This is a genomic window from Streptomyces sp. NPDC111507, from assembly GCF_055638955.1.
Genome location: NZ_JBVKBU010000006.1, coordinates 396,370 through 451,966, shown reverse-complemented (window position 1 = coordinate 451,966; position 55,597 = coordinate 396,370). Strand labels below are relative to the sequence as shown.

Below are 55,597 nucleotides of genomic sequence, written 5' to 3'. Positions count from 1 at the left end.
GGAAGTCTGGGCGGGGCTGGAGAACTACAAGGACGCCCTCTCCGACTCCGAGCTGCTGAGCGGCGCGGTGCGCGTGGTGGGCTACGGCGCCATCGTGATCCCGGTGATGCTGGGCCTCGCGCTGCTGTTCGCGCTGATGCTCGACACGGACAAGGTGCGCCTGGCCCCCTTCACCCGGCTCGCGATCTTCCTGCCGTACGCCATTCCCGGCGTCGTCGCCGCGCTGCTGTGGGGCTTCCTGTACCTCCCCGACGTCAGCCCCTTCTACTTCGTCCTCGACAAGCTGGGGATGCCGCAGCCGAACCTGCTGGACGGCGGCCCGCTGTATCTCGCGCTGTCCAACATCGCGGTGTGGGGCGGCACCGGATTCAACATGATCGTCATCTACACCTCGCTGCAGGCCATCCCGGCCGAGGTGTACGAGGCGGCGAAGCTGGACGGCGCCACGCCCCTGCAGATCGCGCTGAAGATCAAGATCCCGATGGTGGCGCCCTCGCTGGTGCTCACCTTCTTCTTCTCGATCATCGCGACGCTCCAGGTGTTCAGCGAGCCGACCACCCTCAAACCCCTCACCAACTCCGTCTCCACGACCTGGAGTCCGCTGATGAAGGTGTACCAGGACGCCTTCGGCAAGGGCGACATCTACTCGGCCGCCGCGGAGGCGGCGATCATCGCCGTCGTCACCCTCGTCCTGTCCTTCGGCTTCCTGCGTGCCGCGAACTCCCGTAACAAGCAGGAGGAAGCACGATGAGTTCTCTTGCCGTACGCAAGGCCGCGCCGGCCGCGGGTACCACCCCCGGCACCGCCCAGGGCCCGCCCCTGCGCCGCCGTATCGCCCTCGTGCCCACCCTGACGCTGCTGCTCGGCGCGCTCTACTGCCTGCTGCCCGTCGCGTGGGTGCTGATCGCGGCCACCAAGTCGGGCCGTGAGCTGTTCTCGACCTTCACGTTCCTGCCGGGCTCCGGATTCACGCAGAACGTCAAGGACCTCAACGCCTACCGCGACGGGATCTACTGGAAGTGGATGGGCAACTCCGCCCTCTACGCGGGCCTCGGCGCCCTCCTGTCGACGGCCGTCTCGGCGCTCAGCGGCTACACCCTCGCGATCTACCGCTTCCGGGGCCGCGAAACCGTCTTCAGCGTCCTGATGGCGGGCGTGCTCATGCCGCCGGTGATCCTGGCGATCCCGCAGTACCTGCTGCTGGCGAAGGCGGACCTCACGGACTCCTACGCGTCCGTGCTGCTCCCCCTCATCCTCTCCCCGTACGGCGTCTACCTCGCCCGGATCTACTCCTCCGCGGCCGTGCCCGGTGACGTGGTCGAGGCCGGGCGGATGGACGGGGCGAGCGAGTGGCGGATCTTCACCCGGATCGCGCTGCCGATGATGGTGCCCGGACTGGTGACGGTGTTCCTGTTCCAGTTCGTCGCCGTGTGGAACAACTTCCTGCTGCCGTACATCATGCTCAGCGACGACGAGAAGTTCCCGATCACGCTGGGTCTGTTCACGCTCCTCGAACAGGGCGCCAACACCCCGGCGCTGTACACGCTGGTGATCACCGGCGCGCTGCTCGCGATCGTTCCGCTCATCGCTCTCTTCCTGGTCATCCAGCGATTCTGGAGCCTCGATCTGCTCTCGGGAGCCGTAAAGTCGTGACCATGACCAACGCGGGGGGCAGGCGCAGACCGCCGACGATCCATGACGTCGCGCGCGAGGCCGGCGTGTCCCGGGGCACGGTGTCGCGGGTGCTCAACGGCGGGCACTACGTGAGCCCGGCGGCGCAGGAGGCGGTCAACGCCGCCATCCGCAGAACGGGCTACGTCGTGAACCGGCACGCCCGCTCGCTGATCACCGGCCGCTCCGACTCGATCGGGTTCCTGCTCACCGAACCGCAGGAGAGGTTCTTCGAGGACCCGAACTTCAACGTCCTGCTGCGCGGCTGCACCCAGGCGCTGGCCGCGCACGACATTCCGCTCCTGCTGATGCTCGCGGGCACCGAGGACGAACGGCGGCGCATAACGCGGTACATCACCGCGGGCCACGTCGACGGAGTGCTGCTGGTCTCCAGCCACTCGGGCGACCCGGTCGCCGAGCAGCTGCGTGAGGCGGGCGTGCCGCTGGTCGCCTGCGGCAAGCCCATCGGGCTCGGCTCCAAGGTGAGTTACGTCGCCGCCGACGACCGCGACGGCGCCCGGGACATGGTCAAGCACCTGGTCTCCCTGGGCCGTCGCCGCATCGGCATGGTCACGGGTCCGCTCGACACCCCGGGCGGTGTCGAGCGGCTCGCGGGCTACCGGGAGGTGCTCGCCGAGGCGGGCATCGAGGCCGACGACCGCCTCGTCGCCTCCGGCGACTACAGCCGGGCCAGCGGTGAGGCGGGCGCCGAGCAGCTCCTCGAGCGTGCCCCGGACATGGACGCCGTCTTCGTCGCCTCCGACCTGATGGCACAAGGCGCACTCGCCGCTCTGCACAAGGCGGGCCGCCGGGTCCCTCAGGACGTCGCGGTCGGCGGCTTCGACGACTCCTCCGCCGCGATCTCGGCGACCCCCGCCCTCACCACCATCCGGCAGCCGTACGACCGCATCAGCGCCGAGATGGTCCGCGTCCTGCTCGCGCAGATCGGGGGCGAGGAGCCGGCGGCGGTGATCCTGCCGACGGAACTGGTACGACGCGACTCGACCTGAGCCGCACCCTCCGACGCCGGGGGGGCCGGGACCGGTCAGGATTCGAGAAGCCTCCCGGCCCTCCCCCGCCCTACCGTGAAAGCACCGCAACACACCACGGAGGAGTCACCATGACCGCAGGGCTGAAGACCATCATCTACCCCGTCAAGGACCTCGCACGAGCGAAGGCCCTGTTCGGCGCCTTGCTCGGCACAGAGCCCTACGCGGACACCGCGTACTACGTCGGATTCAAGGACTCCGGGCAGGACGTCGGCCTCGACCCCAACGGTCACGCCAAGGGGATGACCGGACCGGTCCCGTACTGGCACGTCGACGACATCCGGGCGACGCTGGCGGCCCTGCTGGAAGCCGGGGCCGAGACGCTCCAGGACGTCCAGGATGTGGGCGGCGGCAGGCTGATCGCCTCGGTCAAGGACACGGACGGGAACCTCGTGGGGATCCTCCAGGACGGCTCCGGCGCGTAGCCCCGCCGGGTTGTTGCAACCGCACTAGTTGCACACTCAATAAAACCCCGGACCTCTGTTACCGTGCATATATGGCAGTGAACACGGCGAGCGACGTCCGGCTCGAGGACCGGTGGCGGGACATCCTGTCGGTGCACGCGCGCACGATGTGCGAGATCGACCGCGCGCTGCACCCGCACGGTCTCGGCGCCAGCGACTTCGAGGTGCTGGACATCCTGGTCTCGAGCGAACTCGCGCACGAGGGCGAGCACTGCCGGGTGCAGAACATCGCCGACCGTGTCCATCTGAGCCAGAGCGCCCTGTCCCGCCTGATCGGGCGGCTGGAGAAGGACGGCCTGGTGGAACGCACCGTCTGTCTGGAGGACCGGCGCGGGGTGTGGGTCGCGCTCACCCGCAAGGGACGCGACCTGCACACCGAGGTACGCCCCCTGCAACGCGCCGTGCTGGCCCGCATGCTGAACGCCTAGTCTCTACACCACGAACTCCGCCCCGTCCGGCAGCACTTCGACCCCCGCCGCGCTCACCCGCGCACGGGCGTCCGAGTCCGGGTCGAGCAGCGGGTTGGTGTTGTTGAGGTGTGTGTAGATCCGCCGGGGGCCGGAGTGGCGGGTGAGGGCCACGAGGCTGCCGCGTGCGCCCGCCACCGGAAGGTGCCCCATCGCGGCCTGCCGCCCGCCCCGCGAGCGTACGGCCGTGCCCATCTCGTCGGGCGCGTAGAACGTGCCGTCGAGCAGTGCGCAGTCCGCCGAGGCGAGCAGGTCGTCCAGCTCCGGGGTCCAGGCGCCCAGACAGGGCGCGTACAGGAGCACTCCGCCGCCTGCCAGGTCCTCGATCCGGTACGCGGTCACCCAGCGGTCGTCCGGGTCGGGGCCGGCGACGTACTTCGGGGCCTTGGGACCGACAGGGTGCGCGGTGACGACCAGACCGCCGGACAGTACGAACCCGCCCTCGGTCAGGCTGTCCGCCCACTCCCAGGGGGCGTAGCGGTCGAGCAGGTCACGCAGTGGGGCCAGGGTGGCGAGGACGGGCGGCGCGGCGTAGACCTTGAGCCCGGCGCCGCCGCGCAGCACGGTCAGCCCGGCGACGTGGTCCGCCTCCGCGTCGGTCAGGAGCACGCCCCGTACGGGTGTGTCCCGTGGCCCCGGTCCGGGCGCGAGCGCGGGGGTGGTGGTCAGCTGCGTACGGATGTCGGGCGAGGCGTTGAGCAGCCACCAGTCGCGGGAGTTGCCGCTCAGGGCGACGGACTCCTGGGTCCGCGCGGGCAGTTTTCCGTCGCGGGCGGCCGCGCAGAGCGCGCACGCGCAGTTCCACTGTGGGAAGCCGCCACCGGCGGCCGTACCCAGCAGGACGACTTTCAAGGGGACTCCCATCCCTGCGCATCGAACCGTACCCGGGGGATCTTCCCCACTCGGCGGCCAGAACTACGCGGCGGCCGGGGGCAGTTGGGGACGATCTTCGCCGGGGCGCCGGTCCGCGGGGCGCGCGGGCGGGATCGGTGTCGAGGGGAAGTCCCGCGGCCCGGTCCACAGCGCGGGGACCGCGTCGCCACGGCGGCACAACTCGAATGCGATCGTCTCGTAGTTGACCCGCCAGCCGTGGAAGTGCGGCCACGCCTGTTCGGCCGTCCGCTCGGCGGGGAAACCGGCCGCCTCCAGCATCGCGACGGCCGCGTCGAACTCCAGGTAGGTGAGCTGGACCGGGGTATCGGGCGCGGGGTCGGTGTCGTACGGGAAACGCAGGGAGCGGGCGATGTCGCGCAGTGCGGTGAACCCGGCGCGCAGCATCAGGCGGGCCTCCGGTGGGGCGCTGCTCGGGGCGAGGGCGAGCTGCATGGCGGCCGCGTCCATGACGGCGACGAGGGCGACGATCCAGCTGCGGTAGGGCCGCGGTGAGCGGAACGCGAGCAGGACGGGGTACGTGGAGTGGCTCTCGCCGATGTCGGAGGCGAGCCGCTCCCAGGAGCGGTACAGCTCGGGCAGCGCGGTCTCGGTGTCGACCAGCCACTGCCGGGCGAGGATCTCAGGTCCCCAGGCAGGTTCGCCCGCGCGCGACTGGAGCAGGGTCACCTCCAGCTCGCGGCGGTTGTAGGCGGCGTACAGGGTAGGCAGGTAGGCGATCTGGAGGGCGATCACGACCGGTCCGGTGACGGCGGCGATGAAGTCCACCACGGACAGGTGCAGTCGGTCGCCGCTGGCGAAGCCGAGCGTGAACAGGCTGGAGCCCGCCTCCCGGACCGATTGGGTCCAGGTCAGCGAGGAGATGGCGTGCAGCAGCAGTCCGAAGCCGATCAGGGCGCCGCCGAGCCAGCTCACGAGCGTGCCCATCAGCATGAGCGGGGCGAGCCAGGTCTGCGCGCGGTCGATGGCGCGGTAGCTGCCGCCGGGGGCGGCGAGGCGCAGCAGGAAGCGCAGGGAGCGCCACCAGCGGATCACCATCGTGGAGTACAGCCCGCGGGGCACGACGAGGATGCGCAGGATGCTGGCGAACACCAGCAGCAGGAGCAGGCCGCCGGCCACGCCCGAGATCCATTTCATGCGGTCATTCTCACGTCCGACGCGGACGCCTTCAGCACGACGGATCTCGTACGGCGCGAACGGGGCCCGCGGCCCGCACGTCGAACGGTCAGGCCCGCGGCCGGACCAACAGGGTACGAACGCCCTCGGAGGTGAGGGTCAGGCCGTTCGGTGAACTCGGGTCGATGGTGAGCGACAGATCATCGGTCGGCCATTGGGAGGCGAGCGCGCCCAGCGGTACCAGACGGTAGCGGGAGACGAACGGCAGCAGTTCGGCCATCGCCGGCTCCGAGGTGAACACCGGCACCACCTGCTCCCCGCCCGGCTGCTCCAGCACGGGCAGCGCCACGGCGGCGGGGTCGCGCACGTCCTCCTCGCTCGCGTCGTCCGGCACGGGGACCAGCACCTCGCTGCCGGCCAGGGTGTCCAGCGCCAGCGGGTTCTCGGTGTTCTCCGCGAGTGCCTTCAGCGCCTCCTGGGCGGGTGTCGTGGCCGTCGGCAGGTAGTGAGGGTTGTTCAAGGGTGTGTCCATTGGCAGATCCCAGGTAGTGACGGACAGGCCGCCCGGGGCGGGACTCGCCCCGGGCGCGGCTCCTGTCGCGCGTACCCACTCGCGGCCGGGGCATTCCCCGCCCCCGCCCGCCGGTGCTCACGAGATCGAGAGACCAAGGAATCAGGAGATCAGGAGATCAGGAGATCAGGAGATCAGCGGGATGTCGTCCGACGGCAGGCCGAGGCGGTCACGGCCGACACGGCGGGCCAGCGGTTCGGCCATCGTGGGGCCGAGGTGCGACCAGATCGTGGCGGCGTCACGGAAGTAGCGCTGCATCCGTGCGCCGTCGCGGGCGTGCCGGGAGCCCGCCGTGCGGAACAGGATGCCCTGGAGCGCGTCCCAGGCCAGGCGCCCGGCGGTGACGAAGACCAGCGCGAGCCGGTTGTCGACGGCGGTCGTGAAGGGAGCCCGGCCCGACACGTTGTCGCAGCAGGCCTCCATCCAGTCGTCGGCGGTCGCCCGCAGCGCCGCGTCCGCCGTACGGATCGCGGCCAGCGCCTCCCCCAGGTGGCGCTGGTAGTCGTGGAGGTCGGCGCGGGTGCGGCCGGGGTCCATGACGAGCGGGCGTTCGGCGATGATCCGGGCGTACTCGTCGGCGGCCGCGTACGCGGTGCCGATCATGAGCGCGGCCAGCTCGCCGTGGAAGAAGCTCGCCGCGCGCCCCGCGTACATGGGATGGCCGTGCAGCTTCGAGCCGAGGGAGCCGCCCTCGACGGGCAGGTCGAGCAGGCTCGCCTCCCGGGTGAAGTGCTCGGGGATGCGGGCCTCGTCGAAGCGGATGCTGTGGGAACCGCTGCCGCGCAGGCCGAGGACGCCCTGCCAGTCGTCGATCAGGGTCCAGGCGGAGCGCGGCGCCACGAACAGCACGAGCGGCCCCGGCGGGTCCTCCGGCTTCTCGGGGGCGCGCAGGGTCTGACCGACGTAGTGGGTGGAGTACGGGGAGCCGGAGGAATAGGACCAGGTGCCGTCGAGGACCACGTGACCGTAGCCGTCGGGCCGCGCCACACCGACGGGGGTCGCGGTGGAGGCGGCCCGGAAGTCGCCCTCGTCACCGAAGAGTTCGTCCTGTGTCTTCTCCTCGAAGACCGAGGCGACCTGGAGGACGTGGGCGGCGGTGAGGGACAGGGCCCAGCCGGTGGAGGGGCAACCGCGCGCGACCTCGGTCACGACGCGGTAGAAGGTCGGCAGGCCGAAGGCGTAGCCGCCGTACCTGCGCGGCTGCAGCATCCGGTAGAAACCCGCGCGCAGGAACTCCTCGTGGGTGTCCTTGGGGTAGATCGTCAGCCGCTCGGTCTCCGGCTGCCGTTCGAGCAGCGCGGGCCGCATCGCCACGGCCCGCTCGATCACTTCGCGTTCGGTGAGTTCCGGTTCGGGAACGGCGATCACGGGGCCTCCTGACGGGCGGGACTGTCCATACGTGTGGCGCTACCAATGATTGAACACGCAGATCCGCCACGGTGTACCGCCGGATAACGCCAAGTACGAGAATCCGTACGCCGGTTGAAGTGTCGACGCGCCCGCCCTGGGGAGCGACGAGAGCGCCTTTCCCCCCGTCGGCCGAGGCTTCGAGGCGATGGCCATGGTGAAAACGAACCAGTGATGGTGACCGGGGCCCACGCGCCCCGCGGGCCCCGCCGCCTACCGTGGGCGCATGCCGATGCAACCCTGGTTTCCCGACGCCAAGCTGGGCGTCTTCATCCACTACGGTGTCTACGCCGTGGGCGGAGCGGCCGAGTCCTGGTCGTTCTACACGGGCGAGATGACCCACGAGCAGTACATGAAACAGCTCGAAGGCTTCACCGCGTCGAAGTACGATCCGGACGCCTGGGCCGAGCTGTTCGCCCGCATCGGCGCCCGGTACGCGGTCCTCACCACCAAGCACCACGACGGCGTCGCCCTCTGGGACACCGGCCACCGCAATCTCGACGTCGTCCGGGACACCCCGGCCGGCCGGGACCTGGTCACGGGTTTCGTCGACGCGCTGCGCGAGCGGGGGCTGAAGGTCGGGCTCTACTACTCGCACTCCGACTGGAACCACCCCGACTACCCCAGCATCCGGCACGTGAGGCCGGGCGAACCGCCGAGTCCCTACTCGCACGCCGAGCCCGGCAAGGAGGACCCGGCCGCCTGGGAGCGCTACCTCGCCTACCGCGACGGCCAGGTCGGCGAGTTGATGGACCGCTTCCGCCCCGACCTGCTCTGGTTCGATGGCGAGTGGGAGCGCACCGAGGAGCAGTGGCGGATGGACGAACTCGCCGAGCTGATCCTCGCGGGCAACCCCGACGCCGTCCTCAACGCGCGGATGCTCAGCCACGGCGACTACGCCACCCCTGAGCAGGGCACCCCGCTGCAGGCCCCGGAGGGCCCGTGGGAGCTGTGCCTGACGATCAACGACTCGTGGAGCTACCGGCCGCAGGACCGCGACTTCAAGTCGGTGCGCCAGCTGGTGCGCTACTTCACCGAGACGATCGGCATGGGCGGCAACCTGCTGCTCGGCGCCGGGCCCCGCGAGGACGGGACCATCCCCGAGGAGCAGATCGAACGCCTGGAGGGGCTCGGCGCCTGGATCGGACGGCACACCGACGCGGTGTACGGGACGGTCGCCGGGCTGCCCGCCGGGCACCACTACGGTCCCAGCACCCTCTCCGCCGACCGGCGCACGCTGTACCTGGTCTGCTTCGACGCCCCCCGTGACAACGTCTCGCTGCGCGGTCTGCGCAACGAGGTCAAGCGCGTCAGGGTCCTGGGCACCGGCACCGAACTGGGCCACCACGTCACCGGCGGCCTCGACGCCGTCCCCGGTGTGACCTGGATCGACGCGCCCGCCGCGGCCGACCTCGACGAGTACGCCACCGTCCTCGCCGTCGAGCTGGAGGGCGAGCTGGACCTCTACCGGGGCACCGGCCGCGACTGACGGAGGGACCGCGTCAAGGGAGTACGGCGGCAGAACGGGGCGAGCAGCGGTAGAGGCGTGCCATCGGGAGCGGTACGCGTGCGCAATGGGCGCGCACCCACGCGGCGTTGGTCCGGCCCGGGACGGTCACCGCGCCGCCGAGGACGACGTAGCGCAGCCGGCCGGTGGCGACGAGGTGACGGAACTGGGCGCCCGTGGGCGTGGGCGCGGCCCCGGTGAATCCGCCCATGGGAAGCACCTTGGCGCCCGCGTAGAGGATGTACGCGGCGGCGGACCGCCAACTGGTCGTCGCGAAGAGGTAGGTGGCTCCGTCCTGGTGGGCCCGGGTGTAGGCCAGGAGCCGCTGCTGGTCCTCGTCGAGTCCGTCGGTGGACTTGGGGGCCCTGTCGCCCGCGTTCCGGGCGGCGGGCTGTGCGGAGAAGGTCCGTTGTCGCGCGTTGTGGTGGTGCCATGTGGACACCGGCCCGGCGGAGCCCATGCCGGAGTGCCCGTACGCGGGGTCCAGGACCGAGGCGGCCCAGGCCGCGGAGGGCCCCAGCATCGCCGCGACGGCCAGGCCGAGGCCCAGTACCGCGGTGCGCCGTCGCGCCCCTTCGGCACCATCGCTACGGGACAGTGCCAGCAGCGCCAGCGCGCCTGCTCCGAGGATGATCGCGGCCGGGGCCAGCCACGGCAGGAACGTCGGGTACTGCCCCGCGATCACCGCTGACCAGGTCACCGTGGTCACCACCGCGACGGGCAGCGCCCACGTCCGTGCCCCGCTCCCGTTGCGCCAGGCACGCCAGAACTGCACGGTCCCGGCGCCGAAGAGCGCGGCCAGCGGTACGGCCACGACACCCATGTAATACGTGTGGCCGCCGACCGCTCCGGCGCTGAAGACCAGGAAGTACGTGGCCAGCCAGACCCCCCAGAGCAGGAAGCCCGCCCGCAGCGGGTCTGTGCGCGGCCTGCCGCGCAGCCACACCGGGCCGCACACCGCGGCGAGCGCGGCCGCCGGGTACAGCCAGCCGACCTGCGAGGCCAGCGACGGGCCGACCATCTTGGCCCACTGCGTGGCGGCGTGTCCGTGCCCGGGCTCCGTGGGGGCGGTGCCCGCCATGGTCTGTGCCGCCACGCTTCCGGTGTCCTTGGCATCGATGCCGAGGCTGGAGAAACGGGTGAGGAAGTTGTATCCGACGACCTGGCTGACGGCCGAGTTGTCCGTCGTACCGTCCACGTACGGACGGTCCTTGGCCGGGGTCAGCGTCACCAGCAGCACCCACGAGGCCGAGACCACCAGACACACCGCGCCGGCGGCGGCCAGGTGGCCCAGGCGGCGGCGCAGCACCGCCGGCGCCGAGAACACGTACAGCAGGCCGAGCGCCGGGAGTACCGCCCAGGCCTCCAGCATCTTGGCCTGGAAACCGAGGCCGACCCACATCCCCGCCGCGAGCAGCGGGCGCAGCCGGGCCTCGCGGGCCGCGCGCAGCGTGGCGTCGGCGGCCAGCAGGACGAGCAGGGTGAACGCGGGATCCTCGGCCTGTGTGCGGAAGAGCCCCGCGACCGCCGGGGTGAGTGCGAACGCGCCCGCCGCGAGCAGGCCCGCGCTCTCCCCCGCCCAGCGGCGCACGGCGCGGTACAGGACGGCGACGCTGAGCACGCCCTCGATGACCTGGGGCAGGGTGAGCGCCCACGGGTGGAATCCGAAGATCCGCGCGGACAGCGCCTGGGGCCACAGGAAGCCGGGCAGTTTGTCGATCGTGATCGAGTTGCCGGGGTCGAAGGAGCCGAACAGGAAGCCCTGCCAGCTCTCGGACATGCTGCGCGCGGTCTGCGCGTAGAACGCGTGGTAGCCACTGTGCTGGATGTCCCAGGTGAACAGCAGGGCCGCCATCGCGAGGATCGCCGGCAGCGCGGGTCTGGCGTGGGCCGGGCCCCCCACCGGACTGCGGCCGGACGTCCCCGGACGGGCGAGCAGCCGCCCGCCCGTCCGCTGGGCCGACGCGATGATCGCTGCGGTGGTGCTGACCATGGACGTACCTTCCCGGTGTACTCGCCGTTCGCGCAGAGAGAGGGCGGAACGGCCCACCGGGATGCCTGGGGGCGGTGGCTGTTCAGGTGACGTTCAGGTCGGGGGACGGACGCCGCGGCTCACACCGTGGGGCGCGGCCGGTGCGCTGCCGAAGTCAGCTCGTCTCCGCCGCGCGGCAGGATCCGCAGGTGATGTGGCGGGCCGGCTTCTCGTGGATGGCCCGGCCGGTTCCGGTGATGTCCTGGGTCGGCGGGTGGCTTTCGTGCACATGCGTGCGACACAGCGCCGCGCCGCAGCGGATGCATACGGCGACCGCGGGACCGGGAGTGCCGGGGCAGTCGTAACAGTTCATGTCCTCACCTCGTTCTTTGGTGAGGGCCCTGTGGGGGGCTCCGCGATCCATCCTCCATCATCCTTGCGGACATCGCCTGGCCAGAGAACCCGGCCACGAGCCGTCCGGTCCCCGGTGTGCCCGTGCTCAGGTCGTGGGGTCGAACCACGTGGGCGCGTCCGACAGGGCCTGCTTGATCCGGAACATCCCGAACTCGTTCAGCTCGGGCAACGCGTCGACGGCGAACCAGCCGACGTCCAGCGACTCGTCGTCGTTGACCCTCGCCTCGCCGCCGACGGCCCGGCACCGGAACGTGGTGTCCATGTACTGGCAGGTGTCGCCGTTCTCGTAGGTGACCGGCTCCAGGGCCTGGACCAGCACCACGCGCTCGACGACGCAGCGCACGTTGGTCTCCTCGAACACCTCGCGCACGGCGCAGGCCGCGGGCTGCTCGCCCGGGTCCGGAATGCCGCCGATGATCGACCACTTCCGGGTGTCGGTGCGCCGGCCCAGGAGCACTCTGCCCTCGTCGTCGAAGACGATGGCGGTGACTCCGGGGAGCCAGAGCAGCTGGTGGCCGGCCGAGGCCCGGATGGTGCGGATGAAGTCAGGGGTAGCCATGGACCGACCCTAACGGCCGGATTCCGTCATCCGGCCGAGGTCACGCGGGATCGCCCGGAACGGCGCCCTTCCGGCGCCCGCGGACCATCGCCGTACCCGCCCAGCCGAGACCGCCCACCGCGACCGCCACCAGCAGCATCTCCGGCAGGATGCCGAGCCGCGTGGCGGGGGTCTCGGAGGAGCGCAGCGGCACCTTCTGGACCAGCGAGTCCGCCACGAACATCCCGGTCCGCTGGGTGATCCTCCCGTCCGGCATGATCACGGCGCTGACGCCGCTGGTCACCGGCACCGTGACGGTACGGCTGTGCTCGACGGCGCGGACGCGGGACATGGCGAGCTGCTGATAGGTCATCTCGCTGCGGTCGAAGGTCGCGTTGTTGCTCGGCACCGAGATCAGCTGCGCGCCGTCGGTCACGGTGCTGCGCACGGCCCAGTCGAAGGCGGCCTCGTAGCAGGTGACCAGTCCGACTCGGGAGCCGTCCATGGTGAACACGCCCGGCTTGTGGCCCCGGCTGAAGTCCTGGCGGACCATCGAGGTCCAGTTCTTGTTGATCGCGCCGAGCAGTGAACGCAGCGGAAGGTACTCGCCGAAGGGCTGGACCTGTCGCTTGTCGTACGTGTCGAGGGGGCCCTTGACCGGGTCCCACAGGATCTGCTCGTTGTAGAGCTTGCCGTCGCGCTCGACGACGCCACCGACCGAGATGGGCGCGCCGATGGCCTTGGCGGCGTCGTCGATCACGAGGCGGGCGTCGGCGCTGGTGAAGGGGTCGACGTCGGAGGAGTTCTCCGGCCACAGCACGAAGTCGGGCCGGGCGACCTTGCCCGCCTTGACCTCGGCGGCCAGCCGCTCGGTCTCCCGTGCGTGGTAGTCGAGCACAGCGCGCCGCTGGGAGTTGAAGTCGAGCCCCGCGCGCGGCACATTGCCCTGGATGACGGCGACGGTCGCCGTGCCGTTCTCGGCCTTGTCGCTCACCAGCGACCGCGCCGCGAGCGCCCCGACGACGGGGACGGCCACGCTGAGCAGCGCCGCCGCGGCGGCCCCTCGGCGTACGACGCCGGTGCGCCGGCCCTCGACGACCTGACGAACGACCTCGTACAGCCCGAAGCCGCAGAGCACGACCGCGAAACCGAGCACCGGGGTGCCGCCCACCGCGGCCAGCGGGAGGAACATGCCGTCCGCCTGGCCGAAGGCGATCTTGCCCCAGGGGAAGCCGCCGAACGGCGCACGCGCGCGTGCCGCCTCGCCCGCGATCCAGACCGCCGCCGCCCACAGCGGCCATCCGGGCAGCCGGGAGACGAGGGTGATGCCCGCGCCGACGAGCGCCACGTACACCGCTTCCACGGCGACGAGTGCCAGCCACGGGCCGGGGCCGACCTCGACACCGGTCCACACGAGCAGCGGCAGCAGGAAGCCGAGGCCGAACAGATAGCCGAGCCCGAGGCCCGCCTTCCAGGAGCGACCGCGCAGAAGCCAACCGAAGACCGCGAAGGCCGGCAGGGCCAGCCACGAGACGGTGCGCGGCGGGAAACTGACGTAGAGCAGCACTCCGGAGAGCGCCGCGGCGGCAGCCGGAGCGTATCGCCGAGCCAGTCTGGCCCCGCGGGATGCGGGCGCGGCCTGGGGTTCGAGCTGATCCGGCTCGTCTACGGAAGTTGCGGTGGCGGTCACCCGGGGAGTGTACGGCGCGTGACCTGGGCGCCGACAGCACGGTCCGCACCATGAACCTCCCGGCGCCCGGGGGTGGTCCGCACGCTCCGCAGACCGTCGCATGCCCGCCCGATGAACCGTTCCTGCGCAACTCATCCACAAACCGGCGCATCAGCCGTTACGGTGTGCCCAGCCTCTGACGTGCGGCCGGATGCGGCCGTGGCGGTCGGGGCCCGGCACAGGTCGGGGGGCGACGGGGTGGGGTCCACGGGGATGAGGTCCGCGGCCGGTTCGGCGGCCGAAGGCGAGAGACGAAACGTTTCGGACGCCATGGGTGTGATCGTGCTCGGGGCCTGCGCGGCGTGGGCCCTGATCACGGCGACGGCGCACGACGGGCGGCCCGAGGGGGTGCTCCTGGCCGTGCTCGCCGTGGCCGCCGGATACGCCTCGGGCCGGATCCTCGGCGCACTCCTGCCGGTCGCGGCGCCGTGTGCCGGGGCTCTCGCCGGACTGGGCCTCGCGCTCACCGCCGCGCACGCCACCCCGGGCCCGCAGGTCACGACGCCACTCGGGCACGGCGGTGCCACAGCCGCGCTGCTCGCGCTGTCCACCGGTGCGGCGTGCTGTGCGGCCTGGGCGGCCCGCAGGCCGGCGCAGCGGATCGCGCCGAGTCTGCTCGCCGTCGGGATCGTGGTGAGCGCGGCGGTGCTCGGCTCGACCACCGGATGCGCCGCCGGCGCCGGAGTGCTGCTGTGCTCGCTCGCCGCCGACCGCATGCGCCGCCGCGCCCTCGGGCTCGGGGGTCTCGCACTCGCCGCGGCGCTGGTGACGGGCGCCACCTGGGCGGTCGCGGAGAACGTGCTTCCGGACGGTCTGACCGCCGCCCTGGAGGGCCAGCTCACCGAGCACCGGGTCCTGCTCTGGCGCGACGCGCTCCACCTGACCGGACACCATCCCGCCTTCGGCGTGGGGCCCGGGCGGTACGGGGAACTCAGTCCGACGGTCACGCAGTCGCTGCTGCCCGACGGCAAGCCCCACTCGGCACCGTGGCAGCAGGCGGCCGAGCAGGGTCTGGTCGGCGTCGCGCTGCTCGCCGCGGTCTTCTGCTGGGTCCTCTATTCGCTGTGGCGTTCGCCGCGGTCCACGACGATCGCGCTGACGGCGGGCGCGGCCCTCACGGCTCTGGCCGTGATCGCCTCGCTGGGCAACGCGCTGAGCTTCACCACGGTGACGGCGGGTGCGGGGCTGCTCGCGGGGCTCGCGACGGCACGGCCCCTGGCCGACGAGGACCTGGAGAGCGCCCTGGACGCGGGAGACCGAACCCCGAGGAACCTGCTGGAGCCGTGAACTCCGCGACGGTCAGATGACCGCGCCGGGCGTGGCCGGCCGCAGCCGGTCCCGGATGATCCGGACCATCGCCTCCGCGTTGTCCACCGTGATGGTGAACGTGTGTCCGTCACCGAGCTGGAGCACCACACCCTCGCCGCGCCGGACGATGACCGCGGTGCCCTTGTCGGGACGCCAGCGGTAGCCCCAGCCGCCCCACTGCCGCGGGGTGACCCGGGGGGCGAAGTCGGCGCCGACGACGCTCGAGAGCGGAATACGTCGGCGGGGCAGACCGATGTGGCCGCAGCGCACTTCGAGGCAGTCCTTGTCGACCTTCACGGCGACATGCACGAAGGCGAGGGTGCCGAACATGATGAGCAGTCCCGCCGCGATGCACCCGACGACGGACATGGCCAGTGCCGCGACACCCGACGTCCACGTCGAGTCGACGGCCAGTTCGACACCCAGCGCGATGCAGGCGGCCCCGCCTATGGCGGGCAGCCACTGGACGCGATTGGTCGCACTCCCGGTCCAGACATCGGGGTGCGAGAAGTTTTCGCGGTGGAGGTGGTACCTCATGTTTAAGAGACTACTCAGGTTCCGCACCGCGGGCACCGGGTCGCGGAGGGTCACTGCTCCGGGTGGACGCGCAGCGCACGCGGGGCGTTCAGGCGGTGACGGACGGTCGCCTTTCGGAGGCCTCCGCCCGGCGACACGGTCAGCGGGCGGGGCTGACCGCCTGAAGAAGGCGGCCTTCCTCGTACGCCAGCGCGGTCGCCGACAGGCCACCCTCGCTGCCGCTGAGGAGCACGGTGAGGGAGCCCTCGGCGGGGGCCGTCGGGTCCGGGCGCTCGCCGATCCTGCGCAGTGCCTGCGCGGCGACGGCCCCGGCGGAGCCATGCAGCGCGAGCGGCGGGAGGCCGGGCTGCTGCACGGCCGTACGGATGCGTTCGGCGACCAGCTCGTAATGGGTGCAGCCAAGGACCACGGCCCTTACATCGCGGGGCGTGCGCTCGGCCGCCACGGCGATCGCGGCGTCGATGCCCTCCTGGTCACCGTGCTCCACGGCGTCGGCCAGCCCGGGGCAGGCCACTTCGGTCACGGACACTCCCCCGGCGAACTCGCCGATGAGCCCGCGCTGATAGGGGCTGCCGGTGGTGGAGGGCGTGGCCCAGATCGCGACGGGTCCCCCACCGGCCGCGGCCGGCTTGATCGCCGGGACGGTGCCGATGACGGGCACCTCCGGCTCCAGACGGGCGCGCAGCGCCGGAAGGGCGCGTACGGAGGCGGTGTTGCAGGCGACGATCAGGGCCTCGGGACGGTACTGCGCGGCGGCCTCGGCGACGGCGAGCGCGCGGGCGGTCACGTCCTCGGGCGTACGCGGTCCCCAGGGCATGCTGCCGGGGTCCGAGGAGAGCACGATGTCGGCGTCGGGCCGCAGTCGACGTACCACGGCGGCAGCGGCGAGCAGTCCGATTCCGGAGTCCATGAGCGCGATCTTCACCCGGTCACCATAGACGATCCGCCCCGGCGGACCCCCGGGGTGGGGCAGACTGCGACGGGTGAGTGCCGTCGCGTGGACCGCCGTGGGATCACTGGCCGCCTGGCTGTGGCTGCTGCTCGGCCAGGGCTTCTTCTGGCGTACGGATCTGCGGCTGCCGCCGCGTCGGGAACCGGACGACTGGCCGTCCGTCTGCGTCGTGGTACCGGCACGCGACGAGGCCGCCGTACTGCCCGAGAGCCTGCCCTCGCTGCTCGCCCAGGACTATCCGGGGCGCGCCGAGATCTTCCTCGTCGACGACGGTAGCTCGGACGGCACCGGGGAACTGGCCCGTGAGCTCGCCCGCACGCACGGCGGGCTGCCGCTCACCGTCGGCTCGCCCGGGGAGCCGCCCGCGGGCTGGACCGGAAAGCTCTGGGCCGTGCGTCACGGTATCGGCCTGGCACACGCGCGTGGCCCCGCATACCTGCTGCTGACGGACGCGGACATCGCGCACGCGCCGGACAGCCTGCGGACGCTGGTCGCCGCGGCGCGCACCGGCGGCTTCGACCTGGTCTCGCAGATGGCCCGGCTGCGGGTGGAGAGCGTGTGGGAGCGGCTCGTCGTCCCCGCCTTCGTCTACTTCTTCGCACAGCTCTATCCCTTCCGGTGGATCGCGGTGAAGGGCTCACGGACGGCGGCCGCGGCGGGCGGCTGCGTACTGCTGCGCGCCGACGCCGCCGAGCGGGCGCGGATCCCGGACGCCATCCGGCACGCCGTCATCGACGACGTGGCGCTCGCGAGGGCGGTCAAGGGCGACGGAGGTCACATCTGGCTGGGGCTGGCCGAACGGGTCGACAGCGTGCGTCCCTATCCCCGGCTGCACGACCTGTGGCGCATGGTCTCACGCAGCGCGTACGCCCAGCTGCGGCACAATCCGGTGCTGCTCCTCGGTACGGTCCTCGGCCTCGCCGTGGTGTACCTGGTGCCGCCGGCCGCCCTCTTCACGGGTCTCTTCTCCGGGCATTCGGGGATCGCGGCGGCCGGCGGGCTCGCGTGGCTGCTGATGACGGCGACGTATCTGCCGATGCTGCGCTACTACCGGCAGCCCGTGTGGCTCGCCGCGTCACTGCCGGTGACCGCGTTCCTGTACCTCCTCATGACGGTCGATTCCGCGGTGCAGCACTACAGGGGGCGCGGCGCGGCCTGGAAGGGCCGCACCTACGCGCGCCCGGACACCGCGCTCGACGAGCGCTGACCGGTCACTTTCCCGCTCGTTTCCTGCGGGTCACCACCTGTTGGTCACTTCCTGCCGGGGGTCCAGTTCATGCCCCACCCGTAGACGCGGTCCACCGTGCGCTGCGGGCTCACGCCGCGCTCGGGGACGAGGTAGCGGGCTTCACGCTGGACGATCAGGTCGCCGCCGTTGTTGGTGATGAGGGCGAGGGCGCAGACCGTCGAGGGCACGGTGCACTCGTCGAGCGAGAAGTCGACGGGGGCGCCGTTCAGCGGTTGCAGGGTGACCGTGGCATGCAGGTCGGCGAACGAACGTGCCCCTTCGTAGATGGTGACGAAGATGAGGATGCGCCGGAAACTCTGCTTGTGGTCGAGGTTGACGGTGAGGTTCTCGCCGCTCGCCACGGCACCGGTGCGGTCGTCGCCGTCGAGGTGGATGTACGGCGGCTGGTGCAGCGCCCCGAAGGCGTTGCCGAGCGCCTGGACGACTCCCTTGCGGCCGTCGGACAGTTCGTACAGGGCGCAGAGGTCGAGGTCGAGGTCCCTGTGCGCCGCGACGGCCCGGCCCCGCTTGCTGCCCCACCCCGAGAACTGCTTGCGCACCTCCCAGTTGAGGTTCACACGCATGGCGCCGGACGTGCCGCCCTGCTTGGTCAGCGAGACCGAGGGCGCCTCCTTGGTGAGCGTGACCTTGGAGAGGCGGACCGGGGCCCCGCTCCGGGCGGGCGGCGGAGCCATGGCGGGGGGCGAGACGGTGACCGGCGGTGCGGTGACGGGCGGTGCGACGGGCGGGGACATGCTCACCGGCGGCGGACCGGCCACCCGTGTACCGGGCGCGGGCGGCATGGCGGCGGAAGGTGTGGGGCCGGGCGGTGCGGGGGCAGGCGGTAGGGGAGCGATCGGCGCGGCGGCGGTCGGTGCGGGGGGAGGCGGGGTCGGCGGCGCGTGCTGCGGCTCGTCCACCGTGATTCCGTAGTCCTTCGCCAGCCCTTCCAGTCCGCTGCCGTAGCCCTGTCCGACCGCGCGGAACTTCCAGGCACCCTGGCGCCGGTAGAACTCACCGAGCACGAAGGCGGTCTCGACGGTCGCGTCCTTGCTGTCGAAGCGCGCGATCTCCGTGCCCTGCCCCGCGTCGAGCACCCGGATGTACAGACCGGGCACCTGCCCGAAGGTGCCGCCGTCCGCGGAGGCGGCCAGCACCACGGTCTCGATCGCGCCCTCCACGCGCGCGAGGTCGACGAGCAGTGTGTCGGTCACCTGACCGCCGTCGCCCCGCTTGCCCTCGTGCCGCACGGCGCCGGAGGGGTGTGCCGGCTGGTTGTAGAACACGAAGTCGCCGTCGGAGCGGACCTTTCCGGAGACCAGCAGCAGCGCGGAAGCATCCGCGTCGGGAACCCCGGGCCCCGAACGCCACCCCATTTCGACGCGCAACGCACGCGTCGGCACAGGAACATTCGAACCTTTAGGCATTGTCATGTCCGCCCCCATCACGTGTCACCGCGCCAGGCCGCGCCTCGGGCCGTACCCCGGGCCCTTTCCCGACCAACGTATTCCCCCAAGGCGGAGAACTCCCGTGAGGTGCTCCGGAAGATCGCACGAGGTGCCTCGAAGACTGCTGGCCAACCACCGGTAACCCCCTCGGAACTCGGCCTTTACACGATCTGAACCCTGTTTGACGCCCTTTTTTGCCGAGTTCGCTCGCATTGGGGATCCCGCGTCACTGCCGACACGGAAAACAACCCTCTTATCGGTCTCCCCAACCAGCACATCGTGGGCTTAACTTATGTGCCATGACCTCCCCCCGCTCCACCTATGGCGGCGGTTACTACTCCGCGCCGTCCTTCCCGGACACCCCGATCTACGACTCCCTGGTCGCTGAGCGGGGCACTCCCCAGATCGCCCCGATCCGGGTTCCCGCCGCCTACGACACGGGCAGCAGCTACCTTCCCGCACTCCCCTCGGCACTTCCCGCCCTGCCCGCCGGACCTTCGCACCAGGCCCCCATGTACGGCGGCTACCCGCAGGCCCAGCAGCCCGCCCCGCTGCAGCAGGCCCCGGCGCCGTACATCCCGCAGCAGGCCGGCGCCCCGCGTGGCTACCCGGGACCCCAGCAGCAGCCGCAGCGCCCGATGGCGGCCGGCACCGGCTACGAGGCGATGCGCCCCGCGGCTCCCCGCCCCGCCCCGGCTCCGTACCAGGACCCGTACAACAACCAGCAGTACCGCGGGTACTGAGGGGCTGAGGTACGCGGGCACCGCGGCATTCGGACCGGAATGTCGGTGCCCGCTGGCACCATGGAGTCATGGGGAACGCGGAGCTGCACTCGATCCATGTCCATCCGGTCAAGGCCTTCCGGGCTCTCTCGCCCCGGGAGGCCGTCGTGGAGCCCTGGGGGCTGGCCGGAGACCGACGCTGGGTACTGATCGACGACGGGGGAAAGGTCGTCACCCAGCGTCAGCAACCACGGCTGGCACTGGCCGCCGCCGAGCTGCTGCCCGGCGGTGGCATACGCCTGTCCGCGCCCGGCCGTGAGCCGCTGACCGTCCTCGTGCCCCGGCCGGCCGGCACGACGCCGCTGGATCTCTTCGGCGACAAGGTGGAGGCGGTCCTCGCCGACGCGGACGCGCACGCCTGGTGCAGTGACTATCTGGGGACCGAGGTCCGTCTCCTGCACATGGACGACCCCGCCACACGCAGGCCGGTGGACCCGGACTACGCGCGTCCGGGCGAGACCGTCAGCTTCGCCGACGGCTATCCCCTGCTGGTGACCACGCTCGCCTCGCTGGACGCGCTCAACTCCTTGATCGCGCAGGGCGACCGCGCCGACGAGGGCCCCCTCCCGATGAACCGTTTCCGGCCGAACGTGGTGGTGGCGGGCACGACGGCATGGGCCGAGGACGGCTGGCGGCGGATCGCCATCGGCGAGGTCGTCTTCCGGGTGCCCAAGATGTGCGGCCGCTGCGTCGTGACCACCACCGACCAGGACACCGCCCAGCGCGGCAAGGAGCCGCTGCGCACGCTCGGACGTCACCGCCGCTTCGGCTCCCAGCTCGTCTTCGGACAGAACCTGGTGCCGGAGTCCCGCGGCACGGTGCGGATCGGCGATCCGGTCACGGTCCTCGAATGACCCGCCGACGGGAACCCGGGCCCCGGGCACGGTCGTTGAGTGTGTGAGAAGTTCATGGAAGACCCGTGCGAAGGGTGATTTCGCTCTCTCTTTCCCGGGGCTCGCATATGAACGGCTCCGCCGGGGGTTATCACGGAGGCGAAAGGGGGTGCGGGACGGTGCGAGCTATCGGCGGACTCTGGCGTTGGCGGCACAATCCGCTGCGCCGCACGACCGATCTGGTCGAGGCGTGGCTGGCCCTGCTGACCGTCCTGCTGATCCTCACCCTCGCGCCCCTGCTCGGCGCCCTCACCGGATTGACGGCAGAGGACGCCCTCCAACAGGCCGTTCGGGACCAGCACCTGGCCCGCCACGAAGTGACGGCCACCGTGGTCGGCAAGGCGGCCCGGGCTCCGCTGGACCCCGATCCCGAGGCCTCGTCGGCGCAGGATCCGCACAGCCGTGTGCTCGCCGACTGGACCGCTCCGGACGGCACGGCGCATCACGGCAAGGTGATAGCCGCCCTCAAGTCACCCCACAAGGGCGACCACTTCACGCTCTGGACCGACGAGCACGGTGACATGGTCGCCCGCCCGCTGGATTCGGCCACCGCGACGACGCACGCCGTGCTGGCGGGCATCGGCGCGGCCCTGCTCACCGCGGGGCTCCTCGACAGCGGCAGACGTCTGTTCGTGTGGCGCATGGTCCTTCGCCGGTATGCCCGTTGGGATCAGGCCTGGGACAGGGCGGGTCCGGACTGGGGCAGGGCGGGCACCGGCAGCTGACCGCCTTCCGGCTCCGGTCAACCCACCGTGCCCGCGCACGCTACGGTGGACCGACCGAATCGTTCGGCACCGCCGTGAGAAGCTGTCCTTGATCGCGACGGGGTTTCAGCACGGCCTCGCAGGACCCGCGTACGACGAGGTGGGGGCACTACAGCGCCATGGCACAGGGCACGGTCCAGGTGACGCACACCGGCACCTCGCGGTGGCGGCGCCGCACAGGAGAGTACGCATCGCTGGCCGCCGCCCTGGAGGCCGCGGCCGACGGGGACGTACTCACCGTCGCACCCGGCACCTACCGGGAGAATCTCGTGGTCCAGCGCGCGGTGACGCTGCGCGGCCCGGAGGGCTCCCCCGGCTCCGTGCGCATCGCGCCGGTGGACGGCGTGCCGCTGACCGTGCGCGCCTCGGCCGTGGTCCAGGACCTGCATGTGGAGGGCCAGGACTCGGCGGCGCCCGCGCTGCTCGTCGAGGAGGGCACCCCGGAGCTCCTCGATGTGCGGATCGTCACGCGCTCCGCGGCCGGCATCGAGGTGCGCGGCGGCGCCCGTCCGACCGTGCGGCGCTGCACCGTCGACAATCCGGCCGGCGTCGGCATCGCCGTACTCGACGGCGGCGGTGGCGTGTTCGAGGAGTGCGAGGTCGTCGCGGCCGGACAGTCCGGCATCGCGGTCCGCGGCGGCGCGCGTCCCCGTCTGGAGCGCTGCCGGGTGCATCACGCCTCCGGCGCGGGCCTGTCGGTGACCGGCGAGAACTCCTCGCTGGAGGCGGTCGGTTGCGAGGTGTACGAGGTCAAGGGCTCCGGTGTGCAGATCACCGCGCGCGCCGCGGCCCATCTCACCGACTGCGATGTGCACCGCACGATGTCGGACGGCGTCACCCTGGACACGGACGCCGTGCTCACCCTCGCCGACTGCCGCATCCACGACATCCCGGAGAACGCGGTGGACCTGCGTTCCCGCTCCGTCCTCACCCTGACCCGCACCACCGTCCGGCAGTTCGGGCGCAACGGCCTGTCGGTCTGGGACCCGGGCACACGCGTGGACGCCAACCAGTGCGAGATCTTCGACAGCACGGGCGACTACCCCGCGGTGTGGGTCAGCGACGGCGCGACCGCGGTGCTCGAGTCCTGCCGGGTGCACGACGTGCCCGACGCCCTGTTCGTCCTCGACCGCGGTTCACGCGTGGACGTCGTCGACAGCGACCTCTCCCAAGTGCGCAACACCGCCGTCTCGGTGAGCGACGGCGCGACGGCACAGCTCGACGACTGCCGTATCCGCGACGCCGCGACGGGCGCCTGGTTCCGTGACCACGGAAGCGGCGGCACCCTGTCCGGCTGCACCGTGGACGGCACCCAGACCGGCGTGATCGTCACCAAGGGCGCCGACCCCACCTTCGAGCGCTGCACCGTCGACTCCCCCGCGGAGGCCGGTTTCTACGTGTCGGCGGGTGGCCGCGGCAGCTTCCACAACTGCCGGGTGACAGGCAGCGGGGGCTACGGCTTCCATGTCATCGACGGCTGCCGGGCGACACTGAAGAAGTGCCGTACGGAGCGCTGCTCACGCGGGGGCTACGAGTTCGCCGACGGCGGCAACGCACCGGGCGGCGGCCCGGTCGTCGAGGACTGCACGAGCGACGAGAGCGCCGGAGTGCGCCCCCCGGCGCACGAGACGGCCGTACAGACGTCCAACCCGTCCACGAGCCTGCTCGGCGCGATCCCGGGCCAGCGCACCACCGAGCAGGAACCGCTCGTCACCGCCTCGGAGCCCGAGCCCGCGCAGCCGGCCCGTACCTCGAAGGTCGTCCTCGGCGAACTCGACGGGCTGGTGGGCCTGGACAGCGTCAAGCGCGAGGTGCGCGCCCTCACCGACATGATCGAGGTGGGCCGCCGCAGACAGCAGGCGGGCCTCAAGGCCGCCTCCGCCCGCCGCCACCTGGTCTTCACCGGCTCCCCCGGCACCGGCAAGACGACGGTCGCCCGGCTGTACGGCGAGATCCTGGCCTCGCTCGGTGTCCTGGAGAAGGGGCACCTGGTCGAGGTGTCCCGCGTCGACCTGGTGGGCGAGCACATCGGCTCCACGGCGATCCGCACCCAGGAGGCGTTCGACCGGGCGCGCGGCGGTGTCCTGTTCATCGACGAGGCGTACGCGCTGTCGCCGGAGGACTCGGGCCGCGACTTCGGCCGCGAGGCCATCGACACGCTCGTGAAGCTGATGGAGGACCACCGGGACGCGGTCGTCGTGATCGTCGCGGGCTACACGGCCGAGATGGAGCGCTTCCTCACGGTCAACCCCGGTGTGGCGTCCCGCTTCTCACGGACCATCACCTTCAGCGACTACGTTCCCGAGGAGCTGCTGCGGATCGTGGAGCAGCAGGCCGAGGAGCACGAGTACAGCCTGGCGCCCGGCGCGCCCGAGGCGCTGCTGAAGTACTTCACGGCCATCCCCAAGGGCCCGGCGTTCGGCAACGGCCGCACCGCGCGGCAGACCTTCGAGGCGATGGTCGAGCGGCACGCGGGGCGGGTCGCCCAGCTCGACGAGCCGAGCACGGACGACCTCACGCTGCTCTACCCCGAGGACCTGCCGGAGCTGCCCTGAGCCTCGCCCCGTGGACGGGCGGTCGCCCTCAGGTCGTGGCGTCGCCGTCGGGACGGGGGCCCGGTACCGCCTCCGGCCGCAGCCGTGCCAGCAGCCGTTCGCGTTCCTCGGCGAAGGCCGGGTCCGCCTGGTAGTCCCCGTGTCCGAGGATCGGCGCGGGCAGCGGATGCTCCTGGGTGCGTCCGTAGGCGAGCGGGTCCTTCAGGGGCGCGCGGTCGACCTGGGGGCCGCAGTCGCCGGGCAGCCGGACGGGGCCGCCGATGGGGTCGGTGAGGCGGTACAGGTTGCGCCAGCAGTCGACCTCCCGGTGCAGCGAGGTCAGGGCGGCCGGGCCGAAGTGGGCCGGGAACCACCGCCCGTAGAGCCGTTCCAGGGGAGAGCCGTAGGTGAGCAGCGCGACCCGCCTGCGTACCGAGGGCTTCAGCTGCCAGGCCGCGGCGGCGGCCAGCACACTGCCCTGGGAGTGCCCGGAGAGCACCAGGCGCCCGCCGGTGGCCCGGGTCCAGGTGACCATGCGCCACGTCAGGTCGGGCACGGCACGCTCGGCGTAGCAGGGCGGCGCGAAGGGGTGGGCGGCGCGCGGCCAGAAGGTGCCGACGTCCCAGAGGATGCCGATGGTGCGGCGGGCCGCCGGGTCCTTGTAGGCGCGCCGCCCCGAGGTGACGAGAAGGAGGAAGCCGAGGCCGATCAGCCAGGACCCGAGCGCCTGCGCGGTTTCGGCGGCGCCCCGGACGAAGGCGTACGACCCTCGCGCGGCCTGCGCCGGGGCGTCACCGGTGGTCAGGACGCCCACCAGGGCTCCGGCGCCGAGGAGCAGGGTCACGAACGAGATCACGCCGACCATGAGGGGCGCCCGGTCGGTGAGGGCGGCCATCGCGCGGGTGCTCGCGATACGGCCGGTACGAGTGATGTCCTTGGCCTCGCCCGGGTAGTCGAGTTCCACCGCGCGCATCTCGAGGACGCGCAGCCGCCAGGTGCGCAGGGCCAGCCTGCCGCACAGGCCGATGAGCACGAGGAGCGTCGGCGGGATCACGGACGCCTGCCAGGTCAGCAGGACGGGCGGGCCGGGCAGCGAGCCGCGCGTGCCGTCCAGCCAGTCGGCGACGCGCTGCGCGACGCCGCCGGACATCACGCCGCCCAGGGCGCAGGCCAGCATCGCGACGGCGGGTCCGGCCAGACCACGCAGGGCGGTGCGCGGATCGGGCCTGGTGCGGTACAGGACCCGGGCCACCACGCCGAGCGTGATGACGAGCAGCCCCTGGGCGAGAGCGAGACCGCCGAAGGTCGCGTCGCCCGGCAGCCGCCCCGCCGAGTGCCAGCCGGGCCGTGACCATCCGGCGTACAGCAGGGTGAGGGCGAACAGGACGATCGAGCCCAGGGGCAGCCCGCGCACGAGCGTGGCGTCCAGTTCCTGGTCCAGCCGGTGTTCGCTGCGCCCGCGCCGGCAGACCACCCACAGCACCACGACCGCGCCCACGACGATCGATGCGTACAGCAGCAGGCCGAGGATCCCGAGCACGGCGGGTCCCCCGGCCTCCCGGTCGAAGCGGGCCGCGGGGCCGCCGACGGCGGCGGTGACGGTGAGGAGTCCCGCCGCGGTGTGCGCGGCGCGCAGCCGGGCCACCAGACGGCGCCCGTACCAGAAGCCGGGCCTGCCGAGCCCGGTCCGGCCGGTCTCCTCGGCGGGCTCGGGCCTGCGGGACACGGGCTGCTGGGACTCGTACGCGCTCCAGGTGCGGTGCGAGAGGTACCAGAGCAGGCAGGTGAGACCCGCGGGCACCAGGGCGGCCAGGGCGAGGCGGCGGCCAGGCCGGCTCCACCAGCCGTTGTCGGACAGGTCCGGGGAGAGGAAGCCCAGCCACGAGTGCGCCTCGGCGCACGCGCGTGTGCCCGCGCACTGCCAGGCGGTCAGGTCGAGGGCGACCTCGCAGGCCGCGGCGACCAGCAGCACGGTGAGGGTGAGCCCGGCCAGCCGGACGAGCAGGCCGTACAGGCGGACCGTCTGGGTGCAGCCGCGGGTGGCGGGACGCATCCAGTGCGCGAGGTTGACGACCATGAAGGGCAGCAGCAACAGCCACAGGGCCCGGGTGCCGTTGCCGGAGGTGAGGTTGCACCACACATAGGCCTCGGGGACCGGTTTGCCCCGGTAGTCGTCGGGGCGCCGCTCCGCGTCGGCGTCGTCGACGCGCCGGTAGACCGCCGCGGTCTCGTCGCCGCTGACGCGGACCGTCCGCGGATCGTCCAGCATCTCCTCGGGTGTGGTGCCGCCGACTCCGTGGACCAGGAGTTCGAGGGCGGTATCGGCCGTTTCGGGCCGCTGTGCGGGGCCGCTGAGCTCTCCCGCCGAGGCGTGTTCCCGTGCACGTTCCACTTTTCTGCACTTCCCCCGTGCGCGCGTCTGGCATGTGTCATGTGCAGGCACAAGGATCTCCGCTCAGGGGTGCGCGCACACCTGTGGTCACGGAATCTCCCCGATACGTGTGACAGTGACGCAACGGGGAGTGGCGCACGTGTCGGTGGCCCGTGCGAGGATGGGTCGTCCTCCAGGCCTAGGACAAGGAGAATGTCCACGTGGGAGTGGGTTCGGACGGAGTGGCGGGCAGCTTGTGGCGCGAGGATCGGAGCGGACGTGAGTGAGAATCAGAACCTTCTCGCGGAGCAGCGTCGAGCCCTGATTCTCGACGAGGTACGGCGCCGGGGCGGCGTCCGTGTGAACGAGCTGACCCGCAAGCTCGGCGTCTCCGACATGACGGTCCGTCGTGACCTCGACGCGCTCGCCCGCCAGGGCGTGGTGGAGAAGGTGCACGGCGGCGCGGTGCCGCTGGTCGAGGCGAGTACGCACGAGCCGGGTTTCGAGGCCAAGTCGGGCCTGGAGCTGACCGCCAAGGAGGACATCGCGCGGGTCGCCGCCGAGTTGGTCGCGCCGGGCACGGCGATCGCGCTCTCGGGCGGTACGACGACGTACGCGCTGGCGCATCAGCTCCTTGACGTGCCGGACCTGACCGTGGTCACCAACTCGGTGCGGGTCGCCGATGTCTTCCACTCGGCGCAGCGACTCTCCGGCCAGCGGCAGGGCGCGGCCACGGTCGTGCTGACGGGCGGGGTGCGCACCCCGTCCGACTCGCTGGTCGGCCCCGTGGCCGACCAGGCCATCGCGGCGCTCCACTTCGACGTGCTGTTCCTCGGGGTGCACGGGATATCGGTCGAGGCGGGCCTGTCGACGCCGAACCTGGCGGAGGCCGAGACCAACCGGCGGCTGGTGCAGTCCGCGCGGCGGGTCGTCGTGGTCGCCGACCACACCAAGTGGGGCACGGTGGGTCTGAGTTCGTTCGCCGCGCTGGATCAGGTCGACACGCTGGTCACCGACGCCGGGCTGCCGGCCGAGGCGCGGGCGGAGGTCTCCGAACACCTGCGGCGCCTGGTGGTGGCCGGAGAGCCCGAGGACGGTACAGACATCTGACGGTCCGCCAGCTAAGGTGACGCTGCCCGCGGCTCCGTACGCGCGACCGGAGGCTCCGTTCCCAGGTGGGGGTTTCGTCCATGGCACGCCGTCTTCGACCGGTGGGGCTCGACTTCGCCGAGACCGCTCCCCTGCGTCTGGTGTTCGCCCGCGAGGTGGCGGCCCCTCCCGAGGTGGTCTTCCGCGCGCTGGCCGAGGACGTGCCCGGCTGGAGCGAGTGGTTCTCGGCGGTGACACTCGCCCGGCCGACCGCGGACGGCGCCGGGCGGGAGATCCGGCTCCGGGGCGGTACGCGCTTCCAGGAAACGGTCCTCGTGGCCGAGGCCCCCAAGGTGTACGCGTACCGGGTGGACGTCTCGAACGCGCCCGGCCCCCGGGCCCTGGTCGAGGAGTGGCGACTGACTCCGGCCGGGAAGGGCACCCGGGTCCAGTGGACCTTCGCCGCCGACGGCGCGGCCCCATTCAGGCTGGCCCTGAAGCTGGGCCGGGCGGGCCTGGGCCGCGCGTTCCGCCAGGCGGTGACGGCGCTGGACCGACGGCTGGCGTCGACACACGCGTGACGACCAGGGCCTGTCGTGTGGATCAGGTCGTTTCAGACGACGGGTGGATCAGGTCGTTTCAGACGACGGGGCTTGACCAGACCCCCGCGGCCCAGGCCTGATCCGAACGACAGGCCCTGGGTCCGCCCGCGGACGCGCCCCGTGAGCCGCGCCCCGACGGTCAGTCCGGCCAGACGCCCGTCTGGAGCAGGGCCGCGATCGCCGCGGTGTAGGGCGCGATGTCCAGCCCCTGTTCGGCCAGCCACGCGTCCGAGTAGTACTTGTCGAGATAGCGGTCCCCGGGGTCGCAGAGCAGCGTCACCACGCTCCCCTGGCGCCCCTCGGTCACCATCTCGGCGACGATCTTCAGCGCGCTCCACAGCCCGGTGCCGGTCGAGCCGCCCGCCTTACGCCCGATGGCCTGTTCCAGTGCCCTTACGGCCGCCACGCTCGCGGCGTCCGGCACCTTCATCATCCGGTCGATCGCGCCCGGCACGAAACTCGGCTCCATACGGGGCCTGCCGATGCCCTCGATACGCGAGCCGCAGTCGCAGGTGACGTCCGGATCGCCGGTGGTCCAGCCCTCGAAGAAACACGAGTTCTCCGGGTCGGCGACGCAGATGCGGGTGTCGGCCTGCATGTAGTGCACGTAGCGCGCGAGGGTCGCCGAGGTACCGCCGGTGCCGGCTGTGGCGACGATCCACGCGGGCTCCGGGAAACGCTCCAACTCCAGCTGACGGAAAATGGATTCGGCGATGTTGTTGTTGCCGCGCCAGTCCGTGGCCCGTTCCGCGTAGGTGAACTGGTCCATGTAGTGGCCGCCGGTCTCGACCGCGAGGGCGGCGGACTCCTCGTACATCCTGCGGGAGTCGTCCACGAAGTGGCACTGCCCGCCGTGGAACTCGATCAGACGGCACTTCTCGGCGCTCGTGGTGCGCGGCATGACCGCGATGAAGGGCACGCCGATCAGCTTCGCGAAGTACGCCTCGGAGACGGCGGTCGAGCCGCTGGACGCCTCGATCACCGGGCGGCCCGGCCTGATCCAGCCATTGCAGAGCCCGTACAGGAAGAGTGAGCGGGCGAGGCGGTGCTTGAGGCTGCCGGTGGGGTGGGTCGACTCGTCCTTCAGGTAGAGGTCGATACCCCACGCCTCGGGCAGCGGGAAGCGCAGCAGATGGGTGTCCGCCGAGCGGTTCGCGTCGGCCTGGACTTTGCGGACGGCTTCTTTGAGCCAGGTCCGAAACCGCGCGTCGCTGTGGTCGACGTCGAGGGTTTCGCCGGTCCGGATCTGCTGAGGGGTGCTCACGGCGGGGCTCCTTACGCATCGCGCCGACGCCGGTTCAGACGGTCGGACGCCTCGATCATAAACACCTAGCGCACGCTTCTCACCTGCATAAACACACCTTTGAGCACCTCAAAGTCACCCCTGGAGCAGGGGTGTCCGAAGCGACGGGGGCGCACCCGGGCGAGTGCTCCCGTCCCCGGCGTCACCTCGTCATGCGCACTGGTGCTCGCCGCTGCCTGCGGGCAGACTGCACCGCAGGGAACGCGGCCCGTGTCCGACCGCGCCGCGCGGGATGACACTCCCGGAGCGGTCGCGCACACCGGAGCACGACCCGCGCGAAGTCCGGGACCGGGACGCGGACAGAGCGACGCGGGACAGAGCACAGCCGACGCGCACAAGGGGGCGGGGCATCATGGCGGAGCCGGAGTTCACGGCCACGGGCGTGCGGATCGGGAAGAGGCTGCGGTCGCTCACCCGGGCCGGACAGGTCCGGATCAGCGACGGCAGGCTGGAGTTGCTGACGAGTTACGGCAGCGAGATCGACAGTGCGCCGGTGCAGGCGGTGCGGGCGTCGAAGCCGTGGTTCGCGCCCGAGGACCGGGCGTTGGCCGACGTCAACGGCACCCGCTATTCGCTCACGCTCGGCGAGCACGACCCCGCGCCGGGCAAGCCGGGGCCGCCCTCGGCGCGCCGGTTCATAGAGGCGGTTCGCAGGGCGGCGGGGCGCAACGGCTGAGTCGGCCGCGCGGCAACCGACACGGGAGCCTTCGGTTCGCCACCGGCAAGGGCCGACACAGGCACCCACGACTCGCGACCGGCGACGGCCCGCGTGCAGGCCTTCGAGCTCCGGCCGACGGCCGCCCACCGGGCACCCCCGAGCGCGCTACCAGCGACGCTCGCGCCCCGCGGCGGTCGGCACGCGGACCACGGGCGCGCACCCCCCGGGCGCCGACCCGGGCAGCCCCGGCCCGCGACCGGTGACGGCGACCGGGCAAGCCTCGGACGTCCGGCCGTCGACGTCCGCCACGAACGCCCCCACCACAGCCGCCCACAGCGGCCCGGCACGGCACGGGCTCGCGCCCGAGGATCCCCGGACCGGAAGCCAGGCGACCGCCGAGTCCCGGTGTCGGACCCCTTGCCCGACGAGAGCCGAGGGCACACCCCGAACGCACGCCCGGCGAAACCCGACGCGGGACCCGGCACGACAGCCGCCCACGCACAACCGCCAACGGCCCGTGGGAAGGCCGTCGGCCCCCAACCGCCGACGGCCCACAACAAAGCCCTGGGCCCACAGTCGGCGCTTCCCGGCGCGCAAGCCCTGGGCCGACAACCACCCAAGCCCGATCCAGAACCCTCCAGCCCACGCCCGGCGAAACACGATGCGAGAAGCACCCGCACACAACCGGCGACCGCCGACGGGGCAGCCCTGGGCTCGCGGTCGGCGAAGGCCTTCGACGAACCCCTGGACTCACCGCCGGCGAGGCCTGGTTACGGGTCCTCCAGCCCCCGCGGGGCAAGACCCGGGGTGGGAGCCACCCGCCGACGGTCGGCTGCGGCCGGCCGAAAAGCCTCAGGCTCCCAACCGGCCCACCACGGACCACGAGCCTCCGGCCCACGCCCGGCACCACCCGGGGTGGCAGCCTCCCGCCCGCGGGCGGGGGGCTTCGGGGCGCGTGCGGCGCGAGGTGGTGTCCAGGGTCTCGGTCGGCTGTGGCCGAGGGGAACGCGGTCCGGGATCGGTGCCGTCGGCACGGCGGCCCCCTTCCGCGGTGGGTGACGTTCGGTGCGTGAGCGATCCGCCCGCTCCCCGCGGCGGTGAACGATGAACCCCGGCCCGCCGGACGCCGCCGCTCAGGCGAGACCCCCGCCCCGCGACGGCTCGGGCCGGCGCGGACCGCACCGCGAGTTGCAGGACCGCACCCCCTGAGTCACGCTGTTCTCACATCATCACTCTGGGTTCACCGGCGATCACGCTACGAATCAGCCCGCCGGTCACCACAGCAGGCGGCCGTTCCACTCAGCCACTCTGCTGGATCCGATCTCCGTCTTCTTCCGGACCTCAATTCGGGGAGTCGCAGCCGTGATCAGCCAGCCAAGCAGGCATTGCACGGTGGAGCTCCAAGCCCTGCCGTCGCGGATCGGCCAGGTCCGCAGAATCCTTTCTGCGCAGTTGCGCTACTGGCATCAGGACCCCTTGATAGACCGGGCCGCGCTCGGAGTGACCGAGCTGCTGACCAACGTTCACCGGCACGCCCAGCCGGACAAGGTGTGCACCGTGGAGATCGAGCTGCTGCTCGACCGGCTCACGGTCTCGGTGCACGATCACGACCCCCGCCTGCCCGAGGTACAGGACGTGGACCCCACGGCCACCTGCGGACGCGGTCTCGCGATGATCGCCGCGGTGAGCGAGAGCTGGGGCGTGCGTCCGGACGGCGAGTCGGGCAAGGTCGTGTGGTTCACCCTGTCGGCGACCTCGCCCGCGGTGGCGGAACCCACGCTTCCGCCGTACGAACAGACTCGCGAGACCTCGCGCCGCCGCGCCGTCGCCCCGCTCGACCCCCTCGACGAACGCCGGCCCGAACACGCTCCCGCCCGGTCCGCCGTTGCCGGCTGACCGGGCGGTGACCCCCGTCTCGTACGTCACTCGGTGGCGATGGCGCGCAGCACGTCCAGGCGTGCTGCGCGCCGGGCCGGGCGCAGCCCCGCGAGGGCTCCCGCCGCGAGGCCCACGAGCGCCACCACGACGAGCCGCACGGGCGGGATCGCGAAGGCGAAGGCGCTGTCCGACGCGCCGTCGGAGGCCTCGACGAGCACCCAGCCCAGGAAGGCACCGAGGGCGAGTCCGCCCGCCGTTCCGAAGGCGGCGACGAGGACCGACTCCCAGCGGACCATAGCGCGCAGCTGCGCCCGGGTCTGCCCGACCGCCCGCAGCAGACCGAGTTCACGGGTGCGCTCGTGGATCGCGAGGGTGAGCGTGTTGGCGATGCCGAGCAGGGCGATGAGCACCGCGAGTGCGAGCAGCGCGTAGACGAGGGTCAGCATCATGTCGATGCCGCCGGCCGAGGACCGCGCGTACTCGTCTCGGGTCTGCACCTCGGGGTTGCCGTACCGCGCGGTCACCTTCTCGACCGCCGCCTTGCCGTCGGCCGTACCGACACCGTTCTTGAAGGTGACGGCGACGAGTGAGTCGGAGTCCTGGGTGCGGTGCGGGGCCCAGGCGGCGCGGGTGATGACGTAGTCGCCGGCGAGTTCGGAGCGTCCGTAGACCGCGCGGACGGTGAAGTTCTCGCGTCGGCCGTCGGTAAAGGTGAGCCGGGCGGTGTCGCCGGTCGTGAGGTGCTGCTCGGCGGCCTCTTTCCGGGTGAGCGCGATGCCGTCGGTGCCCAGGTCGTCGAGCGAGCCGCGCACGTCACCGAGGTCGAAGACCTTGCCGAGGGTGACCGGGTCGGTGACGGTCAGCGCCCGCCCCTTGCCGTCGACCCGGGCGACCCCGCGGCCGAGGCCGACCGCGTACCGGACGGCCGGCTGCCGCGCGATCGCGGGAGCGAGCTCGGGGCTCAGCCCGCTGCCGCCCGCGCCGAAGGACGGGGTGCTGACGGCGACGTCACCCGCGAAGGACCGGGAGACCGTCTGGTCCATGGTGGCCTTCAGCGAGGCGCCGAAGACCGTGAACAGCGAGACGACGGCGACGCCGATCATCAGGGCGCTCGCGGTGGCGGCGGTCCGCTTGGGGCTGCGCAGCGCGTTGCGCCGGGCCAGGCCGCCGGTGACACCGCGCAGCGTGTCGAGGGGGGCGCCGAGGGCTCGTACGGCGGCCGACGACGCCACGGGGCCGAGGACCACGAAGGCGGCGAGGGCGAGAACGGCGCCGAGGCCCGCGAGCCACAGCGACGGGCTCACCAGTACGCCGGTCAGGGTGGCGCCCACCGCGAGTACGGCCAGCGCCGCACCCACGATCGCCCGCCCCCGTGAGGCCCCGGACCCGTCGACGGCCGTCTCGCGCAGCGCGGCCAGCGGCGCGGTGCGTCCGGCGCGTACGGCGGGCAGCAGCGCGGAGCCCAGGCAGACCACGATGCCGACCGCGAGCGGCAGCAGCATGGACAGGCCGCTGATCACCAAGTCGCCCTGGGGGAAGGGAAACCCGATGGCGGGAAACAGTGCCTGCAGCCCGGCCGCGATCCCGATGCCGCCCGCGAGGCCGACGGCCGACGCGGTCACCGCGACCACGCTCGCCTCGGCCAGGGACGCGGCGGTGACCTGGCGGCGGGAGGCGCCCAGGGCGCGCAACAGGGCGTTCTCGCGGGTGCGTTGGGCGACGACGATCGCGAAGGTGTTGTGGATGGAGAAGGTCGCGACGAGCAGCGCGATGCCGGAGAACACCAGCAGGAAGGTGGTGAAGATGTTCAGGAACTGGCTGGAGATCATGTCGGTGTTCTCCCTCGCCGACTCCTGGCCGGTGATCGCCTCGACTCCCTCGGGCAGGACGGGAGTCAGGCCCGCGACGAGCTCGGCCTGACCGACCCCGGGACCGGCCCGCACCCGGATGTTCGCCGCCTCGCCGGGCTTCGCGGTGAGGTACTTCTCGGCGTCGGCCTGCGTCATCCCGGTGAACGTCACCTGCGCCATGCCGTCCTCACCACCGAAGGTCGCGAGGCCCACGATCGTCACCTTGACGGGACCGGGGGTGCGCAGGGTCGTCGTGTCGCCGATCTTCAGGCCGCCCTTCTTCGCGGCGCCCCGGTTGACGACGACCTCGCCGGGCTTCGACGGGGCGTGGCCCGCGGCGAGTTGGTACGGGTTGAGTTTCGGGTCGGTGATCCAGTTGCCGGCGAGGGTGGGCGGGCCCTGGCCGCCGACGGGCTTGCCGTCGCTGCCGACGAGCTGGCCCGCGCCCTGGATGTCGGGGGCGGCGGCCGCGACGCCGGGAACCCGCTCGACGGTCTTCACCAGGGCGGTGTCGACCGGTTGGCGCACACCCTGGCTCTCACCGGGCGTCGTGATGGCGTCGGCGCTGCGGACGACCGCGTCGGTGCCCCTCGTGGCGTCGCCGAACAGCGTGCTGAAGCTCGCTCGCAGCGTGTCACCCATGACCAGCGTCCCGGCCAGGAAGGCGACACCGAGGAGCACCGCCAGGAACGTACCGGCGAAACGGCGTCGGTGGGCGCGCAGGGAGGACACGCTCAGGCGCACGGAGGCGTTCACGACCGCCCGCCTTTGGCGTCGAACGCCTTCATCCGGTCGAGGACCTTGTCGGCCGTCGGGGACTCCATCCGGTCCACGAGGCGTCCGTCGGCGAGGAAGACGACCTCGTCGGCGTGTGCGGCCGCCACCGGGTCGTGCGTGACCATGACGACCGTACGGTCCATCCGGCGCACCGCGCGGCCGAGGAGGTTGAGGACCTCCTCGCCGGAGCGGGAGTCGAGGTTGCCGGTGGGTTCGTCGGCGAAGACGACGTCGGGACGGCCGGCGAACGCCCGGGCCACGGCGACGCGTTGCTGCTGTCCGCCGGAGAGTTCGGCCGGGCGGTGGTGGAGCCGGTCGCGCAGGCCGACGACGTCGACGAGCGCGTCGATCCACTCCCGGGAGCCCTTCGTCCCGGCGAGGTCCAGGGGCAGCGTGATGTTCTCGGCGACGGTCAGCGTCGGGATCAGGTTGAACGCCTGGAAGACGAAGCCGACACGGTCACGGCGCAGCAGGGTGAGACGGCGGTCGTCCAGCGTGCTCAGTGGGGTGTCGCCGATGAACGCGGCGCCCGAGGTGAGTGTGTCCAGGCCCGCCGCGCAGTGCATCAGGGTGGACTTGCCGGAGCCCGAGGGGCCCATGATCGCGGTGAAGCGTCCGGCTGGGAAAGCGACGCTCACCCCGTCCAGGGCCCTGACGGCGGTGTCGCCGCTGCCGTACACCTTGACGGCGTCGGCGACACCGGCGGCATGACGCGTCGTGATGGCGGTCGTCATGCCGCTCCTCCCTTGCCCGTGCCGCCGAACTGCTCGTCCAGGACGGTCAGTCGGCGCCAGTACTCGTCCTCGTCGATCTCGCCGGTGGCGAAGCGGCGGCCGAGCAGCGCGATCGGCGAGTCGCCCGTGAGGCGGGAGTCGCGGGGCGGGCCGAAGTCGCCCATGGCGCGCCATGGTCCGCGGCGCCCGCGCCCCACGGTGCGGCGCAGGACCGTCACGACGCCGATCACGGCGGCCGCCCAGATCAGCGGGAAGAACAGGATCCACGGGCCGGGGCCGCCGTCCCAGTTCGCCAGGGTCTGCATCTCGGTTCATCTCCTAGAGGGGAGCTGTTGTAGGTGGGAGCTGTTGCGATGCATCGAGACTCGCTCCGGGAGGGGGTCCGAGTCGTCGTACGGCCAGCGGCCGTTCCTGTACCTCCGCGGGAGTACGCGGGGCGCCATCGCCTGCTTCCTCAGTCCGCTCCTGCCGCCCTCGACGCTGTACCTACTAGTATGTACAGTGAGTTCATGAGCACTCCGGAGCGGCTGATCGAGTCCACGCGTGAGCTGTTGTGGGAGCGCGGTTACGTGGGCACCAGCCCCAAGGCGATCCAGGAGCACGCGGGCGCCGGGCAGGGCAGCATGTACCACCACTTCAAGGGCAAGCCCGATCTCGCCCTGGCCGCGATCCGACGCACCGCCGAGGAACTGCGGGCTACCGCCGAGGGCGTACTGGGCGCGCCAGGTTCGCCGTACGAGCGCGTCGAGGCGTATCTGCGCCGGGAACGAGACGCCCTGCGTGGCTGTCCGGTCGGTCGGCTGACGATGGACCCGGACGTGATCGCCAGTGCGGAGCTGCGCGCCCCCGTCGACGAGACGATCGATTGGCTGCGCGAGCGGCTGGCCGGGATCGTCGAAGAGGGCAAGGAACAGGGGCAGTTCGCGCCGTCGCTGGACGCCGAGGAGATCGCCGCGACGATCCTCGCGACCGTCCAGGGAGGCTATGTGCTCGCGCGCGCCTCCGGCTCCCCGGCCGCCTTCGACACGGCCGTCCGCGGACTGCTCGCCCTGCTCTCCCCCGCCGGTCGGGGCCTCGGGTGAAGACCTGGAGGCCTGACGACCCGAAGGCCTGAAGGCCCCTCAAGGAGGCTTGCGATGCACGCGATGCAGTACGAACTGACGTTCCCCGCCGACTACGACATGGGAATCATCCGCGCCCGGGTCTCCCGCATAGGGCACCTCCTCGACGACTGGGAGGGGCTCGGTTTCAAGACGTATCTGATGCGTGAGCGCGGGGTGCACGGCTCGCCGGTCGACCAGTACGCGCCCTTCTACCTCTGGAACACCGTCGAGGGCATGAACTCCTTCCTCTGGGGCGGCGCCTTCCAGGGACTCGTCGACGACTTCGGGCGGCCGGCGGTGCGGAACTGGACGGGCCTCGCGTACGAGGAGGGCGGCGCCGCCGGCGCGCCGGCCCAGGTCGCGGTGCGGCGACGGCAGCCCGTACCGGAGGGCGTCGGCCTTTCCGAGTTGATGGCGGACGCCGCGGCCCAGACGGAGCGGCTGGCCTCGCTCGACGGCGCGGTGTGCGCGGCCGCCGCCGTCGACCCGCGCCACTGGGAGCTGGTGCACTTCTCCCTCTGGGACCACGACACGCCCAAGGTTCCCGGCGAGGTCTTCCAGGTGCTGCATGTGTCGGCGCCCGGGCGCGACCGGCTGCCCCGGGGCCGGCAGTGGTGAGCCCTGTCCCCACGAGCCCGGGTGGCGCCGTCCCCGCGAGGGTCCGTACGGTGCTCGGGGACGTGCCGCCCGAGCACCTCGGGGTGTGCGACGCCCATGACCACCTCTTCTTCGGCAGTCCCGCGCTCCCCGGCCAGGAACTGCGCGACGCGTCGGCCGCGCGGGCCGAACTGGCCGCGTTCCGCGAACAGGGCGGCGGGAGCGTGGTGCAGTGGACGCCGTACGGACTGGGCCGGCGCGCCGCGGACCTGCCGCTGCTCTCCCGTGACACCGGGGTCCATGTGGTCGCCGCGACGGGCCTGCACCAAGCGGTCCACTACACACCGGAGTCACTCTCCGAACTGCGCGGCAGGCTGACCGACGTGTTCGTCTCCGAACTCACCTCCGGCATCGGCACGTCCGGGGTCCGGGCCGGACTCGTCAAGGTCGCGGGCGGCTTCCACGCGCTCGACGCGCACGCCCGCTGGACGATGACCGCGGCGGCCGAGGCGCATCACGCCACGGGCGCGCCGATCGCCGTGCACCTGGAGCTGGGCACGGCCGCGCTCGACGTACTCGACCTGCTGTGCGGCGCGTTGGAGGTGCCGCCGCACCGGGTGATCCTGGGTCACCTCAACCGCTCCCCGGACCTCGTGGTGCAGCGCCAGGCCGCCGAGGCGGGCGCCTACCTCGCCTTCGACGGCCCCTCCCGTGCCAACCACGCCACCGACTGGCGCATGCCCGACGCCGTACGCGCCCTGGCCGACGCCGGTTTCGGCCATCGCCTGCTCCTCGGCGCCGACACGACGACCGCGGCGGCGCGCTCGGTCAACGGCGGCCCCGGGATGCCGTATCTGCTGCGCCGGGTGCGCCCACGGCTCGCCCTGGCCCTGGGTGCGGAACTCGTGGAGCGCGTCTTCACAGAGAACCCCGGCCGGGCGCTCGCCGTGGAGTGGCGCGGTACGCCACCCCGTCAGCCCCGGCTGCCGGACACCCCCTAGGCCTTGTGGAGTCCGGTCTCAGGTCCGGGACAGTGCCGCCGGTGGGTCGTCGAGGACCGGCTGCCAGGCCAACTCCGCGGCCCCCACCAGGGTGTTGTGGTCCAGGGTGCAGGCGAGGATCGGTACGCCACCGCTCTGGCCCCACAGGCTGCGGTCGGCGACGACGGCGCGCAGCCGGTCGGGGTCGGCGTCGAGCAGGGTGCGGTGCAGGCCGCCGAGGATGATCCGGTCGGGGTTGAGGATGTTGACCAGTCCGGCGAGGCCGAGGCCGAGGCGGTCGATCAGCGCCTCGGTGGCCGTGCGGACGGAGGGGTCCTGGTCGTACCGGGTGCGGATCAGGTCGTTGGCCTGCTGAAGGAGGGACACCTCGGGGCCCGGGTCGCGGCCCGCCGCCGTGAGGAACGCCAGGGGGTCCGCCTCGACGTCGAGGCAGCCGCGGCTGCCGCAGTAACAGGGGCGGCCCTCGGGGTTGACGGTGAGGTGGCCGACTTCGAGGGCGAGGCCCGAACTGCCCGTGTGCAGCCGCCCGTCGAGGACGAGCGCGCCGCCGACGCCCCGGTGCCCGGTGGCCACGCACAGCAGGTCGCGGGCGCCGCGCCCGGCGCCGTGGCGGTGCTCGGCGAGCGCGGCGAGGTTGATGTCGTTCGCGGCGAACGCCGGGCCCTCGATCCCCGCCGCGCGCACCCGCTCGGCGAAGATCCGGCGGACGGGGGCGCCCGCGGGCCAGGCGAGGTGGAGGGGGTTGAGGGCGAGCCCGTCCGGCTCGGCGACGGCGGACGGTACGGCGAGTCCGGCGCCCACGCAGCGCCGCCCGGTCTCGCGGAGCAGCTCCGCGCCGGTCTCGACGACGGCGCCCAGCACCTTCGCCGGGTCGGCGTCGACGGTCTCGCAACTGGGCGCGGTGGCGACGATCCGGCCGCCGAGCCCGACCAGTGCGGCGCGGAACCCGTCGGCGTGCACCTGTGCGGCCAGCGCCACAGGACCGTCCTCGGCGACCTCCAGGCGGTGCGAGGGCCGTCCCTGCGAACCGGCCGCCGCGCCGGGCCGCGCGTCGACCCGGATCAGTCCGAGCGCCTCCAGCTCCGAGGCCACCGCGCCCGCGGTCGCCCGGGTGACGCCCAGCTCGGCGGTGAGTACGGCACGCGTCGGCGCACGTCCGGTGTGCACGAGTTCCAGCGCGGGCCCGAGCGCCCCGCGCCCCCGGTCCAGCCGTGTCCGCGTGTTCCCTTCCCCCGCCGTCCGGGGGCCCGCCTTGCCGTTCATGAGGGCGAGTCTCCCATGATCCGCTCGTGCGGTGTCCCGTCCGAAGGCACCTGGAAGCCACTCACCCGTAGCGTCACGTTCAGACGGCCGGTCAGGCCCAGTTCGGGCGGCGCCGTAGCAGCGTGCACTCGCGGAACCCCGTGGTAGGCGAGCCGGGAGGCACCGCCGAACACGAACAGGTCCCCGCTGCGCAGCTCGACATCCGTGTACGGGCGCGAGCGCGACCCGGTGTTCCCGAAGCGGAAGACACAGGTGTCGCCGAGGCTCAACGACACCACGGGCGCGTCGGACTTCTCGTCGCTGTCGCGGTGCATGCCCATCCGGGCGTCGGCGTCGTAGAAGTTGATCAGCGCGATGTCGTACGGAGCGGTGGCGTTCTCGGGGCCCAGGGTGTCCGCGACCGCGCGGCGGCCGAGCTCGTCCAGCCAGGTGGGGAAGGGCTTCACCGGGGCCCCGTCGCCGTCGGCGACCGTGCGCGCGTACCGGTACGGGTACCAGTGCCAGCCCAGGCACACCTGCCGGGAGGTCATCGTGCCGCCGCCGGGCGTGCGCACCGTACGCAGTCCGGCCGGCGGGCGGGCCCACGTACGGCAGGCATCGAGAAGCTCCCGCTGGGCGACCGGGTCCAGCCAGTCCGGCAGATGCACCGCGCCCGGCGCGATCTCCGCCCGGCTCCGGGGGAACAGCTCAGCATCCATGGACATGCCACCATCCTCGCGCACCTCCGCCGGTCCCGTGCGCGCACCTGATCAAGACCCGGCCCGCACCTGGCTGAGCTGCGGCTCCGCTAGCCTTGACCCACGATGAACGACCGGATGACCGCGCCCTGGGCCGAGTACGCGCTGGCCCGCTTCCCCGAGGACCCCCGCGACCAGCTCCGTGCCTGGGACGCCGCCGACACCTATCTGCTGCGGCACCTCGCGGAGAGCGGAACGCCGCTGTCCGGGTCGGTCGTGGTGGTCGGCGACCGCTGGGGAGCGCTCGCCACGGCGCTGTCGGCGCACCGGCCGACGCAGATCACCGACTCCTTCCTCGCGCAGGAGGCGACCCGGGCGAACCTGGCCCGCAACGGGGTCGAGGCGACCGCGGTACGGCTGCTGACCACCCAGGACACACCCCCCGACCGCATCGACGTCCTGCTCGTCCGGGTACCGAAGAGCCTCGCCCTGCTGGAGGACCAGCTGCACCGGCTGGCACCCGGCGTGCACGAGGGGACCGTCGTCGTGGGCACGGGCATGGTCAAGGAGATCCACACCTCGACGCTGCACCTCTTCGAACGGATCCTCGGCCCGACCCGCACCTCGCTGGCCGAGAAGAAGGCCCGGCTGATCTTCTGCACCCCGTACCCCGGGATCGCCCGGGCCGCCAACCCCTGGCCGTACAGCTACCGGCTCCCCGACGACATCGGACCGGTTTCCGGCCGCACCGTCGTCAACCACGCCGGTGTGTTCTGCGCCGACCGACTCGACATCGGCACCCGCTTCCTCCTCCAGCACCTGCCGCGCAGCCGGGGCCCCGAGCGGATCGTGGACCTGGGCTGCGGCAACGGAGTCGTCGGTACGGCGATGGCGCTGGCCAACCCGGAGGCGGAGGTGCTATTCGTGGACGAGTCGTACCAGGCGGTCGCCTCGGCCGAGGAGACGTACCGGGAGAACACCGACGGCGTGGGCGCGGAGTTCCGCGTGGGCGACGGACTCGCGGACGTCCCCGCCGGGAGCGTGGACCTCGTCGTGAACAATCCGCCCTTCCACTCGCACCAGGCGACGACGGACACCACGGCCTGGCGGATGTTCTCGGGGGCGCGGCGCGCGCTGCGGCCCGGCGGCGAGCTGTGGGTCATCGGGAACCGCCATCTCGGCTACCACCTGAAGCTGCGCCGCCTCTTCGGCAACAGCGAACTCGTGGCGAGCGACGCGAAGTTCGTCGTCCTGAGGGCCGTCAAGAAGTAGTTCCGCGCAGTGCGCGGGGCGAGGCGCCGAGTTCACGCCGGCACGCCTTGTTGAAGGCCTGCAGGTCGGGGATGCCGACGGAGGCGGCGACCGCCGGGATGGAGAGCGTCGAGGCGCGCAGCAGATGGTGGGCACGCTGAAGTCTGCGGCGACGGATGTAGGCCACGACCGTGGTGCCGGTCTCGGCGCGGAAGAGCCGGGTGAGGTGGTTGTGGGAGATCCCGGCCGCACGGGCGATCTCCGGGATGGTGAGCGGCGCCGCCAGCCGGGCCTCGATGTGGGCGACGGCCGCGCCGACCGCCGGGTGCGGGCCGCGGCTCGTGGCGGCGGGCGGGGTGAGCCTTGCGATGCGCCACAGCGCGGTCCAGATCTCGGCCCGGGTGTGCTCGGGCGCCCCGGGGGCCGCCGCGATCGCGTTCAGCAACAGGCTGGAGAGCATGGGGAATTCGGGGCCAGCGTCCTGCATCACCGGGACGGTGCGGGGCGGCCCGGCGGGGGCGATGCGCAGATGGGCGTAGAGGTGTTCGGAGCGGCCCTGGTAGCGGTAGCGGACCGTGGTGCCGGGCGGTACGAGGCTGACGCGGCCGGGGCGGATGGTGTGCGCGGTGCCGTCGACGGTCAGCTCGGCGTCGTACTGGTAGAGGTGCAGCTGCCACAGCTCCGGCAGCCGGAAGACGTCCGTGCGGCTCGCCACGCCGTGCACGCCGACGCCGATGTTGACGACGGCGGGCGGCTCGCCGAGGTGGACGTCCGTCTCCCGCATGGTGAAAAGCTACCAGCAGTGGTGAGCCGCGCCCACGCGCCGTCGGCGGCCCCGACCCTACGTTGAGTCGCATGACCAACACGCTGGAACACACCTCGGGCATCCCACTCCTGAGTTCGGTCCGGATGGCGCACTTCGTGGCCCACGGCTCGCTGCGGCTGGACGCCGTGGTGCCGCCGGAGATGAACGCCGAGGGCATGGAGGTGCTGCGCGCGGGCGTGCCCGAGGTGCCCTACGGCAGCTCCGTGCCGGCCGCCTACCCGGCGGGGTCCTTCGTCCGCCGGCTGCTGCAACTGCCCGCTGTGGCCGGAGCCCTGCGGAGCCTCGTCGGGCCCTGCCCGGCCGTCGACCACCACTACGTCCACGTCCGTGAGCCGCACGAGGGGCGGGCGCAGCCGCTGCACGCCGACGCGATCATCGATGTGCGCACCGACGCCTTCGACGTGCAGCTGATGTACTACCCACAGGACGTCACCCTCGACATGGGCGGCACGCTCAGCGTGCCGGGCAGCCATCTGCGGCGCACCAACGAGACGGACACCGGGCGCTACCAGAATCTGCGCGGGCAGAGCCGACTGGTCTGCCCGGCGGGCACCGTGGTGTTTCTGCACCATGGCCTGTGGCACGGCGGGCGGCGCAACGACAGCGACGTGGTCCGCTATATGTTCAAGATCCGCTTCAACCCGGCCGTGCGGCAGCGGCGGCTGTGGGACACCTCGGACCTCGGCGACCCGCGGGTCGCCGAGGAACTCTCCACGACCTTCCCCTGGTACGAGCCCGCCACCGGCCGTCTCGAGATCTACCACCGGGTCCTGCTGTGGCGCGCGCTCACCGGGGACGACTCCTTCGACCTGGACCACTGGGTCACCAGGGTCTCCAACCATCCGCAGGAGGAGGCCGTATGAGCATCCGTCAGCAGGTCCTGGTCCTCTACCTGGCCACCTCCGCCCTGGACGCGGAGGTGGTGGGCTGGTCGGTCTACGACGGCACCGGCCGCACGTCCCCCACGACCGGGGGCCGCGACGAGCCGCCGTACGCGTCGGGCGTGGACGCCTTGCGAGACGGCTGGCGGCTGTTCCAGGCGGCGCAGCTGATCCCGCCGTGTCCCGGGGGCGAGTACGACGTGTCGTTCCTCAAGCACGAGTTCTTCTTCGAGAAGCTGGTCGACGTCGGTGCCCCCTGAGGTCAGGCGCTCAGTACGCGGATCAGGCGCGCCACCGTCCCCGCCATCGCCTCCCGCCCCACGCTGAGGTACTTCCGGGAGTCGACGGCTTCGGGGTGGGCGGCGAGGAACTCCCGGACGGCGCCGGTCATCGCGATGTTCAGGGCGGTCCCGACGTTGACCTTGGCGATGCCGCCGGTGACGGCTGCCACCAGTTCGTCATCCGGCACGCCGGAGGAGCCGTGCAGGACGAGCGGCACGCCGAGCGCCGCGGTCAGCCGCTTGAGGCGGTCGTGGTCGAGGGCGGCGGTGCGGGTGGTCATCGCGTGCGAGCTGCCGATCGCGACGGCCAGGGCGTCCACGCCGGAGTCAGCCACGAACGCGCGGGCCTCGGCGGGGTCGGTGCGGGCGCCGGGCGCGTGCGCGTCGAGCGGCGGTTCACCGTTCTTGCCTCCCACCGCCCCCAACTCGGCCTCGATCCACAGGCCTTGAGCGTGTGCCCAGTCGGCGGCGGCCCGGGTGGCGGCGAGGTTCTCCTCGTACGGCAGCCGGGCCGCGTCGTACATCACCGAGCTGAATCCGGCGGAGGACGCCTGGCGGAGCAGGTCGTCGCTCTGGACGTGGTCGAGATGCAGCGCGACGGGTACCGAGGCGCGCTCGGCGGCCGCGGCGGCGGCGCGGGCCAGCGGCAGCAGCCGTCCGTAGCGGAACTTCACGGCGTTCTCGCTGACCTGGAGGACGACGGGGGCGGCCACGGACTCGGCGCCCGCGATGACGGCCTCGACATGCTCCAGGGTGATGATGTTGAACGCGGCGACGGCGGTCCGCGCCCCGGCCGCGGCGGTGACCAGGTCACCGGTGGCTGCGAGTGGCACAACTCCTCCTTCTGGGTGCGCGGGCCGACGGCTCAGCGGGCCGACGGGGCGAGGACGACCGAGCGGGTGAGGTGGCGCGGCCGGTCGGGGTCGAGGCCGCGGGCCGCGGCGACGGCGACCGCGAGGCGCTGGGCGCGGACGAGTTCGGCGAGCGGGTCGAGTTCACCCGCGACCCACCGTCCCCCCGTGGCCCGTACCTGCTCGGCCAGCCCTTCGGGGGCCTCGCCGAGCATCCAGGTGGCCGTGCCGGCGGTGGTGACGCTGATGGGCCCGTGCCGGTACTCCATCGCCGGGTACGCCTCGGTCCAGGCCAGGGAGGCTTCACGCATCTTCAGCCCGGCCTCGTTGGCGAGCCCGACGGTCCAGCCGCGGCCGAGGAAGGTGAACTGCGCGCAGTCGACGAGCCCTTCGGGCAGCGGGGTCGCGAGCGCGGTGCGCGCGTCCGCGACGACGGCGTCGGTGTGCAGTCCGAGGTGGGCGCGGAGCAGGGTGAGCGCCGTGGTCGCGAACCGGGTCTGCACCACGGAGCGTTCGTCCGCGAAGCCGAGTACGACGAGGTCGTCCGCGCGGTCCATGACGGGGGTCGCGGGGTCGGCGGTGATCGCGGTCGTCCGGGTACGTCCGCGCAGCCGCCCGAGAAGTTCGAGCACCTCGGTGGTGGTGCCGGAGCGGGTGAGCGCGACCACACGGTCGTAGGAGCGGCTCTCCGGGAACTCCGACGCGGCGAAGGCGTCCGTCTCGCCCTGCCCGGACCCCTCACGCAGCGCGGCGGCCGCCTGCGCCATGAAGAACGAGGTCCCGCAGCCCACGATCGCGACCCGCTCCCCCACTTCCGGCAGTGCGCCGTCGTGCGCCTTGGCCTGCTCGGCGGCGCGGATCCAGCACTCCGGCTGGCTGTTCAGCTCGTGCTCGACATGGGTCATGCCGTACCCCTCCCACTGACGCTGTCCATGCAAGATAGTGCAAGTTAAGGCCGACTTTCGAGCACAATCAAGCATGTCGACTGCGGAAATACCAGGGAATGTGGTGCGCTGGGGGTGCGCTAGGGTCGCGAAAAATCGAGGAACGGAGAGTGCGGATGTCGCGCGACGCCCGCTGGAAGGCCCTGCTGGAACTGCTCGTGGAGCGGGGCCGGCTGGAGGTCGAGCAGGCCGCGGCCGAGCTGGAGGTGTCACCCGCCACGATCCGGCGCGACTTCGACCAGCTCGCCGAGCAGCAGATGCTCGTGCGCACCCGGGGCGGCGCGGTCGTCCACGGCGTGTCGTACGAACTGCCGCTGCGCTACAAGACCGCCCGGCACGCCTCGGAGAAACAGCGCATCGCGAAGGCGGTGGCCGATCTCGTCGCGCCGGGCGAGGCGGTGGGCCTGACCGGCGGCACGACCACCACCGAGGTGGCCCGCGCACTGGCGGTACGCCCCGATCTCGCCACGGGGTCGCCCGCGCTGACCGTGGTGACGAACGCGCTCAACATCGCGGGCGAACTGGCCGTGCGGCCCCAGTTCAAGATCGTGCTGACCGGTGGGGTGGCACGCTCGCAGTCGTACGAGCTGGTCGGGCCGCTCGCGGACGGTGTGCTCAGCCAGATCACCATGGACGTCGCCGTGCTGGGCGTGGTCGCCTTCGACGTGACGCACGGGGCCGCCGCCCACGACGAGGCCGAGGCGGCGATCAACCGGTTGCTGTGCGAGCGCGCCGAGCGTGTGATCGTCGCCGCCGACTCCAGCAAACTGGGCCGGCGCGCCTTCGCCCGGATCTGCGCGGCCGAGTCGGTGGACACACTGGTCACCGACGCGGCGGTGGACGGGGAGACCGTGCGGCGGTTCACGGAGGCGGGGGTCGGGGTCGTCGCCGTCTGACGACCCCGACCCCCGCTGACTCGACGCCGGACTCACGAGCCCTTCCGCTGCGGCACGGTGACCGTGAGCGTGCCGATGTCCCGGCTGGTGGCGGAGGCGTCGGGCGCGACGAGCACCGTCCTCGGGCCGCCCGGGCGGTGGACGACGACACTGGGGAACGCCGGTGCGGCCAGGGCGAGTTGCCCGGTGCCGGCGGCTTGCGGGTACATGCCGAGGCTCGCCCACACGGCCCAGGAGGACATGGCGCCGAGGTCGTCGTTGCCGACCAGGCCGTCGGGACGGTCGCTGAACAGGGTGGCCAGGGCGCGGCGGACGATGTCGCGGGCGCGGTCGGGGCGGCCCGCGAAGTCGTACGCCCAAGGGGTGTCGAACGACGGCTCGTTGCCGAGGTAGGCGTAGGGCTGGGTGCCGCCCGCGTTGAGCTGGGTGAAGAAGGTGTCGAGGCGGGCCGCGACGGCGGTGTTCCCGCCCATCAGGGTGAAGAGGCCGGGCAGGTCGTGCGGGACCATCCAGGTGTACTGGGCGGCGTTGCCCTCGACGTACTCGTTCGTCTGCGCGGGCGTGAAGGCCGGCCAGGTGCCGTCGGCCGCACGCGGCTGGAGGTAGCCGGTGACGGGGTTGAAGAGGTTGCGCCAGTTCCCGGACGCCTTCAGCAGGGTGTCGTAGGCGGCGGTGTCGCCCAGACGGTGGGCGAGCTGGGCCAACGCGTAGTCGGAAACGGCGTATTCGAGGGTGGTGGCCGCCGAGCCCCACACTCCCTTGGTACCGGCGGGGATGTAGCCGAGGGCGTCGTACTGCGCGTGTCCGGGCCGCTGGCGCTCGTCGCCGCGGCCCGCCATCGCGGCGCGCAGCAGGCCGCGGGCGTCGAAGTCGGTGGCGCCGAAGGCGTACACGGCGGAGGCGATGACGGGCAGCGGGTCGCCGACCATGACGCCGGTGCCGCCGTTGGCGAGGGTCCAGCGGTCGAAGTAGCCCGCCTGGAGGCCCTGGTTGAGGACGGACTGCGCGATGTCGGAGGCTTCGTGCGGGGCCAGCAGGGCGAGCAGCTGGACCTGGGAGCGGTAGACGTCCCAGCCGGAGAAGTTCGCGTACTGGACGTGTCCGGCGGGGGTGGTGTGGATGCGGCCGTCCATGCCGGGGTAGCGGCCGTCGGCGTCGCTGAAGGCACTGGGGTGCAGGAGCGAGTGGTACAGGGCGGTGTAGAAGACCCGGCGCTGGGTTTCGGTGCCGCCGCCGACGCTGATGCGGCCGAGCCAGTCGTTCCACTGGGCACGGGCGGCCCGCCGGATCTGGTCGTAGGGGTTCGTGTGCTGCTCGGCGGCGATGTTGCCGCGGGCTCCGTCGACGCTGACGAAGGAGACGCCGACGCGGACGGTCACCGTGCGTACGCCGGGGCCGAAGGAGACCTGCGCGGCGCCCGGTCTGCCGTCGGGGTGGACGACATGGGCGAAGGGGTGGTCGAACACGGCGTGGAAGTAGAGCCGGTAGCGGTTGGCGGACTTGCAGAAGCCGCCGCTGTCGGTGAACCCGGACAGGGTGTCGGTGCCGATGTCGACCGTTCCGGTCGCCGCGTTGAACGCCTTGCCCGCGTCGACACTCAGCGCGGCGGGACGGTCGTCGGTGGCCGGGTAGGTGAAACGGGCGATGCCGGAGCGCTGGGTGGCGGTGAGTTCGCTGCCGATGCCGTTGTCGAACGTGACCCGGTAATTTCCGGGTGTCGCCTGCTCGTTGGCGTGCGAAAAGGTCGCCTGCCCGCTGGTGTCGCCGGCGAGCATCGGCATGAAGGGCACGTTGCCGTAGTCCCTGCAGCCGGCCCCGGAGATGTGGGTGAGGCTGAACCCTCTGATCCGGTTGTCCCTGTACGCGTACCCGCCGTGCTGGTAGGTCACCGTGTCCGGGCTCCACTGCACCCCGCCGAGGGGTGCGGTCGCGCCGGGAAAGGTGTTTCCGGCACCGCCGCCATGGCCGAAATCGGCCCCTCCGGGCGCGGTACCGACGAAGGGGTTCACGTACTGGGCCGGGTCGGCCACCGTGTCGTCCGCTGCGGCGGGTGAGGCCGGGGCGGACGACACGACGAGCACGGCGGCGCCGGCCAGCGCGGCCCGGCGGAAGGGGAATCGCAAGTGGGTCTCTCCGGGCTGTGGCGGGAGGGGCGACAGGGCATGAGGGCGACAGTCTCCCCAGGGATGCCGTCACCTCCGCGCCGCCACGCCCGGAGATCACCCGCACGGCCGAGCGCCCGCTCGCACACGACCCGCTCGTGCGACGCGGCGGGCTCCACCTGCGCACCCTCCGCAACCGGCCACCGTGCGGTGCCCGAACACACGCGCCAACTGGCTAGACTACGCACCCTCGTGCATGTGATCCGGTCACGTCCGATCACAGCCGTTCCCGAAGGGTTTCGACGCTTGATAGCCATCGAAGATGTCAGCAAGCGATATGCCGACGGCACGGTGGCCGTCGATCGCCTGTCCCTCCAGATACCGAACCACTCGATCACCGTGCTCGTCGGGCCTTCGGGGTGCGGCAAGACCACCACACTGCGGATGATCAACCGCATGATCGAGCCCAGCAGCGGCACGATCCGCGTCAACGGCGAGGACATCCTCCGCAAGCCGGTCAACGCCCTGCGCCAGTCCATGGGTTACGTCATCCAGAACGCGGGGCTCTTCCAGCACCGCACGATCCTCGACAACATCGCCACGGTGCCGCGGCTGCTCGGCTGGTCCAAGCAGCGCGCCCGCGCCCGCGCGGCGGAACTGATGGAACGGGTGGGCCTGGACCCGGCCATGGCCCGCCGCTACCCCTACCAGCTCTCCGGCGGCCAGCAGCAGCGCGTCGGTGTCGCCCGCGCGCTCGCCGCCGACCCGCCGATCCTGCTGATGGACGAGCCGTTCTCCGCCGTCGACCCGGTCGTCCGCCGTGGTCTGCAGGAGGAGTTGCTGCGCATCCAGGGCGAGCTGGGCAAGGCCATCGTCTTCGTCACCCACGACATGGACGAGGCCATCACGATCGGTGACCGCGTCGCCGTACTGCGCACCGGTGGCAAGCTCGCCCAGTTCGCCGCCCCCGACGAGCTGCTGTCGGCGCCGGCCGACGCGTTCGTGGAGGAGTTCCTCGGCGGCGACCGGGGCATTCGCGGGCTGTCGTTCCTGTCCACCCGCGACCTCGCACTCGACCGCTCCCGGGTCTTCCCGGTCGGCAGCGACTGGCAGCAGCTCGCCGGGAAGTCGGCAGGCGCGGGGCCGGTCCTGGTCACCGACGCGGACGGAAAGCCGCTGGGCTGGGCCGACCTGACGGTGTGGGCCGGTGACGTCCAGGCGCTGGAGCCGCACGGGCAGGCCTTCGAGGTCGGCAAGGACTCGCTGCGGGTCGCGCTGGACCGGGCGGTACTCTCGCCCACCGGTCAGGCGGTCGCCGTGGACGGGGCGGGACGTGTGCTGGGGCTCGCCGGACAGGAGACGGTCGCCGCGGCGATCCGCGCGGCCAGGCAGCGCCGCGCCGCGGACTCCGAGGGTGTCTCCACGGTGAAGGCCGCGCGATGAACGGCTTCTTCGACATCCCGAGCGACCTCCAGAGCAGCTACCTCGGCCTGATCTCCACCCACATGCAGGAGGCGCTGGTCCCGGTTCTCGTCGGCCTGCTGCTGGCGCTGCCGATCGGCCTGTTGTGCGTCCGCGTCAACTGGATCTATCCGCCGGTCCTCTGGATCACCACGGTGCTGTACGCGATCCCGTCGATCGCCTTCTTCGTGGTGCTCATCGACTACACCGGCCTGAGCAAAACCACCGTGATGATCCCGCTGACCCTCTACAGTCTCGTGGTTCTCGTCCCGGCGGTCGTCGACGGCGTCCGCTCGGTCCCCGAGGAGACGAACGCCGCCGCCGCGGCGATGGGCATCGGTTCACTGCGGCGCTACCTCCAGGTCCAACTGCCCATCGCGGTGCCCGCGATCATGGCCGGTCTGCGCGTGGCGACCGCCTCCAGCATCAGTCTGGTCAGCGTCGGCTCGCTGATCGGCAACCAGGGGGCGCTCGGCAACCTGCTCACCACCGCGATGCTCTACCACCGCCCTCTCCTCGCCGTGAACTCGGTGGTCACCACCGCCGTTCTCGCGGTGCTGGTCGACGCCGTGCTCGTCCTGCTGCGCCGCGTGCTCACTCCCTGGCAGCCGGCCTCCGGCCGCAAGGCCGCACGCCGTACGTCCACGATCGCGGGCGCCGCCCGCACTCCGGAGAGCGTCTCGTGAACGTACTCAACTTCATTCAGTCCTTCTTCTCCGACGGCTCCCACTGGCACGGGTACGACGGGATCCCGCAGCGCGTGTGGGAACACCTCCAGTACACCGCCGGGGCGCTCGCGATCGCCGCGGCCGTCGGCCTGCCCATCGGCCTGGTCACCGGACACACCGGACGTGGCGGCAACGCGCTGGCCTTCGTGTCGGCGGGTGCCCGGGCGCTGCCCACCTTCGGGCTGCTGGTGCTGATGTTCGTCTGGCTCGGCCTCGGCATCGTGCCCGTGATGATCCCGCTCGTGGTGCTGGCGGTCCCGCCGATCCTCATCACCACGTACGAGGCGATCCGCACCCTGGATCCCTCCCCCGTCGACGCCGCCCGCGGCATGGGCATGCCGGAGGGGAAGGTCCTGTTCCAGGTCGAGGTGCCGGCGGCGCTGCCGCTGATCCTCAGCGGTCTGCGTTCGGCGGCGATCCAGATCGTGTCCACGGCGACCATCGCGGCCTATGTGAGTCTCGGCGGGGTCGGCCGTTACATCCTGGACGGCCTCTACCAGCGCAACTACGAGAAGGTGGTGGGCGGCGCGGCCCTCACCGCGATCCTGGCGCTGCTCGTGCTGGTGCTGTTCTGGGCCATTGCCCGGGTGGCGGTGTCCCCGGGGGTGCGCAGGCGCCGTACGGTCTGAGGAAATGAGAAGAGGGGGGACGAGCCGCAAGGCCCGTCCCCCCTCTTCCCTCGTTCACTGCTGCGCGGTCGCCAGGGCGTGTTCGAGGACGACGAGGAGCGCGTCCCGTACGGACCCGCGCTCGCGGGCGTCGAACACGGTGAGCGGCACATGGTCGCCGACGTCGAGGGCCCACCGTACGTCGTTCAGATCGTGTTCGACCTTGCCGTCGAAGGCGTTGACGGCCACCGCGAAGGGGATCTCGCGGTGCTCGAAGTAGTCGACGGCCGCGTAGCAGTCGTCGAGCCGGCGGGTGTCGACGATGACGAGCCCGCCGAGGGCGCCCTCGACCAGGTCGTCCCACATGAACCCGAAGCGCTCCTGGCCGGGGGTGCCGAACAGATAGAGCTTCAGGGTCGGGTCGAGCGTGACACAGCCGAAGTCCATGGCGACGGTGGTCGTCATCTTCTCCGGGGTGTGGGAGAGGTCGTCGATGCCCGCGGCGACCGAGGTGATGGACGCCTCGGTGGTGAGCGGCTCGATTTCGGAGATGGCACCCACGGTGGTGGTCTTGCCCACGCCGAAGCCGCCCGCGATCACCATCTTCACCGGCATCGGCGGCCGGGGACCCTCGGTGTCAGCGCTCACGGATCGCGCCCCGGGAGTCGGGGATAGCTCGGAGACCATCGATAACCCTTCGCAATACGGTGGCGTCGCGGGCGGATTCGGCCTGCGGTGCGTACAAGGCCAGTTGACCGTCGGCGCGCAGATCGTCGGCGAGCACCCTGATCACATTCAAATGCATCCGCAGCTTCGCCGCGATCTCCGCCAGCGACTGCGGCTGACGGCAGACCGTGATGATGTCGCGGTGCTGGTCGAAGACGAACGCGTCCAGCGTGGCCAGACCGAGATCCGTCGCGACGACCTGCGTCTCGATCGGAATCGTCGGCACCAGACTGTCACCGCCGGCGATCCGCCCCGCGGTCAGCAGGAATGGCCGGACGATCGACGGAGGGTGCTCCGCTCCCCACGCGTCGTCGTCGGCGGCTGATGGCTCGCCGGCCGTCATCTCGTCCTCACCCTTCACCTCGCGGGTCGTCCCGGCCTTCGTGACGCCCCCGCCGACCGTCAACCGGTCGGCGCGATCCCCACGGTGTTCTTGAGCTCCATGACCAGTTGCGGGCTCAGAGCGGCACCGGCGCGGTTGGCGAAGAGGGTCATCTCGTACGCGATGTTCCCGAGCTTCGCCTCCTTGGAGGCGACCACGCCGAGCACCGCGCCCGCGCCGAGCGCGGACACCAGGACGTGCCCCTCCTCCAGGTCGATGATGACCTTGTTGAGCCCGCCGAGGCCGTAGTTGCCGGACGCGCCCATGGCGAGGCTCGTGATCCCGGAGACGATGGCCGCGAGCCGCTCCGAGTCCGCCTTGCCACGCAGTTGGGACACCGCGATCAACAGACCGTCGGAGGACACCCCGATCACGTCGACGACGCCGGCGGTCTCGGTGGCGAAACGATTGAGCAGCCAATTGAAGTCGGCAGCGGCGGCCTTCACGTCCGTCGCCTGTTCCACGGCCGCGGACTCCGGTCCACCTGTCCACATGGTCACTTGCTCATGCCTTCCGGGAATGAGGGTCTGTTGTTCTCTGTGCTGAAATCGCCAGAGGTGTCGGGACGGCCCCCTGAACGGGCCGACCCGAAGCCGGTACCGCGAGCCTCTGTCGCGCTCTCGCGCTCGGCCCGCAGAACGGCTTCCTCGAACTCGTCGATCTCGGATCGTGCCGCTTCCGCGTCGGCGGTCTGCCAGGCGGGCGGCCGTGGGTTGGTGATGGTCTGTTTGGGCAGCCGGGTCGAGGCGGTGGTGGCCTGCAGGGTCGCGCCGCGCACGCGCCGCCTGAGCGGGCTGGGGCCGCCCTCGCCCGGTCGCGCCGGGGCGCTGCCGGGTGCCGACGGGGCCGTACCGGAGCCGCGCGCGGTGCTCGCGCCGCGGGGTGGCAGGCCGAGCCCCCCGTTCGTGCCGGTGTTCGGGCCGCGCGGCGGCTGCCCCGCCGCACTCCCCGGGCCGGTGCTCGCGCCGCGTGACCTCTGCACGAGCCCGCTGTCCATACCGCTGCCCGCGGCGCGTGACGGCCGGCCCTGTCCGCTCTCCATGCCGGTGCCACGCGGGTGGCCCGGGCCGCCGACCGCGTCCTGAGGCGTGCCGCGTCCCGCTGTCTCGCGCTGCGCGGGCTGCGCCGCCCCCGGAGCCGTGGTGCCCGGTGTGCCGCCCGGCCGGGGCCGGGATGCGCCGGAGCCGCCGTAGCCGCCCGAGGCGCCGTCGCCCGTCGGTTCCTGACGGCCCGTGTGGCCGTCTGCTCCCCGGCTGTGCGCGGGGATCCTGCGCGGCAGGGACGAGGGGCCGGGTTCCGGGTCGACCGCCGCGGGGCGCGGTTCGGTCCCGCCGGGGCGGCGAGGCGGCGGCAGGATGTGCGGGGCCCTGGCCGCGGCCCCCGTGGGGTCGGCGAGCAGCAGATGGGAGCCGGGCACCGCGACGGTGACGGTGACGCCGCCGCCCGGGGTGCGGGTCAGGACGACCTCGATGCCCCAGCGCCGGGACAGACCGCCGACCACGAAGAGGCCGAGGACCTCGGTCGGGGCCAGGTCGAGCCGTTCGCGGCGGATCAGGCGGGCGTTCTCCTCCTCCAGTCGCTCGGCGCTCATCCCGAGCCCGTGGTCGATGATCTCGATCAGGGCGCCGCCGCCGGAGCCGTGCCGGGGCCGCAGGACGACTTCGACGCTGCTGGACGCCGGGGAGAACGTCACCGCGTTCTCCAGCAGTTCGGCGAGCATCAGCGTGAGGTCGCCGACGATGTCGGGGGCGACGGTGACATCGCCCTCGGCGTGCGGGGTGACCCGCTGGTAGCCCTCGATCTGGCCGAGTGCGGCGCGGACGATGTTGCTGAGCCGCATGGGCCCGGTGTTGAGGCCCGTCTCGCGGATGCCGGCGAGCAGCATCAGGCTGTCGGCGTTGCGCTGGAGACGTACCGCGATGTGGTCGATGCGGTAGAGCCGGTCCAGTACCTCCGGGTCGGTCTCGCCGCGCTCCACCGAGTCGATCAGCGCGAGCTGGCGAGCGGTCAGGTTGCTGACGCGGTGGCCGACGTTGCCGAACATCTCGGCGATGTTGCGGCGGCTGACGACCTGGCGCTCCAGCAGGGCGGTCGCGGTGATCTGCACCTGGTTGAAGGCCTCGGCGAGTTCGCCGAGTTCGTCGCGGACCGGCACGGGCACGGCCTCGAGGCGCGGCGGGCTCGCGTCGTCGGCGTCGTCGTCGGCGACCCGGGCCAGCTCGGTCTCGGCCGCGTCGGCCACGTGCTGGGCCGCCTCGGTGAGGCTCCGCACGGTCCGCACCACGGAACGGCGGACCAGTACGGAGAACAGGATCCAGGCCGCGAAGGCGGCGAGGTTGGCGGCCACCAGCCACAGCACCTGCCACCAGGCGTCGCTGGACGCCTTCTGGGTGTCGGCGGCGATCTGGTGGATCAGCGACTCGGTGATCTTCAGCCGGTTCTCCGCCTGACGCTGGTACGTCGGGTCGGCGGCCAGGGCGTCGTCGAGCGCGGCGCGCAGCTGCGAGGCGTTCTCGGCGACCAGACCGCTGGGGTCGACCTGCAGCGCGGCGTAGTGCTGAGCGACGACGCTCTGGTACGGGCTGTGCTCGATCGCGGCGAGTTCGGCGCCCTGTTCCTGGCTGGCGAACCGGGTGAACCGCTCGGCCTGGTAGGTGTACTGCTCGTAGTCGCCGACGGCTCCGGTGTACTCGATGAGCGCGTTGGGGTCACGGGTCCGGGCCGCGAACACACTGGTCTCGAACGAGGCGTGGGCGGTGTCGGCGCGCAGCAGCGCGTCCAGCAGATTGCCCGCGGACTCCGAGGACTCGCCGCCCGACTGACCGAGCCCGAGGCCGTTGATGAGGCCCTCGATGACCGATCCGTACGCCGGGTCGATGTTGTCGGCGGGGATCGGACCCTCTTCGATGGTCTTACGGAGGCTGTCGAGGCCCTCCAGCTCCTTGAGTGCCTGGGCCTCGGCGTCGGGCAGTCGGTCCCCATAGGTGGACCGCACGGCCTCCGCCTGGGCAGTGACCTTCTGCTGCGCCTGGAGGAAGGCGGAGGTGCCCGGCGCCTTGTCGCCGGAGCGGGCGGCCTCGTAGCGCAGGGAGACGAGGAGTGCCTGGCGGTGTTCGCTCTGCACGCCGTCGATGAGCTGGGTGACCTGCGCGCTGTCCCGCACGAGTTGGGCGGTGGAGGCGGCGGAACGGGCCGAGTCGATCTCGGCGTACACGACATAGGCGATCATCGCCGAAACGACCGCGAGCGGGACGATCACCAGGACGTTGAGTTTCCTGCGGAAAGGCCAACGGTCGAGGAGGGAAGGCGTCCGGCCTATTCGGGGAGCCGTGGTCTGCGGCCCCCGGGCGGCTTTTCTGTGCGCGGGCACCAAACCTCCTTGACTTCATTCCCAATTGGAAGCCCGCAGCCCGGGCTGCGTGGACGTGGGTCGTGTCAGCACGCTCGGGCCGAGCAAGTGGAACCAGGTCCCCCGACTCGGCCAACATTAGCGGCTGCCGCAAGAGTACGGCCAT

The 55,597-nt window shown here is 72.1% G+C and carries 52 protein-coding genes (1 of these 52 cut by a window edge); 26 read left to right on the top strand and 26 right to left on the bottom strand.

Annotated elements, in window-relative coordinates:
- The 5 genes from ACZ7M2_RS26220 to ACZ7M2_RS26200 form a co-directional block, all read left to right on the top strand.
- Nucleotides 1–751 carry the 3' portion of a carbohydrate ABC transporter permease gene (locus ACZ7M2_RS26220; RefSeq protein ID WP_471597314.1) on the top strand. 173 nt of this gene lie to the left of the window's left edge, so 751 of the gene's 924 nt are visible here — the last part of the coding sequence; its start codon lies beyond the left edge, outside the window; the stop codon is at nucleotides 749–751.
- Nucleotides 748–1,653 carry a carbohydrate ABC transporter permease gene (locus tag ACZ7M2_RS26215; protein ID WP_471597313.1) on the top strand — a complete coding sequence of 302 codons (906 nt, stop codon included), beginning with the start codon at nucleotides 748–750 and terminating at the stop codon, nucleotides 1,651–1,653. The genes ACZ7M2_RS26220 and ACZ7M2_RS26215 overlap by 4 nt, the downstream gene beginning before the upstream one ends.
- Nucleotides 1,650–2,681, top strand: a complete 1,032-nt coding sequence (locus ACZ7M2_RS26210; protein ID WP_471597312.1) for a LacI family DNA-binding transcriptional regulator — start codon at nucleotides 1,650–1,652, stop codon at nucleotides 2,679–2,681. Before ACZ7M2_RS26215 ends, ACZ7M2_RS26210 begins: the two co-directional genes overlap by 4 nt.
- A gap of 110 nt (nucleotides 2,682–2,791) precedes the next feature.
- Entirely contained in the window at nucleotides 2,792–3,145 is a 354-nt protein-coding gene (locus tag ACZ7M2_RS26205) for a VOC family protein (protein ID WP_471597311.1), read from the top strand.
- A gap of 71 nt (nucleotides 3,146–3,216) precedes the next feature.
- The gene (locus ACZ7M2_RS26200; protein ID WP_471597310.1) at nucleotides 3,217–3,612 is read left to right on the top strand and encodes a MarR family winged helix-turn-helix transcriptional regulator; all 396 of its coding nucleotides are present in this window, start codon (nucleotides 3,217–3,219) and stop codon (nucleotides 3,610–3,612) included.
- A 3-nt stretch (nucleotides 3,613–3,615) separates the two neighbouring features.
- Here the strand turns inward: ACZ7M2_RS26200 and pqqB are convergent, their stop codons facing one another.
- The 4 genes from pqqB to ACZ7M2_RS26180 form a co-directional block, all read right to left on the bottom strand.
- Complete coding sequence (gene pqqB / locus ACZ7M2_RS26195) at nucleotides 3,616–4,503, bottom strand: pyrroloquinoline quinone biosynthesis protein PqqB (RefSeq protein ID WP_471597309.1); 888 nt, start codon at nucleotides 4,501–4,503, stop codon at nucleotides 3,616–3,618.
- Nucleotides 4,504–4,566: 63 nt separating this feature from the next.
- On the bottom strand, nucleotides 4,567–5,679 hold the full coding sequence (locus tag ACZ7M2_RS26190; RefSeq protein WP_471597308.1) for a hypothetical protein: 1,113 nt from the start codon (nucleotides 5,677–5,679) through the stop codon (nucleotides 4,567–4,569).
- A gap of 88 nt (nucleotides 5,680–5,767) precedes the next feature.
- Nucleotides 5,768–6,190 carry an SseB family protein gene (locus ACZ7M2_RS26185; protein ID WP_471597307.1) on the bottom strand — a complete coding sequence of 141 codons (423 nt, stop codon included), beginning with the start codon at nucleotides 6,188–6,190 and terminating at the stop codon, nucleotides 5,768–5,770.
- Between the two features lie 165 nt (nucleotides 6,191–6,355).
- Entirely contained in the window at nucleotides 6,356–7,597 is a 1,242-nt protein-coding gene (locus tag ACZ7M2_RS26180) for an acyl-CoA dehydrogenase family protein (RefSeq protein WP_471597306.1), read from the bottom strand.
- A gap of 265 nt (nucleotides 7,598–7,862) precedes the next feature.
- Between ACZ7M2_RS26180 and ACZ7M2_RS26175 the strand changes: the two genes are divergently transcribed.
- Nucleotides 7,863–9,125: an alpha-L-fucosidase gene (locus ACZ7M2_RS26175; protein ID WP_471597305.1), complete on the top strand. Its 1,263-nt coding sequence runs from the start codon at nucleotides 7,863–7,865 to the stop codon at nucleotides 9,123–9,125.
- A 13-nt stretch (nucleotides 9,126–9,138) separates the two neighbouring features.
- Here the strand turns inward: ACZ7M2_RS26175 and ACZ7M2_RS26170 are convergent, their stop codons facing one another.
- The 4 genes from ACZ7M2_RS26170 to lnt all read right to left on the bottom strand — a co-directional run bounded on the left by ACZ7M2_RS26170 (nucleotide 9,139) and on the right by lnt (nucleotide 13,757).
- Nucleotides 9,139–11,136: an ArnT family glycosyltransferase gene (locus tag ACZ7M2_RS26170; protein ID WP_471597304.1), complete on the bottom strand. Its 1,998-nt coding sequence runs from the start codon at nucleotides 11,134–11,136 to the stop codon at nucleotides 9,139–9,141.
- Between the two features lie 154 nt (nucleotides 11,137–11,290).
- Nucleotides 11,291–11,488, bottom strand: a complete 198-nt coding sequence (locus ACZ7M2_RS26165; RefSeq protein WP_352045462.1) for a DUF2180 family protein — start codon at nucleotides 11,486–11,488, stop codon at nucleotides 11,291–11,293.
- Between the two features lie 126 nt (nucleotides 11,489–11,614).
- Nucleotides 11,615–12,088 carry an NUDIX hydrolase gene (locus tag ACZ7M2_RS26160; protein WP_403686549.1) on the bottom strand — a complete coding sequence of 158 codons (474 nt, stop codon included), beginning with the start codon at nucleotides 12,086–12,088 and terminating at the stop codon, nucleotides 11,615–11,617.
- 40 nt (nucleotides 12,089–12,128) lie between these two features.
- Nucleotides 12,129–13,757, bottom strand: a complete 1,629-nt coding sequence (gene lnt / locus ACZ7M2_RS26155) for an apolipoprotein N-acyltransferase (protein ID WP_471597303.1) — start codon at nucleotides 13,755–13,757, stop codon at nucleotides 12,129–12,131.
- Nucleotides 13,758–14,066: 309 nt separating this feature from the next.
- Between lnt and ACZ7M2_RS26150 the strand changes: the two genes are divergently transcribed.
- A complete protein-coding gene (locus tag ACZ7M2_RS26150; protein WP_471597302.1) occupies nucleotides 14,067–15,083 on the top strand; it encodes an O-antigen ligase family protein in 1,017 nt (338 codons plus the stop codon).
- A 12-nt stretch (nucleotides 15,084–15,095) separates the two neighbouring features.
- On the opposite strand, the gene ACZ7M2_RS26145 is transcribed toward ACZ7M2_RS26150, so the two are convergent.
- Nucleotides 15,096–15,641: a hypothetical protein gene (locus ACZ7M2_RS26145; RefSeq protein WP_352045466.1), complete on the bottom strand. Its 546-nt coding sequence runs from the start codon at nucleotides 15,639–15,641 to the stop codon at nucleotides 15,096–15,098.
- 139 nt (nucleotides 15,642–15,780) lie between these two features.
- Nucleotides 15,781–16,566, bottom strand: coding sequence for a glutamate racemase (locus tag ACZ7M2_RS26140; RefSeq protein ID WP_471597301.1), 786 nt, complete (start codon nucleotides 16,564–16,566; stop codon nucleotides 15,781–15,783).
- Between the two features lie 58 nt (nucleotides 16,567–16,624).
- Here ACZ7M2_RS26140 and ACZ7M2_RS26135 point away from each other — a divergent pair, with 58 nt between their 5' ends.
- On the top strand, nucleotides 16,625–17,800 hold the full coding sequence (locus ACZ7M2_RS26135) for a glycosyltransferase (protein WP_471597300.1): 1,176 nt from the start codon (nucleotides 16,625–16,627) through the stop codon (nucleotides 17,798–17,800).
- Between the two features lie 44 nt (nucleotides 17,801–17,844).
- Here the strand turns inward: ACZ7M2_RS26135 and ACZ7M2_RS26130 are convergent, their stop codons facing one another.
- Entirely contained in the window at nucleotides 17,845–19,266 is a 1,422-nt protein-coding gene (locus ACZ7M2_RS26130; RefSeq protein ID WP_471597299.1) for a TerD family protein, read from the bottom strand.
- Between the two features lie 302 nt (nucleotides 19,267–19,568).
- Between ACZ7M2_RS26130 and ACZ7M2_RS26125 the strand changes: the two genes are divergently transcribed.
- From ACZ7M2_RS26125 to ACZ7M2_RS26110, 4 genes are all read left to right on the top strand, one after another.
- The gene (locus ACZ7M2_RS26125; protein ID WP_067373139.1) at nucleotides 19,569–20,012 is read left to right on the top strand and encodes a DUF6643 family protein; all 444 of its coding nucleotides are present in this window, start codon (nucleotides 19,569–19,571) and stop codon (nucleotides 20,010–20,012) included.
- Nucleotides 20,013–20,080: 68 nt separating this feature from the next.
- The gene (locus tag ACZ7M2_RS26120) at nucleotides 20,081–20,905 is read left to right on the top strand and encodes an MOSC domain-containing protein (RefSeq protein ID WP_471597298.1); all 825 of its coding nucleotides are present in this window, start codon (nucleotides 20,081–20,083) and stop codon (nucleotides 20,903–20,905) included.
- 158 nt (nucleotides 20,906–21,063) lie between these two features.
- Complete coding sequence (locus ACZ7M2_RS26115; RefSeq protein ID WP_471597297.1) at nucleotides 21,064–21,669, top strand: Rv1733c family protein; 606 nt, start codon at nucleotides 21,064–21,066, stop codon at nucleotides 21,667–21,669.
- Between the two features lie 158 nt (nucleotides 21,670–21,827).
- On the top strand, nucleotides 21,828–24,263 hold the full coding sequence (locus ACZ7M2_RS26110; protein ID WP_471597296.1) for a right-handed parallel beta-helix repeat-containing protein: 2,436 nt from the start codon (nucleotides 21,828–21,830) through the stop codon (nucleotides 24,261–24,263).
- Nucleotides 24,264–24,291: 28 nt separating this feature from the next.
- Here the strand turns inward: ACZ7M2_RS26110 and ACZ7M2_RS26105 are convergent, their stop codons facing one another.
- Nucleotides 24,292–26,634, bottom strand: coding sequence for a hypothetical protein (locus ACZ7M2_RS26105; RefSeq protein WP_471597295.1), 2,343 nt, complete (start codon nucleotides 26,632–26,634; stop codon nucleotides 24,292–24,294).
- 258 nt (nucleotides 26,635–26,892) lie between these two features.
- Between ACZ7M2_RS26105 and ACZ7M2_RS26100 the strand changes: the two genes are divergently transcribed.
- Nucleotides 26,893–27,723: a DeoR/GlpR family DNA-binding transcription regulator gene (locus ACZ7M2_RS26100; protein ID WP_054228731.1), complete on the top strand. Its 831-nt coding sequence runs from the start codon at nucleotides 26,893–26,895 to the stop codon at nucleotides 27,721–27,723.
- Nucleotides 27,724–27,803: 80 nt separating this feature from the next.
- Nucleotides 27,804–28,283 (top strand): SRPBCC family protein, encoded by a 480-nt coding sequence (locus ACZ7M2_RS26095; RefSeq protein WP_471597294.1) that lies wholly within the window; start codon nucleotides 27,804–27,806, stop codon nucleotides 28,281–28,283.
- Between the two features lie 160 nt (nucleotides 28,284–28,443).
- Here the strand turns inward: ACZ7M2_RS26095 and cds1 are convergent, their stop codons facing one another.
- The gene (gene cds1 / locus ACZ7M2_RS26090; protein WP_471597293.1) at nucleotides 28,444–29,568 is read right to left on the bottom strand and encodes an L-cysteine desulfhydrase Cds1; all 1,125 of its coding nucleotides are present in this window, start codon (nucleotides 29,566–29,568) and stop codon (nucleotides 28,444–28,446) included.
- A gap of 391 nt (nucleotides 29,569–29,959) precedes the next feature.
- On the opposite strand from cds1, the gene ACZ7M2_RS26085 reads away from it, so the two are divergent.
- Nucleotides 29,960–30,283 (top strand): hypothetical protein, encoded by a 324-nt coding sequence (locus tag ACZ7M2_RS26085; RefSeq protein WP_054228734.1) that lies wholly within the window; start codon nucleotides 29,960–29,962, stop codon nucleotides 30,281–30,283.
- Nucleotides 30,284–31,627: 1,344 nt separating this feature from the next.
- A complete protein-coding gene (locus ACZ7M2_RS26080) occupies nucleotides 31,628–32,161 on the top strand; it encodes an ATP-binding protein (RefSeq protein WP_471597292.1) in 534 nt (177 codons plus the stop codon).
- 26 nt (nucleotides 32,162–32,187) lie between these two features.
- On the opposite strand, the gene ACZ7M2_RS26075 is transcribed toward ACZ7M2_RS26080, so the two are convergent.
- From ACZ7M2_RS26075 to ACZ7M2_RS26065, 3 genes are read right to left on the bottom strand one after another with little or no spacing between them, the layout of a single operon-like run.
- Nucleotides 32,188–34,749 carry an ABC transporter permease gene (locus ACZ7M2_RS26075; protein WP_471597291.1) on the bottom strand — a complete coding sequence of 854 codons (2,562 nt, stop codon included), beginning with the start codon at nucleotides 34,747–34,749 and terminating at the stop codon, nucleotides 32,188–32,190.
- Nucleotides 34,746–35,504 carry an ABC transporter ATP-binding protein gene (locus ACZ7M2_RS26070; protein WP_471597290.1) on the bottom strand — a complete coding sequence of 253 codons (759 nt, stop codon included), beginning with the start codon at nucleotides 35,502–35,504 and terminating at the stop codon, nucleotides 34,746–34,748. The genes ACZ7M2_RS26075 and ACZ7M2_RS26070 overlap by 4 nt, the downstream gene beginning before the upstream one ends.
- The gene (locus ACZ7M2_RS26065) at nucleotides 35,501–35,809 is read right to left on the bottom strand and encodes an SHOCT domain-containing protein (RefSeq protein WP_471597289.1); all 309 of its coding nucleotides are present in this window, start codon (nucleotides 35,807–35,809) and stop codon (nucleotides 35,501–35,503) included. The genes ACZ7M2_RS26070 and ACZ7M2_RS26065 overlap by 4 nt, the downstream gene beginning before the upstream one ends.
- 204 nt (nucleotides 35,810–36,013) lie before the next feature.
- On the opposite strand from ACZ7M2_RS26065, the gene ACZ7M2_RS26060 reads away from it, so the two are divergent.
- The 3 genes from ACZ7M2_RS26060 to ACZ7M2_RS26050 are packed head-to-tail and all read left to right on the top strand — an operon-like array spanning nucleotide 36,014 to nucleotide 38,205.
- Nucleotides 36,014–36,586 carry a TetR/AcrR family transcriptional regulator gene (locus tag ACZ7M2_RS26060; protein ID WP_471597288.1) on the top strand — a complete coding sequence of 191 codons (573 nt, stop codon included), beginning with the start codon at nucleotides 36,014–36,016 and terminating at the stop codon, nucleotides 36,584–36,586.
- Nucleotides 36,587–36,640: 54 nt separating this feature from the next.
- Nucleotides 36,641–37,225: a DUF4865 family protein gene (locus ACZ7M2_RS26055; RefSeq protein WP_471597287.1), complete on the top strand. Its 585-nt coding sequence runs from the start codon at nucleotides 36,641–36,643 to the stop codon at nucleotides 37,223–37,225.
- 50 nt (nucleotides 37,226–37,275) lie between these two features.
- Complete coding sequence (locus tag ACZ7M2_RS26050) at nucleotides 37,276–38,205, top strand: phosphotriesterase family protein (protein WP_471597286.1); 930 nt, start codon at nucleotides 37,276–37,278, stop codon at nucleotides 38,203–38,205.
- Between the two features lie 18 nt (nucleotides 38,206–38,223).
- Here the strand turns inward: ACZ7M2_RS26050 and ACZ7M2_RS26045 are convergent, their stop codons facing one another.
- Entirely contained in the window at nucleotides 38,224–39,468 is a 1,245-nt protein-coding gene (locus ACZ7M2_RS26045) for an ROK family protein (RefSeq protein WP_403686521.1), read from the bottom strand.
- Nucleotides 39,465–40,166 (bottom strand): alpha-ketoglutarate-dependent dioxygenase AlkB family protein, encoded by a 702-nt coding sequence (locus ACZ7M2_RS26040; protein WP_471597473.1) that lies wholly within the window; start codon nucleotides 40,164–40,166, stop codon nucleotides 39,465–39,467. The genes ACZ7M2_RS26045 and ACZ7M2_RS26040 overlap by 4 nt, the downstream gene beginning before the upstream one ends.
- Nucleotides 40,167–40,271: 105 nt before the next feature.
- Between ACZ7M2_RS26040 and ACZ7M2_RS26035 the strand changes: the two genes are divergently transcribed.
- Nucleotides 40,272–41,417: a methyltransferase gene (locus ACZ7M2_RS26035; protein ID WP_471597285.1), complete on the top strand. Its 1,146-nt coding sequence runs from the start codon at nucleotides 40,272–40,274 to the stop codon at nucleotides 41,415–41,417.
- Here ACZ7M2_RS26035 and ACZ7M2_RS26030 read toward each other — a convergent pair.
- A complete protein-coding gene (locus tag ACZ7M2_RS26030) occupies nucleotides 41,407–42,180 on the bottom strand; it encodes a helix-turn-helix domain-containing protein (protein ID WP_471597284.1) in 774 nt (257 codons plus the stop codon). The genes ACZ7M2_RS26035 and ACZ7M2_RS26030 overlap by 11 nt on opposite strands.
- 71 nt (nucleotides 42,181–42,251) lie before the next feature.
- Between ACZ7M2_RS26030 and ACZ7M2_RS26025 the strand changes: the two genes are divergently transcribed.
- Nucleotides 42,252–43,085 carry a phytanoyl-CoA dioxygenase family protein gene (locus ACZ7M2_RS26025; protein WP_471597283.1) on the top strand — a complete coding sequence of 278 codons (834 nt, stop codon included), beginning with the start codon at nucleotides 42,252–42,254 and terminating at the stop codon, nucleotides 43,083–43,085.
- A 2-nt stretch (nucleotides 43,086–43,087) separates the two neighbouring features.
- Nucleotides 43,088–43,363: a hypothetical protein gene (locus ACZ7M2_RS26020; protein ID WP_471597472.1), complete on the top strand. Its 276-nt coding sequence runs from the start codon at nucleotides 43,088–43,090 to the stop codon at nucleotides 43,361–43,363.
- Between the two features lie 2 nt (nucleotides 43,364–43,365).
- Here the strand turns inward: ACZ7M2_RS26020 and ACZ7M2_RS26015 are convergent, their stop codons facing one another.
- Together ACZ7M2_RS26015 and ACZ7M2_RS26010 are read right to left on the bottom strand one after the other, a co-directional pair.
- Nucleotides 43,366–44,217 carry a class II fructose-bisphosphate aldolase gene (locus ACZ7M2_RS26015; RefSeq protein ID WP_471597282.1) on the bottom strand — a complete coding sequence of 284 codons (852 nt, stop codon included), beginning with the start codon at nucleotides 44,215–44,217 and terminating at the stop codon, nucleotides 43,366–43,368.
- Nucleotides 44,218–44,249: 32 nt separating this feature from the next.
- Nucleotides 44,250–45,140, bottom strand: coding sequence for an SIS domain-containing protein (locus tag ACZ7M2_RS26010; protein ID WP_471597281.1), 891 nt, complete (start codon nucleotides 45,138–45,140; stop codon nucleotides 44,250–44,252).
- A gap of 155 nt (nucleotides 45,141–45,295) precedes the next feature.
- Between ACZ7M2_RS26010 and ACZ7M2_RS26005 the strand changes: the two genes are divergently transcribed.
- Nucleotides 45,296–46,075 (top strand): DeoR/GlpR family DNA-binding transcription regulator, encoded by a 780-nt coding sequence (locus tag ACZ7M2_RS26005; RefSeq protein ID WP_471597280.1) that lies wholly within the window; start codon nucleotides 45,296–45,298, stop codon nucleotides 46,073–46,075.
- 32 nt (nucleotides 46,076–46,107) lie between these two features.
- Here the strand turns inward: ACZ7M2_RS26005 and ACZ7M2_RS26000 are convergent, their stop codons facing one another.
- A complete protein-coding gene (locus ACZ7M2_RS26000; protein ID WP_471597279.1) occupies nucleotides 46,108–48,198 on the bottom strand; it encodes a GH92 family glycosyl hydrolase in 2,091 nt (696 codons plus the stop codon).
- 285 nt (nucleotides 48,199–48,483) lie between these two features.
- Between ACZ7M2_RS26000 and ACZ7M2_RS25995 the strand changes: the two genes are divergently transcribed.
- Genes ACZ7M2_RS25995 through ACZ7M2_RS25985 form a run of 3 tightly spaced genes read left to right on the top strand, consistent with a single transcriptional unit; the run spans nucleotide 48,484 to nucleotide 50,995 of the window.
- Nucleotides 48,484–49,620, top strand: coding sequence for an ABC transporter ATP-binding protein (locus ACZ7M2_RS25995; RefSeq protein ID WP_471597278.1), 1,137 nt, complete (start codon nucleotides 48,484–48,486; stop codon nucleotides 49,618–49,620).
- The gene (locus ACZ7M2_RS25990) at nucleotides 49,617–50,324 is read left to right on the top strand and encodes an ABC transporter permease (protein ID WP_067373069.1); all 708 of its coding nucleotides are present in this window, start codon (nucleotides 49,617–49,619) and stop codon (nucleotides 50,322–50,324) included. Before ACZ7M2_RS25995 ends, ACZ7M2_RS25990 begins: the two co-directional genes overlap by 4 nt.
- A complete protein-coding gene (locus ACZ7M2_RS25985; RefSeq protein WP_388124484.1) occupies nucleotides 50,321–50,995 on the top strand; it encodes an ABC transporter permease in 675 nt (224 codons plus the stop codon). The genes ACZ7M2_RS25990 and ACZ7M2_RS25985 overlap by 4 nt, the downstream gene beginning before the upstream one ends.
- A 54-nt stretch (nucleotides 50,996–51,049) precedes the next feature.
- Here the strand turns inward: ACZ7M2_RS25985 and ACZ7M2_RS25980 are convergent, their stop codons facing one another.
- Genes ACZ7M2_RS25980 through ACZ7M2_RS25965 form a run of 4 tightly spaced genes read right to left on the bottom strand, consistent with a single transcriptional unit; the run spans nucleotide 51,050 to nucleotide 55,452 of the window.
- Nucleotides 51,050–51,661 carry a GTP-binding protein gene (locus tag ACZ7M2_RS25980; protein ID WP_054228753.1) on the bottom strand — a complete coding sequence of 204 codons (612 nt, stop codon included), beginning with the start codon at nucleotides 51,659–51,661 and terminating at the stop codon, nucleotides 51,050–51,052.
- Nucleotides 51,612–52,043, bottom strand: coding sequence for a DUF742 domain-containing protein (locus tag ACZ7M2_RS25975; RefSeq protein ID WP_060898551.1), 432 nt, complete (start codon nucleotides 52,041–52,043; stop codon nucleotides 51,612–51,614). The genes ACZ7M2_RS25980 and ACZ7M2_RS25975 overlap by 50 nt, the downstream gene beginning before the upstream one ends.
- A gap of 59 nt (nucleotides 52,044–52,102) precedes the next feature.
- A complete protein-coding gene (locus ACZ7M2_RS25970; protein WP_054228754.1) occupies nucleotides 52,103–52,576 on the bottom strand; it encodes a roadblock/LC7 domain-containing protein in 474 nt (157 codons plus the stop codon).
- A 2-nt stretch (nucleotides 52,577–52,578) separates the two neighbouring features.
- A complete protein-coding gene (locus tag ACZ7M2_RS25965) occupies nucleotides 52,579–55,452 on the bottom strand; it encodes a sensor histidine kinase (protein ID WP_471597277.1) in 2,874 nt (957 codons plus the stop codon).
- Nucleotides 55,453–55,597: the final 145 nt, after the last annotated feature.

Excerpts from the sequence above, each read along its gene's own strand:
- ACZ7M2_RS26215 (WP_471597313.1), top strand. The coding sequence starts at position 748 with ATGAGTTCTCTTGCCGTACGCAAGGCCGCGCCGGCCGCGGGTACCACC.
- ACZ7M2_RS26205 (WP_471597311.1), top strand. The coding sequence starts at position 2,792 with ATGACCGCAGGGCTGAAGACCATCATCTACCCCGTCAAGGACCTCGCA.
- ACZ7M2_RS26200 (WP_471597310.1), top strand. The coding sequence starts at position 3,217 with ATGGCAGTGAACACGGCGAGCGACGTCCGGCTCGAGGACCGGTGGCGG.
- ACZ7M2_RS26190 (WP_471597308.1), bottom strand. The coding sequence starts at position 5,679 with ATGAAATGGATCTCGGGCGTGGCCGGCGGCCTGCTCCTGCTGCTGGTG.
- ACZ7M2_RS26185 (WP_471597307.1), bottom strand. The coding sequence starts at position 6,190 with ATGGACACACCCTTGAACAACCCTCACTACCTGCCGACGGCCACGACA.
- ACZ7M2_RS26175 (WP_471597305.1), top strand. The coding sequence starts at position 7,863 with ATGCCGATGCAACCCTGGTTTCCCGACGCCAAGCTGGGCGTCTTCATC.
- ACZ7M2_RS26170 (WP_471597304.1), bottom strand. The coding sequence starts at position 11,136 with ATGGTCAGCACCACCGCAGCGATCATCGCGTCGGCCCAGCGGACGGGC.
- ACZ7M2_RS26165 (WP_352045462.1), bottom strand. The coding sequence starts at position 11,488 with ATGAACTGTTACGACTGCCCCGGCACTCCCGGTCCCGCGGTCGCCGTA.
- ACZ7M2_RS26160 (WP_403686549.1), bottom strand. The coding sequence starts at position 12,088 with ATGGCTACCCCTGACTTCATCCGCACCATCCGGGCCTCGGCCGGCCAC.
- ACZ7M2_RS26150 (WP_471597302.1), top strand. The coding sequence starts at position 14,067 with ATGGGTGTGATCGTGCTCGGGGCCTGCGCGGCGTGGGCCCTGATCACG.
- ACZ7M2_RS26145 (WP_352045466.1), bottom strand. The coding sequence starts at position 15,641 with ATGAGGTACCACCTCCACCGCGAAAACTTCTCGCACCCCGATGTCTGG.
- ACZ7M2_RS26130 (WP_471597299.1), bottom strand. The coding sequence starts at position 19,266 with ATGGGGGCGGACATGACAATGCCTAAAGGTTCGAATGTTCCTGTGCCG.
- ACZ7M2_RS26125 (WP_067373139.1), top strand. The coding sequence starts at position 19,569 with ATGACCTCCCCCCGCTCCACCTATGGCGGCGGTTACTACTCCGCGCCG.
- ACZ7M2_RS26120 (WP_471597298.1), top strand. The coding sequence starts at position 20,081 with ATGGGGAACGCGGAGCTGCACTCGATCCATGTCCATCCGGTCAAGGCC.
- ACZ7M2_RS26110 (WP_471597296.1), top strand. The coding sequence starts at position 21,828 with ATGGCACAGGGCACGGTCCAGGTGACGCACACCGGCACCTCGCGGTGG.
- ACZ7M2_RS26095 (WP_471597294.1), top strand. The coding sequence starts at position 27,804 with ATGGCACGCCGTCTTCGACCGGTGGGGCTCGACTTCGCCGAGACCGCT.
- ACZ7M2_RS26085 (WP_054228734.1), top strand. The coding sequence starts at position 29,960 with ATGGCGGAGCCGGAGTTCACGGCCACGGGCGTGCGGATCGGGAAGAGG.
- ACZ7M2_RS26070 (WP_471597290.1), bottom strand. The coding sequence starts at position 35,504 with ATGACGACCGCCATCACGACGCGTCATGCCGCCGGTGTCGCCGACGCC.
- ACZ7M2_RS26065 (WP_471597289.1), bottom strand. The coding sequence starts at position 35,809 with ATGCAGACCCTGGCGAACTGGGACGGCGGCCCCGGCCCGTGGATCCTG.
- ACZ7M2_RS26060 (WP_471597288.1), top strand. The coding sequence starts at position 36,014 with ATGAGCACTCCGGAGCGGCTGATCGAGTCCACGCGTGAGCTGTTGTGG.
- ACZ7M2_RS26055 (WP_471597287.1), top strand. The coding sequence starts at position 36,641 with ATGCACGCGATGCAGTACGAACTGACGTTCCCCGCCGACTACGACATG.
- ACZ7M2_RS26045 (WP_403686521.1), bottom strand. The coding sequence starts at position 39,468 with ATGAACGGCAAGGCGGGCCCCCGGACGGCGGGGGAAGGGAACACGCGG.
- ACZ7M2_RS26040 (WP_471597473.1), bottom strand. The coding sequence starts at position 40,166 with ATGGATGCTGAGCTGTTCCCCCGGAGCCGGGCGGAGATCGCGCCGGGC.
- ACZ7M2_RS26035 (WP_471597285.1), top strand. The coding sequence starts at position 40,272 with ATGAACGACCGGATGACCGCGCCCTGGGCCGAGTACGCGCTGGCCCGC.
- ACZ7M2_RS26030 (WP_471597284.1), bottom strand. The coding sequence starts at position 42,180 with ATGCGGGAGACGGACGTCCACCTCGGCGAGCCGCCCGCCGTCGTCAAC.
- ACZ7M2_RS26025 (WP_471597283.1), top strand. The coding sequence starts at position 42,252 with ATGACCAACACGCTGGAACACACCTCGGGCATCCCACTCCTGAGTTCG.
- ACZ7M2_RS26010 (WP_471597281.1), bottom strand. The coding sequence starts at position 45,140 with ATGACCCATGTCGAGCACGAGCTGAACAGCCAGCCGGAGTGCTGGATC.
- ACZ7M2_RS26005 (WP_471597280.1), top strand. The coding sequence starts at position 45,296 with ATGTCGCGCGACGCCCGCTGGAAGGCCCTGCTGGAACTGCTCGTGGAG.
- ACZ7M2_RS25990 (WP_067373069.1), top strand. The coding sequence starts at position 49,617 with ATGAACGGCTTCTTCGACATCCCGAGCGACCTCCAGAGCAGCTACCTC.
- ACZ7M2_RS25980 (WP_054228753.1), bottom strand. The coding sequence starts at position 51,661 with ATGGTCTCCGAGCTATCCCCGACTCCCGGGGCGCGATCCGTGAGCGCT.
- ACZ7M2_RS25975 (WP_060898551.1), bottom strand. The coding sequence starts at position 52,043 with ATGACGGCCGGCGAGCCATCAGCCGCCGACGACGACGCGTGGGGAGCG.
- ACZ7M2_RS25970 (WP_054228754.1), bottom strand. The coding sequence starts at position 52,576 with ATGTGGACAGGTGGACCGGAGTCCGCGGCCGTGGAACAGGCGACGGAC.